Source organism: Longimicrobium sp., from assembly GCF_036388275.1.
Taxonomy (GTDB): domain Bacteria; phylum Gemmatimonadota; class Gemmatimonadetes; order Longimicrobiales; family Longimicrobiaceae; genus Longimicrobium.
Genome location: NZ_DASVSF010000100.1, coordinates 224,039 through 273,584 on the forward strand (window position 1 = coordinate 224,039; position 49,546 = coordinate 273,584).

General features: G+C 71.0%; 42 protein-coding genes and 1 riboswitch (1 of these 43 only partly in view). Of the genes, 5 read left to right on the forward strand and 37 right to left on the reverse strand.

Features of this window, described 5'->3' with window-relative positions; translation table 11 throughout:
* From VF632_RS22105 to VF632_RS22195, 19 genes are all read right to left on the reverse strand, one after another.
* On the reverse strand, nt 1–765 hold the 5' portion of the coding sequence (locus VF632_RS22105; RefSeq protein WP_331025098.1) for a GGDEF domain-containing protein. It extends 219 nt beyond the left edge of the window; the window shows 765 of its 984 coding nt (coding positions 1–765); its start codon is at nt 763–765; its stop codon lies beyond the left edge, outside the window.
* Nucleotides 766–840: 75 nt separating this feature from the next.
* Nucleotides 841–2,958, reverse strand: a complete 2,118-nt coding sequence (locus VF632_RS22110; protein WP_331025099.1) for an NHLP bacteriocin export ABC transporter permease/ATPase subunit — start codon at nt 2,956–2,958, stop codon at nt 841–843.
* The gene (locus VF632_RS22115; RefSeq protein ID WP_331025100.1) at nt 2,955–5,171 is read right to left on the reverse strand and encodes an NHLP family bacteriocin export ABC transporter peptidase/permease/ATPase subunit; all 2,217 of its coding nucleotides are present in this window, start codon (nt 5,169–5,171) and stop codon (nt 2,955–2,957) included. The genes VF632_RS22110 and VF632_RS22115 overlap by 4 nt, the downstream gene beginning before the upstream one ends.
* Nucleotides 5,152–5,664 (reverse strand): hypothetical protein, encoded by a 513-nt coding sequence (locus tag VF632_RS22120; RefSeq protein ID WP_331025101.1) that lies wholly within the window; start codon nt 5,662–5,664, stop codon nt 5,152–5,154. Before VF632_RS22120 ends, VF632_RS22115 begins: the two co-directional genes overlap by 20 nt.
* A 1-nt stretch (nt 5,665) precedes the next feature.
* Nucleotides 5,666–6,730, reverse strand: coding sequence for a lantibiotic dehydratase C-terminal domain-containing protein (locus tag VF632_RS22125; protein ID WP_331025102.1), 1,065 nt, complete (start codon nt 6,728–6,730; stop codon nt 5,666–5,668).
* 466 nt (nt 6,731–7,196) lie between these two features.
* Entirely contained in the window at nt 7,197–7,346 is a 150-nt protein-coding gene (locus tag VF632_RS22130; RefSeq protein ID WP_331025103.1) for a hypothetical protein, read from the reverse strand.
* Between the two features lie 141 nt (nt 7,347–7,487).
* Nucleotides 7,488–7,658 (reverse strand): hypothetical protein, encoded by a 171-nt coding sequence (locus tag VF632_RS22135; protein WP_331025104.1) that lies wholly within the window; start codon nt 7,656–7,658, stop codon nt 7,488–7,490.
* 116 nt (nt 7,659–7,774) lie between these two features.
* The gene (locus VF632_RS22140; RefSeq protein ID WP_331025105.1) at nt 7,775–8,725 is read right to left on the reverse strand and encodes a lantibiotic dehydratase C-terminal domain-containing protein; all 951 of its coding nucleotides are present in this window, start codon (nt 8,723–8,725) and stop codon (nt 7,775–7,777) included.
* Nucleotides 8,722–9,417 (reverse strand): hypothetical protein, encoded by a 696-nt coding sequence (locus VF632_RS22145; protein WP_331025106.1) that lies wholly within the window; start codon nt 9,415–9,417, stop codon nt 8,722–8,724. Before VF632_RS22145 ends, VF632_RS22140 begins: the two co-directional genes overlap by 4 nt.
* Nucleotides 9,418–9,482: 65 nt before the next feature.
* Nucleotides 9,483–9,641 (reverse strand): hypothetical protein, encoded by a 159-nt coding sequence (locus VF632_RS22150; RefSeq protein ID WP_331025107.1) that lies wholly within the window; start codon nt 9,639–9,641, stop codon nt 9,483–9,485.
* Nucleotides 9,642–9,724: 83 nt separating this feature from the next.
* Nucleotides 9,725–9,865: a hypothetical protein gene (locus VF632_RS22155; protein WP_331025108.1), complete on the reverse strand. Its 141-nt coding sequence runs from the start codon at nt 9,863–9,865 to the stop codon at nt 9,725–9,727.
* A 126-nt stretch (nt 9,866–9,991) separates the two neighbouring features.
* On the reverse strand, nt 9,992–11,653 hold the full coding sequence (locus VF632_RS22160; protein WP_331025109.1) for a glycosyltransferase family 4 protein: 1,662 nt from the start codon (nt 11,651–11,653) through the stop codon (nt 9,992–9,994).
* A gap of 108 nt (nt 11,654–11,761) precedes the next feature.
* On the reverse strand, nt 11,762–11,917 hold the full coding sequence (locus VF632_RS22165) for a hypothetical protein (protein WP_331025110.1): 156 nt from the start codon (nt 11,915–11,917) through the stop codon (nt 11,762–11,764).
* Nucleotides 11,918–11,978: 61 nt separating this feature from the next.
* On the reverse strand, nt 11,979–14,717 hold the full coding sequence (locus VF632_RS22170) for a lantibiotic dehydratase (RefSeq protein WP_331025111.1): 2,739 nt from the start codon (nt 14,715–14,717) through the stop codon (nt 11,979–11,981).
* Nucleotides 14,718–14,721: 4 nt separating this feature from the next.
* The gene (locus VF632_RS22175) at nt 14,722–15,702 is read right to left on the reverse strand and encodes a lantibiotic dehydratase C-terminal domain-containing protein (protein WP_331025112.1); all 981 of its coding nucleotides are present in this window, start codon (nt 15,700–15,702) and stop codon (nt 14,722–14,724) included.
* 222 nt (nt 15,703–15,924) lie between these two features.
* Nucleotides 15,925–17,139, reverse strand: coding sequence for a lanthionine synthetase LanC family protein (locus tag VF632_RS22180; RefSeq protein WP_331025113.1), 1,215 nt, complete (start codon nt 17,137–17,139; stop codon nt 15,925–15,927).
* Nucleotides 17,136–19,541 (reverse strand): ABC transporter permease, encoded by a 2,406-nt coding sequence (locus VF632_RS22185; RefSeq protein ID WP_331025114.1) that lies wholly within the window; start codon nt 19,539–19,541, stop codon nt 17,136–17,138. Before VF632_RS22185 ends, VF632_RS22180 begins: the two co-directional genes overlap by 4 nt.
* 71 nt (nt 19,542–19,612) lie before the next feature.
* The gene (locus VF632_RS22190) at nt 19,613–20,350 is read right to left on the reverse strand and encodes an ABC transporter ATP-binding protein (protein WP_331025115.1); all 738 of its coding nucleotides are present in this window, start codon (nt 20,348–20,350) and stop codon (nt 19,613–19,615) included.
* Nucleotides 20,351–20,382: 32 nt separating this feature from the next.
* Nucleotides 20,383–21,093, reverse strand: coding sequence for a GIN domain-containing protein (locus VF632_RS22195; RefSeq protein WP_331025116.1), 711 nt, complete (start codon nt 21,091–21,093; stop codon nt 20,383–20,385).
* Between the two features lie 444 nt (nt 21,094–21,537).
* Between VF632_RS22195 and VF632_RS22200 the strand changes: the two genes are divergently transcribed.
* From VF632_RS22200 to VF632_RS22215, 4 genes are read left to right on the forward strand one after another with little or no spacing between them, the layout of a single operon-like run.
* Nucleotides 21,538–22,791, forward strand: a complete 1,254-nt coding sequence (locus VF632_RS22200; RefSeq protein ID WP_331025117.1) for an efflux RND transporter periplasmic adaptor subunit — start codon at nt 21,538–21,540, stop codon at nt 22,789–22,791.
* A gap of 25 nt (nt 22,792–22,816) precedes the next feature.
* Complete coding sequence (locus VF632_RS22205; RefSeq protein ID WP_331025118.1) at nt 22,817–24,187, forward strand: TolC family protein; 1,371 nt, start codon at nt 22,817–22,819, stop codon at nt 24,185–24,187.
* 43 nt (nt 24,188–24,230) lie between these two features.
* On the forward strand, nt 24,231–25,610 hold the full coding sequence (locus tag VF632_RS22210; RefSeq protein ID WP_331025119.1) for a sigma-54 dependent transcriptional regulator: 1,380 nt from the start codon (nt 24,231–24,233) through the stop codon (nt 25,608–25,610).
* Nucleotides 25,607–26,953 carry a sensor histidine kinase gene (locus VF632_RS22215; RefSeq protein ID WP_331025120.1) on the forward strand — a complete coding sequence of 449 codons (1,347 nt, stop codon included), beginning with the start codon at nt 25,607–25,609 and terminating at the stop codon, nt 26,951–26,953. The genes VF632_RS22210 and VF632_RS22215 overlap by 4 nt, the downstream gene beginning before the upstream one ends.
* Before the next feature lie 72 nt (nt 26,954–27,025).
* On the opposite strand, the gene VF632_RS22220 is transcribed toward VF632_RS22215, so the two are convergent.
* The 18 genes from VF632_RS22220 to VF632_RS22305 form a co-directional block, all read right to left on the reverse strand.
* Entirely contained in the window at nt 27,026–28,876 is a 1,851-nt protein-coding gene (locus VF632_RS22220) for a M2 family metallopeptidase (protein WP_331025121.1), read from the reverse strand.
* 150 nt (nt 28,877–29,026) lie between these two features.
* Nucleotides 29,027–30,646 (reverse strand): Ig-like domain-containing protein, encoded by a 1,620-nt coding sequence (locus VF632_RS22225; RefSeq protein WP_331025122.1) that lies wholly within the window; start codon nt 30,644–30,646, stop codon nt 29,027–29,029.
* Nucleotides 30,647–30,746: 100 nt separating this feature from the next.
* Nucleotides 30,747–30,821, reverse strand: a riboswitch (cyclic di-GMP riboswitch).
* Nucleotides 30,822–31,103: 282 nt separating this feature from the next.
* Nucleotides 31,104–31,442 carry a hypothetical protein gene (locus VF632_RS22230; RefSeq protein ID WP_331025123.1) on the reverse strand — a complete coding sequence of 113 codons (339 nt, stop codon included), beginning with the start codon at nt 31,440–31,442 and terminating at the stop codon, nt 31,104–31,106.
* Nucleotides 31,443–31,495: 53 nt separating this feature from the next.
* Entirely contained in the window at nt 31,496–32,566 is a 1,071-nt protein-coding gene (locus VF632_RS22235) for an alpha/beta hydrolase (RefSeq protein ID WP_331025124.1), read from the reverse strand.
* 127 nt (nt 32,567–32,693) lie between these two features.
* The gene (locus VF632_RS22240) at nt 32,694–34,280 is read right to left on the reverse strand and encodes an NADH-quinone oxidoreductase subunit N (protein ID WP_331025125.1); all 1,587 of its coding nucleotides are present in this window, start codon (nt 34,278–34,280) and stop codon (nt 32,694–32,696) included.
* Between the two features lie 19 nt (nt 34,281–34,299).
* Nucleotides 34,300–35,910: an NADH-quinone oxidoreductase subunit M gene (locus tag VF632_RS22245; RefSeq protein ID WP_331025126.1), complete on the reverse strand. Its 1,611-nt coding sequence runs from the start codon at nt 35,908–35,910 to the stop codon at nt 34,300–34,302.
* 13 nt (nt 35,911–35,923) lie between these two features.
* Nucleotides 35,924–38,338, reverse strand: a complete 2,415-nt coding sequence (gene nuoL, locus VF632_RS22250) for an NADH-quinone oxidoreductase subunit L (RefSeq protein WP_331025127.1) — start codon at nt 38,336–38,338, stop codon at nt 35,924–35,926.
* Between the two features lie 5 nt (nt 38,339–38,343).
* Complete coding sequence (gene nuoK, locus VF632_RS22255; RefSeq protein ID WP_331025128.1) at nt 38,344–38,649, reverse strand: NADH-quinone oxidoreductase subunit NuoK; 306 nt, start codon at nt 38,647–38,649, stop codon at nt 38,344–38,346.
* A gap of 7 nt (nt 38,650–38,656) precedes the next feature.
* A complete protein-coding gene (locus VF632_RS22260) occupies nt 38,657–39,181 on the reverse strand; it encodes an NADH-quinone oxidoreductase subunit J (protein ID WP_331025129.1) in 525 nt (174 codons plus the stop codon).
* A gap of 382 nt (nt 39,182–39,563) precedes the next feature.
* On the reverse strand, nt 39,564–40,073 hold the full coding sequence (locus tag VF632_RS22265) for an NADH-quinone oxidoreductase subunit I (protein ID WP_331025130.1): 510 nt from the start codon (nt 40,071–40,073) through the stop codon (nt 39,564–39,566).
* Between the two features lie 12 nt (nt 40,074–40,085).
* A complete protein-coding gene (gene nuoH, locus VF632_RS22270; protein ID WP_331025131.1) occupies nt 40,086–41,432 on the reverse strand; it encodes an NADH-quinone oxidoreductase subunit NuoH in 1,347 nt (448 codons plus the stop codon).
* Nucleotides 41,433–41,525: 93 nt separating this feature from the next.
* Complete coding sequence (locus VF632_RS22275; RefSeq protein ID WP_331025132.1) at nt 41,526–43,142, reverse strand: 2Fe-2S iron-sulfur cluster-binding protein; 1,617 nt, start codon at nt 43,140–43,142, stop codon at nt 41,526–41,528.
* Between the two features lie 35 nt (nt 43,143–43,177).
* Nucleotides 43,178–44,476, reverse strand: a complete 1,299-nt coding sequence (gene nuoF, locus VF632_RS22280) for an NADH-quinone oxidoreductase subunit NuoF (RefSeq protein WP_331025133.1) — start codon at nt 44,474–44,476, stop codon at nt 43,178–43,180.
* 95 nt (nt 44,477–44,571) lie between these two features.
* Nucleotides 44,572–45,261 (reverse strand): NAD(P)H-dependent oxidoreductase subunit E, encoded by a 690-nt coding sequence (locus VF632_RS22285; protein WP_331025134.1) that lies wholly within the window; start codon nt 45,259–45,261, stop codon nt 44,572–44,574.
* A complete protein-coding gene (gene nuoD / locus VF632_RS22290; RefSeq protein ID WP_331025135.1) occupies nt 45,258–46,547 on the reverse strand; it encodes an NADH dehydrogenase (quinone) subunit D in 1,290 nt (429 codons plus the stop codon). Before nuoD ends, VF632_RS22285 begins: the two co-directional genes overlap by 4 nt.
* On the reverse strand, nt 46,547–47,278 hold the full coding sequence (locus tag VF632_RS22295; RefSeq protein WP_331025136.1) for an NADH-quinone oxidoreductase subunit C: 732 nt from the start codon (nt 47,276–47,278) through the stop codon (nt 46,547–46,549). Before VF632_RS22295 ends, nuoD begins: the two co-directional genes overlap by 1 nt.
* 5 nt (nt 47,279–47,283) lie before the next feature.
* On the reverse strand, nt 47,284–47,913 hold the full coding sequence (locus VF632_RS22300) for an NADH-quinone oxidoreductase subunit NuoB (RefSeq protein ID WP_349262975.1): 630 nt from the start codon (nt 47,911–47,913) through the stop codon (nt 47,284–47,286).
* Between the two features lie 125 nt (nt 47,914–48,038).
* Nucleotides 48,039–48,395: an NADH-quinone oxidoreductase subunit A gene (locus tag VF632_RS22305; RefSeq protein WP_331025138.1), complete on the reverse strand. Its 357-nt coding sequence runs from the start codon at nt 48,393–48,395 to the stop codon at nt 48,039–48,041.
* 258 nt (nt 48,396–48,653) lie between these two features.
* Between VF632_RS22305 and dcd the strand changes: the two genes are divergently transcribed.
* Nucleotides 48,654–49,208: a dCTP deaminase gene (gene dcd / locus VF632_RS22310; protein ID WP_331025139.1), complete on the forward strand. Its 555-nt coding sequence runs from the start codon at nt 48,654–48,656 to the stop codon at nt 49,206–49,208.
* The last annotated feature ends 338 nt before the right edge of the window (nt 49,209–49,546 follow it).

Below are 49,546 nucleotides of genomic sequence, written 5' to 3' on the forward strand. Positions count from 1 at the left end.
CTCGGCCGTCTCGCCGGCCCGCTCGGCACCGGTATGCGGCAGGAGCGCGATGAACTCGTCGCCCCCGAAGCGCGCGAAAACGTCGGTGTCACGCAGCGCACCCCGGCAGCACTCCACCACCGCGCGGATCACGTAGTCGCCCGCCAGGTGCCCGTGCCGGTCGTTCACCTGCTTGAAGCGGTCGACGTCCAGCATCACCACCGAAAACGGCTCGCCGTAGCGAAGCGCGCGCTGCACCTGCTGCTCCACGAGGGCCACCAGATGGCGGCGGTTGTACGCCCCGCTCAGCGGATCCACGATCGACAGCCTGCGCATCTCTTCCCGCGCCGCGCGAAGCTGCACCACCAGCCGCAGCTCCAGCGTCACGAACAGTGGCGCGCACACCGCCGGCACCAGGGCAGAAAGCGCCATCGCCGTCGCGTTCATCCCCCCGAACCACAGCACCATCATCACCGCGGTGGCCGCCACCGACGCCGCGATGGATGCAACGACGACGATGATCCCGGTCATCACGGTGCCGAAGCGGTCGAGGAGGCGCAAAAGGATCATGAAGCGCGGCCAGGGATGATGCAGGGAGCCGGTGGCGGGGTCACGCGCGCGGGCAAACGCGACCGAACCAAATGTTGCTGCTACCCGGGCGGAGAGGCAAGCAATATCTCCCGCCACGCTCCACCCCGATGCGTCGCGAAGCGCCCGGCGCTGGATGGCCACGTTCGGGTTCTTCTGCGCCTCGGCCGGAAGCGACAGCCGGCGTTCGTCGGTCAAGAGCTCCAACACCAGCGATTCGCGCCTGGAGCGCAGCAGGTCGTCAGCGGCCAGGTACCCCCCGGACCAGCCGGGTCAGGCGCGCTGCCGTTCCACCATCCGGGCGAAGGCGCCGTCGCGGGCCATCAGCTCATCGAAGGTACCCGACTCGGCCACGCGGCCCCCATCCAGGACGTAGATGCGGTCGGCGTTGACGATGGTGCTGAGCCGGTGGGCAATGACCAGCCGGGTGGCGTTCAGCTGCTCCAGGTTCCTCACCACCACCTCCTGCGTGCGGTTGTCGAGGGCGCTGGTGGCCTCGTCCAGGAGGATCACCCGCGGCCGGCTGACGATGGCCCGCGCGATGAGCATGCGCTGGCGCTGCCCGCCGGAGAAGTTGGTGCCCTTGTCGTTGATGAAGGTGTACATCCCCATGGGCAGCTCGCGGATCTCGTTTTCCAGGCACATCATCCGCGCCGCCCACCAGGCGTCTTCGAGGCCCAGGTTGCGGCTACCGATGATGTTGGCGAAGATGGTTCCCACCAGCGGCTGCCCGTCCTGGAGAACTACGCCTACCTGGCGCCGCACGGAGTGCGCGTCCACCCGCGAAAGCTCGTGCCCGTCGACGAGCACCGTTCCCGACGCCGGCTGCTCGAAGCCCAGCAGCAGGCGAAGGCAGGTGGACTTCCCCGAGCCCGAGGGCCCCACCAGGGCCACGAACTCGCCGGCACCCACGCGAATGGAGACGTCGTCCAGCACCGGCGGACCGTCGGCCGCGTACCGGAATGACACGCCGCGCAGCTCCAGCTCGCCCGCCAGCTCGCCCACCTCGGGGCGCTCGTCGCCCACCTCAGGCGCGGCTTCCAAGATGGGCTTCATGCGCTCGTACACCGGCACGGTGGCGAACACCTGCGTAGCTACCGAGAGCACGCCGAAGACAGCGGCCTGGAACTGCCCGAACGCCACGTTGAAGGCCAGGAACTCGCCCACCGTGAGGTCGCCGCCCAGGGCTCCCAGGGCGGCGAACAGCACCAGGGGGGCCAGCATGGCGTAGGTGGTGTTCACCACCGCCTGCAGGTTGGCCAGCCGCTGCGAACGCATCTCAGCCTGGCGCTGCGCGGCGTAGGCCCGCGCCCACTCGCCGCGGGCGCGGGCCTCCGCGCCCGCCACCCGCAGCTTGAGGATGCCCCCGAGCAGGTCGAAGAGAAGGCTGGAGACGCGCCCGCGCTGGTGGTGAAGCTGGCGCTGTTCGCGGATCTGCGCCCGTGCCACGGCCAGCGTCACCCCCGCCAGGGCGGCGACCAGCAGGGTCGCCACCCCGGCGAGGGACGGGCTGTAGTAGAAGAGCAGCCCGAAGCTGAAGAGGGAAAAGACAAACGAGAGGACGGCGCTGAGCACGTGCCCCGAAAGCACGCCGCGGATGGCCTCGATGCCCATGGCGCGGGCGTGCAGGTCGCCCACGCTGTAGCGGCGGAAGAACGACACAGGCAACGAGAGCAGGTGGTCCCACACCCCGCCCTGCACCGCCTGGTCGAGCTTGGCTTCCACCCGCAGCACGGCGAAGGCCCGGGCCAGGTGGAAGAGCCCGGCGGCCAGGGCGCTTCCCACCAGGGCGGCGGCCAGCGCCAGCACCTCGCCCCGGTCGCCGCGCGGCAGCGCCGACCCCACCAGCCGCGCCGTGGCCAGGGGCGCCGCCAGCCCCAGCAGCCCGGCCAGGCACCCTACCGCCGCCACCGTGCGCAGCTCGCGCCGCGACGACCGGAGGGCGGCGCGCAGCAGGTCGCCCGCGCCCAAGGGGCGCCGCGGAAGGGGCGCGTAGAACACGAAGGCGCGCGCGTCCAGCGTGGCGGCGACGGCTCCCGTAACCGGCACCCGGGTGCCGTCCGCCGGGTCCAACAGGAGGTAGCGCGCGGTCCCCGCGGGAAGCAGCGCCACAGGGTCGCCGCCCCGGAACGCCAGCAGGGGGCCATGGTCCGCGCGCCACCACGCGTCCCTCAGCGTCACGGCCCGGTGTCTCACCCGCGAGGCGCCGCAGATGCCCTCGACGGTGTAGGGGACCGCGGAGTGGGTGCGCCGCGGGGCGCGGAAGCCGATCTGCCGCGCGGCGCCCACCAGGCGGCAGGCGGCCAGGAGGCGGCCGTCGCGCCCCCCGGCGCCCGGCTCCGGCGTGGCGGCGCGCGCGGGGGCGCCGGCCCCATAGCCGGTGACGGTCATTCGGTGGCCACCAGCCGGCGGTATGGGCCGTCGCCCGCGTGGAGTTGCTCGTGGGTGCCGCGCTGCACCACGCGGCCGCCGTCCAGCACGATGATCTCGTCGGCGTCGCGAATGGTGCTCAGCCGGTGTGCCACCATCAGGCAGGTGCACCCCCGCCGGCGCAGGTTGCGGTCGACGCGCGCCTCGGTGACGGGGTCCAAGGCGCTGGTGGCCTCGTCCAGCACCAGCAGTGAGGGGTCCTGTACCAGCGCCCGGGCGATCTCCAGCCGCTGCCGCTGCCCGCCGCTCCAGTTGGCGCCCCGCTCGGCGACGCGGGCGTCGTAACCGCCCGGGCGTGCCATGATGTCGTCGTGGATGCAGGCGTCGCGCGCGGCGGCCATCACCCGCTCCAGGGGCACGTCGCGGTCCCATAGCGTGAGGTTTTCGCGCACCGTGCCCTCGAACAGGAAAACCTCCTGGTCCACCACGCTCACCGACTTCACAAGCGCCGTGCGCGGAAGCCCGCTTCGCGGGGTGCCATCCACCAGCACAGCGCCACTCCACGGCTCGTACAGCCCCGCCACCAGCCGCGAAAGGGTCGACTTGCCGCTTCCCGTGCGCCCCACGAGGGCCACGCGCGCCCCGGGCTTGAGGCGAAGGTGGAAGCCGCGGATCAGCGGCGGGTCCACCGGGCTGAACCCGAAGGTGACATCGCGAAGCTCCAGCGCGCCCGCCAGCCGCGCCGGCGCCCCGGGCGACTCCTCCAGCCCCGCCCGCTCGTCGAGCACGGGCTCGTTCATGAGCACGTCGTCCAGGCGCCGCATGTCGCCCTCGGCGGTCTGGATGCGGCCGGCCAGGCTCACCAGCCGGTTGGCGGGCGCCAGGAAGCTGGCCATCAGCACCTGGAACGCCACCAGGCCGCCCAGGCTCAGGTCGCCGCGCACCACCTGCATTCCCCCGATGCCCAGCACGAGGGCCGCGTTCAGCGCCGCCAGGAGGGGGGGCAGCGCCTCGAGAAGGTGGGTGGAGGCGGTGAGCTCCTGCCGCACGTTCAGCAGCCGCGCCTGGTAGCCCGCCCAACGCGCGAACATGTCCGACTCGCTGGCGGTGGCCTTCAGGGTTTCGATCATCCGCAGTCCCAGCAGCGCCGTGCCGGTGAGCTTCATTTCTTCCTGCAGCATGCGGTGGCTGGCGTCGGTGCGGCGTCTTCCCACCCAGCGCAGCGCCACTACGTTCAGCGACGCCACCGCCACCCCCACCACCGTCAGCTGTACGCTGTACCGCACCATCAGCAGGAGGAAGAACACGACCAGGGCGCCCGAGAGCGCGTTCATGGCCAGGTCGCGGTACAGGAACCGCGCGACGCGGTCGTTCAGCGGAACCCGCTCGCTGATGGCGCCCGTGTAGTTGACGTCGAAGAACTGGATGGGAAGGCGCAGGACATGCCAGAGGAAGCGGCGTGAACTCTGCACGGCCAGGCGGTTCTCCAGCCGCAGGAGGCCGCTGGTCTGCACCCAGGTGAGCGTTCCCGCGGCGAGCGCGGCGAGCGCCATCGCGCCCAGCAGCGGCGCCAGCCAGTCGCGCCGGTCCGCCAGCAGCACGTGGTCCACCAGCACGCGGGAAAAGGCGGGCGCCACCAGGTCCACCGCCATCAGCGCCAGCGCGGCGAGCACCACCAGCATCAGCCCATCCCGCGCCTGCGCGGCGCGGCGGCGCAACGACCGAAGGGGGTGGGGCGCCTCGCCCCCCGGGCGGAAGCCGGGGCCGGGCTCGAAGGCCAGCACCACGCCGGTCATCGATTGGTCGAGCTCGGCGCGGGTGACGGTGCGCGGGCCCGTGGCCGGGTCATTCACGCGGACGCCCCCGCCGCGGGTGAACCCCTCGACGACCAGGAAGTGGTTGAAGTTCCAGTGCACCACCACCGGCGGCGCCAGGTGGCGCAGCCCCTCGGGCTCGGCGCGAAAGCCCTGCGCGTTCAGCCCGTACTCGCGCGCTACGCGAAGGATGCTGGCCGCCCGCGCACCGTCGCGCGACACGCCGCACGCACGCCGCAGTTCGCTGGTGGACACCCAGCGGCCGTAGTGCGCCAGCACGATGGCCAGCGAGACGGCGCCGCACTCCAGGGCGTCCATCTGCAGGATGGTGGGGGTGCGCACCCGCCGGGGCGCCAGGCGCGCGGCGGTCGCGCGAAGCCGGGAAAGGGGCACCCGCACGTCAGCGCCCGTCCCCGGCACCGGGCACCAGGAAGGAGATGGGCCTCACGCGGCCTACGGTGACGCTTCCCCGGACGGGGACGCGGGCCGTGCCCAGGGGGGCGGCAGCGGCGGAGGGCGAGAGCGCCGCCTCCACCCGCACCCGCAGCGCCGGCTCCGCGCCAGGCGCCACCCGCACCACGCGCCCGGACCAGGGCCCGCCCCTCCCCTGCCCCGCCACCTCGACGCGCACCGGCATTCCCGCTTTTACCCCGCTGCCAGGCGGCAGGAAGAGCACGCCCACCGCCCCCGGCGGGGCGCCACCTGCCGCTGCCGTCATGTAGCCTTCCCCCTGCACGCGGGCGGGAACGGAGCCCAGCACCGCCCAGGCCAGCGCCAGGGCCAGCAGCACGCCCGCCGCCGCGAGCATCAGCCACTCATGCGGGGGGGTCAGCCGCAGCAGCTCGTCCAGTTCGTCGGTAGCGGTCAGCCGCTCCAGGGCGGACTTGCGATAGACTTCGGCTTCGTTGGCCATGTCAGGTGCCTGCTGAAGCCGTCGGGGCTGTGCCCCCGGCCAGGGTGCCGGGCGAATCCAGCGCCATCCGGCGGAGTGGCGCGCCGACGCCGGGACACCACCGCGCGCGGGCCTCCCAGCACGCGCGCCACCACACCGGGTCCGCCGCCGCCGCGGCCTCCGCGGCGCGCCACAGCATGCGCGCCAGGTACACCTCCTGAGGGTTCAGCAGTCCCAGCCGGTTGGCCGTCATGTGAAGCTGCGAGGCGGCGATGGACCAGCGGCGGAACTCGTCCGCCCCCGCGATGGCGCCGGCCAGCGCGGCGGCGGCGAGGACGTCGGGCCCGGCGTCGCCGGCGGACAGGGCGTCCAGCTCGTGGCGCACCAGCCGCTCCATGGAGCCGCCCCCCCGCTCGAACGCCTCGTCGCCGCGCGCCACGAAGGCAGGGAGGACTTCGCCCATCAGCCGGACGCCGCTCCCCGCCAGCTCGGTGAAGGCCGCGCCGTCCGGGGCCAAGCCCCACGCCTGCCGCACCAGCAGGCGGGCGGCGCCAGCCAGGCGCGCCCCCGCCGGCTGTCCCGCCGAGACGTGAAGCCAGGAGAGCGCCCGGGCGCTGGAGACGGTGAAGAAGTCCAGGGAGTGCTCCAGCAGCGCGGGCCCGCCGTACCGCTCGGTTTCGAAGACCACCGGCGCGTCCTGGACGCTGTTGTCGGGGTACACCAGATCCTCGCGCTCCACGGCCAGGGCGTCCCCGGCCAGGATCCCGCGGTTCTCACGGCGGATCTCCTCCGCCGGGCGCGGCGCCGTGGAGGGGTACAGGCGAAAGAACTCCTCCGTGCGCGCGCGCACTCGCTCCGTGACGACCGTCCCGGCTCCGGACGGCAGCTCGAGCCGCAGCCGCACGTGGGGGCCGCCCAGGTGGTACCGCACGAAGAAGCAGCGCCGCAGCACCCCCTCCTGCCACAGCTCGCCAACCAGCGGCGCCACCACCCCGGTCAGGAGGGCGTCGCGGTCGGCGTGGTAAACGAGGTGAAAGCCGTGCCAGCCGCCATCGGCGGGGCGCCCGGGACCAGGCTGCGTTCCCATGCGTACAGGATCAGGGGGATCTCGGCGCCCAGCAGCTGGCCGAGAAGGTTCAGGGTGCGACGGTTCACTTCGCGTCGCGCCGCGCATCACTGCTCCGGGCCACCGCCAGGTGCGCATCCATACGGGCGCGGACGCGCGCGAGCACGGCGCCGGCTGCCTCGCAGGGAACGCCCAGGAACAGGAACACGTGATGGCCGCGCGCCTCGAACCGCGTGCACCACCCGCCCCTCGCCAGTCCCTCGACGCGCAGCTTCGGAACGACGGCCCCCGCCAGGACGCGGCTTTTCCCGCGCCTCAGCAGTACACGTTGCCAGCGAGCCAGGTCAGCGGCAAGGCCCGCCGCGTGGCGGCCCGTCCGGCGCGGGGCCGAAGCGCTTTCGCGGCGACGTCCGAAGGCACCGCCGCCCGCGGGGGGCGGGGGTGCCGGGCGGCGTTCCCATTGTTTCCCGGGGCGCCGGCGCCGCGCTCACGTCGGTGACGGCCCCGGGTTCGAGCATGAGTAGCACGAGCAGCACTGCGCGCCCCAGCTCGAGGCGCCGGCTACCTTCGCCAGCAGATCGTCCGTAAGCGGCTCGATGACGACATCGTCGATACCGTCGATGACTCGTTCCTTCATTCTGCTGCCTCCAGGCCGTGAGCCAGTGTAATTGCGATGCGCGAGGTCGTCCGGCCCTGGCGCGAACAGGTGGAATTGGAGCAGGGGCGCGGCGGCCCCGGGGCACCCCCGGAACGGCCGGGGGCGCCCGCCAGCCCGTGACTACGGGCAGGTGCAGGGCGACGTCACCACCGGCGGCTTGGTGCTACCGCCGTTGGAGCAGTCCTGGCACGAGCAGCAGGTGGAGCCGCTGCTCGTGGCGCCCGCCACCGACTCCAGCAGGTCGTCGGACAGGGGCTCGATCTCCAGGTGGTCGATTCCGCTGAGGTGCATGGTGATACTCCTGGCGTTCTGAGCCGGTCAGGGCTCGGTGCGGCGCCCCACCCGCGGACGCGGGCGAGGGCGGTCCCCGCCTCGTGGGCGGGGCAAGGTGCCGGCCCCTCTCGCCCCTATCCTCCGTGCGGCGAGCCGGCCAGCGGCGGAGCGGCGCGCGGCAGCCCGCGCTGCCATGCGTACAGCACCAGCGGCACGTGAGCCGACACGGGCTGACCCATCGTGAGAAGCGCGCAGTGGGTCACCTCGCGAAGCGCCCGCCACCTTTCCATCGGCGAACGCGTGTCGGGGGCCAGGACGGCGCGCACCAGGCGCGCGGCCGCCTCGGCGGCAAACGGATGTACCGGGCCGGCCCACCCCGCGTCGAGCGCCGCGCGGTTCCGCTCTCCCACCGCGTTGGGAAGCGCGGCCAGCACGGCAGGCTCTTCGTCGCGAAGCCGCGCGGCCAGCGGGGGAAGCACCGTGGTCGCGTGATACCTCCACGCGTCCGGGCCGGCGCCGGCGGCTCGCAGGGCGGCGTCCACCGCGGCCACCCAGGCCACGGCCGGACCCGCCGACGGGGTGCCCCCCTGATCGGCGGCCCACAGCAGCACCTCGATGGCGGCTTCCCAGAACTCGTCTTCCACCGCGGGGGCCATCCCCCCGAAAAGCCACAGCGGGTACTCGTCGGCCTCCTGCTCGGCGACGGACACCGAGCCGTCGGGGGCCATTCCCGGCTCGCGATCCTGCGAGCACAGGTACTTGCCCCGGCACTCGGCGTGGCGGCGCTCGCGCTCGTCCGCGGGAATGGGCTCCGCGTCGGGGTTGGCGGCCAGCCATGCCTCCAGGCGGGCGGCGGCAAGGCCGCGGACCCGGGCCTCGGCGCCAGGGTTCACACCCAGCAGTAGGAACAGGTGGGGCCCGCGCGCGTCGAAGCGCGAGAACCAGGCACGGCGCACCAGCCCTTCGCCGTGAAGCTCGCGCACGAGCGGAGCAACGGCGGCGGACAGGAGCCGCGACTGCCGCGCCCCCCAGCAGTACGCGTTGACGGCCAGCCAGGCCGGCGTCGAAGAAGAGCCTACGGTCATGGATACGCGACCACGAAGCCGGGAAGGCGCAGCATCTCGCGGACGAAGCGGTCGAAGTCGCGCATGCGGACCGCGTCGTCCAGCAGGTACGCGCGCACATCGTCCTGCTCCGCCGGCAGCTTGCCGAGCGAGGCGTAGAAGCGCCGCACGTCGTCGAGCCCCACGCCGCGCCCGTCGGGGAGCAGGCAGAACGGGCGGCTGCCCTTGAACATCGCCCTCACGTCGTCCACGTGGCGCCACATGTCGGCCCATCGCCGCTCGTTGCGGGCGATGCGGGCCAGGTGCAGGTGGAACTCGTGGCACTGGGTAGCCAGGGGCACCAGGCAGGGCAGGTGCCCGATCGCCAGCGCGATGGCGTCGGCGGCGGCCACCATGGCTCGCCGGGCCTCATCATGCCGGTCCAGCGAGTACCAGTAGTAGCCGTAGACGGCCTGGTACCAGCGCTCCAGCAGGGCCCGGGTGGCGGGCGCGGCGTCTTCCGCCGCATCGACACCGGCGCGGAAGCGCCGCAGGTGCTCGGCTCCCTCGTCCCACGAACGGCGCCGCAGCAGCGCGAGACAGTCCTGGTTCATGTCCACCAGGTGCTGGAAGCGGGAGTAGTCCTGCACCCAGCGCCGGCCCTCGTCGCCGCTGGCGGCCACGAAGTACAGCCACGAGGCGGCGAACCGGTCCGTGGGCTTGCTCTGCGGCATGGCGGGCGTGCGGGGTTCCGGGGCGGGCGCCGGGCGCCCCGGGCGGGTACGCCGGCGCGCGGCCTTCAATCTCTGCTACCCGGTCCGTTCTGTCCGGAGCAGTGCATGCACGAGCAGCAGTCCAGCCCGGTGGTGGTCATTGAGCCGCCCAGCGCCAGCTGGGCGTCGGTGAGCGGTTCGATCTGCAGGTTCTCGATCGACGCCACGGCGCGCGTTTCGTTCATGGGAGCTCCTTCTGGCAATGAGGGTGATGATGGCGGTGCCCCGGGCCGGCGGACCGGCCCGGGGACACCGGTTCCTGCCGTTGCTAGGCCGCGACTTCCGTCTTGACCTTGGGCGGATTGGAGCAGTCCTGACAGGAGCAGCAGGTGGAGCCCGAGCTGGTCGCGCCCGCGACCGACTCCAGCAGGTCGTCCGACAGCGGCTCGATCACAATGTGGTCGATCATGGTGATACCCTCCATGTGGTGAGCCTTTCGGCCCGGTTCCAGGCGTTGGCCGCGACTGCGGGCAACGCGGCCCCACCCCGCGTGGGGTGGGGGTACTGCCCGCGGCGTGGGGCGCCGCGGCATCGGTCAGTAGACCAGGAAGTCGGCCGTGGTGCGGTCGACCGGCTGGACGGTGAACAGCACCTCGCCGGCTTCGGGCGGAACCCGGCCAGGCGCCAGCCAGCCGCGCCCGGGGCTCGTCCGCAGAAGCAGCCCGACTTCCAGCATCCACGCCACGGCTTCGTCGGCACCTCGTACGCCGGCCAGCCGTTCGTCCAGCGCTCCCGCCGCGAGCGCCGGCTCGCGCCGCACCACGCCCAGCACGGCGCCGACCGCGGGGCGCAGGTCCGCGGGCACCTCCACCGCGAAGGGGTACAGGGGCGAATCCACGCGCAGCGTCGCACCGCCGCCGGCGGATTCCACCGCCGTGGCCAGCGACAGCACCTGCTCCCCGCGAGGCGGAGCGCCGGGCGGCACGTGGTGTCGGGTGACCGCTGCGAACGGCTCCACCAGCTCGCGGTACATCTGCTCGGAGCGCGGGCCGCGGCGGAACGGCGCGCGGTTCTCGGCGCGCGGCTCGCACAGGGCCCAGTACTCCTCGGCGAACTCCGTGGCCCGCAGGGGCTCGGAGGGCGTGTCGTGCCGCCCGGCAGCCCCCGACAGGAGCTGGTCGAGCAGGGCGGCCCACCCGGCCCGCGAGTAGCACTCGGCGGCGCGGGCTGCGCAGGCGGCGCGGAAGCGGGCGCGGGTGCCGGGGTCGCCCAGGAGCGCCGAGATCAGCCCCGCCGCCTCGTACCAGTCCACCTTCAGCCCCGTGGGCGTGGCCATCACGCTCACGTGGTGGCCCGTCACCCCGTCCAGGATGGTGTCGCGGAGGCCGCCCCAGGCGGTGCCCACGACGGGGGTGCCGCAGGCCATGGCCTCCACCTGCGCCATCCCGAAGTTTTCGTCGTGGTTCAGCGTGAGGTTCACGTGCACGTCGGCGGCGTTGTACAGCTCGCGCATGCGCGCGCCCCGGACGTGGCCCACCAGGTGCACCCGGTTGCGGGGCAGCCCCAGGCGCGCGATGGCGCGATCGATGGTGGCCGCGTAGTTCAGTGGCGCCACCCCGAATTCCATGAAGCCGCCCCCCCCGGTGACGGGCCCGGCCAGCACCAGGTGGGCGCGCGGGTGTTCGGCGGCCACCGCCGAAAAAGCGCGCAGCAGGGTGTGGACGTTCTTTTCGGGGGTCGTGCGACCGGCGTACAGCACCACCCGGTCGTCGTCTTCGAACCCCAGCGCGCGGCGCGCTTCGGCCCGCGCGGCGTCGTCCAGCGGAAAGAAGACGCGCGCGTCGACCGGGAAAGGAACTACCCGCACCAGCGCGTTGTGGAAGAACTTGCGCGCCAGCTCCAGGTCGGCGGCGCAGTTGGCCAGGAGGACGTCGTTGGTGTTCAGGTAGGGCAGCTCGCCGCGGATGGCCCACCCGCCGCGGGGCAGCGTTCCCAGCAGGAAGGGGACGAAGGGCACGGTTCCTCCCATCCGCTGGCGCACGGCCAGCATGGACGAGTTCAGCGCCCCGGCCACGACGTCGCAGCTGTCGAGGAACCGCTCCAGCATGAGCCGCCGCTCGTCGTCGCCCACGTACGGGTATTCGTGCGGCAGGAACACCAGTTCGTGGCGCTCGGAAAGCGCGTCGAACAGGTTCTTCGAAACCGTGCGGATGCTGTCCAGCGAAAACTGCGTGAACCAGTTCAGACCGACCTTCATCGCGTCTTCACCAACGGGGTGGGTGCAGGGCGCCCCACCGGCCCCGGGGGCCGGCGGGGGCCCGGCACGCCCGGACCGGCACGCTGCCGGCCCGGGCGGGCTGCCGAATTACTCCGCGGAGGCTTCCACCTGCTTCGGCGGATTCGAGCAGTTCTGACACGAGCAGCAGGTCGAGCCCGTGCTGGTCGCGCCGGCCACCGACTCCAGCAGGTCGTCGGAGAGGGCCTCGATCACCAGGTCGTCGATCAGGTTCTTGTTCATCATACTGCCTCCTTGTGGCTGAGCCGGGGCTGCCGGCTCGGGGATGGAAACCCCGCCCGCGGAATCAGGCGGGAACGCCCACCAGGGCTGGTGGGTCTGCGAAGCCGTGCGCGGGGCGGACGCGGCGCGGAGCCGGCCGTTCGCGCAGGGCGAGGGAATCGACGACCACTTCGACGGCCCAGCGCCGCCCCGCGCCGTCGCGCGGAAAGAGGTCGGGGGTGGGGAGCGCCTCTACTACCGACACCTCGGGCGAATCTTCCACCGCCGACCGGAACACCTCGGCCAGGGCGGGCGAGGTAAAGTCGATGTACTGGGGCTGCGCGCGCTCGCCCATCCGGGGATGCGGGACACGCTCGATGAGGAAGACCCGCTCGGGAACGCCGTGCGCGGCACGCCAGCGCTGAATGGCGGCGAACGCCTCGGGCGCAGGCTGGCCGGCGGTGGCGGCGGCCAAGTCGCCGGTAGGGGTGGCCCAGGTGGCGCGGTGAAGGACCACGTTGCCCAGGTGCGTGCGCCGGCTGGTGACCAGCCCGCCCGACCGCTCCACCCACTGCATGGGGAACACCGCGCGCATCTCGCTGGGCCCGAACAGGCAGAGGAACTTGATGAGGGTAGGCAGGTAGTCCTCGAAGGCAAAGCCCAATTGCACCGCCCACAGCCGGCGGCCGCGGCCATCGCGCAGGTGCGGCCTTCCCGGGCCCAGCCTCACCCACAGGTCGCCCAGAGGCACCTGGCGGGCGGGTGGGGCCTCGCCCTCGGCCCCGGGAAGGGTGAGCACCCGCGGCGTCTGCAGGGCGTGCACGTTCAGGGTGTCACCCTGCACGCAGCGGAGGTCCATCAGCTGCGCCCGACCGCCGTCCACCGCCATCGTCCCGCGCGAGGCCAGGTGGCGGGCGTACCTGCGGCGGGCCGGTGCGTCCATCACCGGCGTGAAGCGGCTTCCAAACCGGCCCGTGCCCTCCTTCATCCGGTTCAACATCCACATCGAGCCCTGGGCGTCGGCCTGCTGCAGGAACAGGCAGGCGCCGCCGGAGGCCGAGGTGTAGGCCCGGGGCACCTGGTCGAGGCGCCGCAGCAGCCCCTCACCCGACAGGTGCTGTATTCCCCCGTGACGGGAAAGGAACTCAGGAAGGCCGTCCCACAGTTCCACGCGGTGGCGCGCGAGAGCATCCAGGGCGGGAATGCCGCGCGGGTTCCACGTCCGCCGCCACCCCCCGTCTTCGCGCGCCTCCACGCGAAAGCGAAGGTACTTCTGCCACAGGGGCTGCACGTGATGGAAGAGCTCCATCAGCTTCACCTGCCGTGCCCCGGGCCAGCGGTCGCGGGCGAACCCCGCGAGGGCGGCGAGGAAGTCGTGCCGGTGGTCGAAGACACTCGTGAGCCTCACCAGCGGCTCCATGCTGCGCACGGCATGGGCGGCGGCGGCCAGGGGCACCTGCACCACGGCTCCGGCCGGATCGCTCGCGGGGGCCATGAACACGTCCTCGTAGATGCTATAGCGCGAGGCGCGCTCGTAGCTGGACGCCGGATCCACGCCCCCCAGCGCCGCGGCGGCCTCCCACAGGCCGTCGATCAGCCCGTCCATGGTGGTGACGGCGCCCAGTGGGTCGGCGGCGGTGGCGAAGCCGCGCTGCACGTTCACCAGCTCGGCCAAGCGGTCGCGGAGCGGCGCGGTGGCCGGGTCGGCGGGAAGGGCGTCCAGGGCGCGCAGCATGCCGGCCTCGGTGTACCCCTCCTGGCTGCGCCAGGGGAACAGCGTCACCAAGAACCCGATGCGCAGCAGCGCCTGCAGCTGGCCCTGCACCTCGTCCGCGGCCTCGGGAAAGCGCGCGGCCGCGAGAGCCGCCAGCTCGCCGCAGGTGGGCCGCGACGCGGCCAGCGTTTCGCGCAGCCACGTGATGAGGGCGCCCGAAAGCCCGACGCGCACCAGCGACTCGGAAAAGTAGCTGAAGCGCCCGGCCTGCTCGTCGAAGCGCCAGTGGCTGGGCCGCAGGAAGAGGAAGCGGCCGGGCTCGAGCTCGGTGACCGAATTGTTCAGCACCACCCGCAGGCCATCGCGGAACGGCGGGTGCTGCCGCAGCAATTCGCCGCACTTTTCCAGCAGGTACGGCTTGACGCGGACGAGCGAGCGCGTGTTCCACTCGCCGGGGTGCAGGCGCGGTGGCCCGGCGGGGAGGTCGCCGCGAAGGTCGGCCAAGGCCAGCCTCGTGAAGGTGGAGAAGGGGGAAAGCTTGGCGGCCGCGCGGGTGACGTACCTCACCAGGTTCGCCTCGGCCTTGCGGGCCGACTTTCCCGCGGGGGCGCCCCCCGCGGCATTCAGGGCCAGGGCGGCGCGGTACAGGTCGGGGCTGGCCAGCGCCAGTCCGCGCAGGAACGCGGGGTCGCGGAGCGCCTCGGCCAGGGCGCCGCGCTCGGCTTCGCGGGCCGCGGCATAGGCTTCTTCGTACTCCCGGCGGCGCGCGGCCGCCTCGGCATCCAGCGCCGCCGCCCGCGCCGCCAGCGGGCCCACGGCCCGGCACAGCTCGCCCCACAGCGGCGCGGCGGCGTGGCGGGCCAGCGGGCGCCCGTTGTGGCAGTCGCGGCGGACGGCCAGCAGGAACCGGCGCAGCTCGGGCGAGGCGCCCGGCACCAGGTCGTGGATGCTGTCGGCCAGGGCGGCGCGCGCGGCGTGCACCAGGGTCGCCTGCCCGGCCGCCGCCTCGAGGACCGGCACCAGCGAGGTGGCGAACCGGTCGAGGATGCTGGTGGGGAGTCCGGCGATCCGGGCGATGGCCGGGACGGCGCGCTCGGTGGAGCTCGCCACGGCCCTACACCCCCACCGCGGCGGCCAGCTGCTCGCCGGCCACCAGCCCGGTGGCCGAAATCAGCAGGTGGTGCACGAGTGCCTCGTTGGCGGGGGCCAGCCCCAGCTGGTTGGCCAGGCCGTGGAACACCTTGAACAGCGGGGGAAAGACCTCGTCACCGGCAAAGGGGTCCACGTCGTACGCGGGGTTGCCGCGAAAGCCGGCCAGGTACTCCACCAGCCGCGCGGCCGCGCCGGCGAAGCCGGCCGCGTCGACGGCCGGCGCGGCCTCCATCCATTCCGCCGCCACGACGCCGGCCAGCTGCCGCACGGTGGCGGCGTTGGTCGCGGCCTGCCGGCCCAGCCCCGCGCGGGCCTCGTCTTCCTTCTGGCAGTCTTCGGCAAAGAAGCGGAGGAGCCAGTCGCGGTGGTACGCCAGGTACCGGGCGCAGTGCTCGGGAGCGAACCCCGCGGCGGCCAGCCCGGCCACGAGCGCCTTGAGAAGCACCCGCTGCCCCGCGGCGGCCGCGATGCCGTCCGCGCCCGCCGCCCGCGCGGCGGAAAGCGAGAGGCCCGCGGCACCGGACAGGGCGGCGGCCATCAGCTCGGCGTAGCGGTCGTCGTCCAGGAACGGGCGGGGGCCCAGGGAAACGTGGCTGCGGCGGTACTGCGTCCACCGCAGCGACCGGTCCGGATGGTCGGCTTCCGATTCGTCATCGGCGTCGATGGGGGGTGCGCCGGGCCGGCTTACGCGGGGTTCCACTCCGGCGGGTGGAAGGGAAGCGAAGAACTCACCCACTCTTCGGGACAGATCGTCACGAATCTGCTCCGCCTCGGCGGGGGGGCCGTGAAGGCGCAGCTTGACGTGGTCGCCACCGCGGCTGTAGCGCACGAACCAGAGCATCCACGGCCCGGTACAGCACTCGGCAACGTAGGCGGAATGGGAGTAAATCACCTCGCGGAGCACCGCGTCCAACGAGCGGTCGCAGTAGATGCTCGCTGTCACCGACGGATCGGCAAACGACATCGAAGATACCGGATGCGAGGTAGGCTGGCATTCGTTTCGAAACTACATTAATGAGGGTTTCCTAAATTAACAAGGGTGTCGTCAAAGGTATACCGTATACAAAAAACCGCTGCGCAGTACGGCCGAAAATAAGCTGAGACGCCATGTGGCGAAACTCGTGTGTTTACGCGGGTGGGAAAGCGGAAGGGGGGGTGGCGGGGCTTAGTCCAGGAGCAGGGGAGAGGGAAGAACAGCGGGGCGCCAGAGCCGCAGAAGTACGTACCCGACGCCCGCCGCGCCGCGGAAGAGCGAGGGGGCGAAGGCAGTCGGCTCGCCGGGGGGAAGGTAGCGGTGCCCTGCGGGGGTGGCCGCCGAGAGCATACGGGCGGCAATCCCTGACGCCTCGTCCACCAGCTCGTTCCGGCCGGTGGCCTGCCCCGCGCGGAGAAGGATCTCGGCACGCCCTGCGTTTCCGCAGCAGAGGTGGTCCAGCGTGACATCCGAAAGCCCCCGGGTAAGGCGGAGGCAGCGTTCCAGCTCCTCCTCGGCGCCGTCCACGCCCAGCGCGGCGGCGTGCAGCCGTGCGAGCGCCATCCCGGGCGCACCATGGCACCAGGCGGTCTGCTCCAGGGGACGGCCCGTGCGCGGGTCCAGCCAGGTGCCGGCCGGGGGGTGGAAGAGGGTGCGCTCGTAGGCGAAGCCCTCGAGCGCCGCGTCGCGCAGCTCCGCCCTGCCGGTGCGCGCGTACAGCCGCAGCAGGGCGTGGGCGATCCCCGACGCTCCATGCGCGAAGCCGCTCAGCGGCGGGTTGTCGGCCCCTGGCCACGCCCTCGTGCCGGGGCTTCCCACCCGCCGCTCCAGCAGGTGTGCCGCGCAGCGCAGGGCGGCGTCCAGCGGCCCCGCCCCGTCCGCGCCGCCGGACTTCCCTTCGTCATCCAGCGCCAGCAGGGCCAGGAGGGTGCCCGCGGCCCCCGCCACGACGTCGAGCTGGTCGTCGGCGGCCACCCGGGCGGGGGTGACGAGGGCGGCACCCGCGCGCGCGCCTTCGGCCAGGCCGGCATCGCCCGTCCACTCCCCGGCGCGTGTCAGGGCCCAGATGAACGAGCCCAGCCCCACCATGCCGCCCAAAGGCATCCGCGCCGCGGCGGCCCGCGCGGAGTCGGCCGCCAGTTCGCGCAGGCGGCCGGCCAGCGGCGCCAGCGCCCGCAGCACTGTCTCGCGGTGCTCGTCGGTCCCCCGGGCCCGGTCCAGCGCAGCGAGGAACAGAGCGATGCCGGCCGTGCCGTCGTACAGGTGGGGGGGGAGCACCGTAGGCCGTCCGTCGGCCGACGGCGGCCCCAGCCACACGATGCTTCCCCCGCGCGCCTCCACGGCGGCTTCGCGCAGGAGCGCGGCGACGGCCTCGGCGCCCTCCCGCAGCCCCGGCGAAGGCGTCATTCGCTGCGCAGGGCAATCATGGGGTCCACCCGGGTGGCGCGCCGGGCGGGAAGATAGCTGGCGGCCAGCCCCACCGCGGCCAGCAGCAGCACCACGGCGGCGAAGGTGGCGGGGTCGGTGGCCTCGACGCCGAAGAGCAGGCCCCGCACGGTGCCGGTCAGCAGGTACGCCCCCACCGCGCCCACCGCCAGCCCGGCCGCCACGACCGCCATCGATCCGCGGATCACCATGGCGCGCACCGCGCCCTCGGTGGCGCCCAGGGCCAGCCGGATGCCCAGCTCGCGGGTGCGCTGCACCACCTGGTACGAGATCACCCCGTAGATGCCCACCGCGGCCAGGAACAGCGCCAGCCCGGCGAACAGGGTGAGCATGGCCATCGTGAAGCGGCGGGTGCCCACCGCCTCGGCGGCCCGCTCTTCCATGGTGCGGAACTCAGTGGGCACCTGCGGCGCCCGCGCAGACAGGCGGCTGCGCACCGTGGCCACCAGCGAGGCGGGGGGCACCGACGAGCTCACGGCGAGGGTGGCGTAGCGGGCCCGGAACGGGCGCTGGGCGTAGTGGACGTACACCTCGGCGGCCGGGTCGCTGAGCGGCCCCCAGTGCCGCACGTCGCCCACCACCCCCACGATGGTGATCCAGCGGTCGCCGTACACCCAGCTGTCGTTGGCCAGGTTGCGGATGCGCTGCCCCAGCGGGTCCTGCCCGGGCCAGAGCTTTTCGGCCAGCGCGCGGTTGATGATGCCCACGTCGGGCGATCCCGCCCGGTCGCGCTCCGGGTCGAAGAGCCGGCCCCGCAGCAGCGGGATGCCCATGGCCTGAAAGTAGCCGGCGCTGGCCACGCGGTAGTCGGCGTAGCCGGTGCCCGGCTCGCGCCCCTCGACGTCGAAGCCGCCGTTGATGTTCCCTCCACCCAGGGGAAGGAGGTTGACGATCCCCGCGTGCCTGACCCCGGGAACGGTGGCCAGCTCGGCGAGAAACGCCTGATGAAAGGCCGCCACGTCGGTGGTGTCGGGGTAGGCCGTCTCGGGAAGCGCCAGGTCCGCCGTCAACACTCCCGCCGTCTCGTAGCCAAGCTCCACGCGGCTGACCTCCAGGAAGCTGCGGATCAGCAGCCCGGCGCCCACCAGCAGCAGGAGCGACAGGGCCACCTCGGCGCCCACCAGCAGGTTCCACGGCGTGCCCCGGCCCCGCGCCGCCACCGCGCGGGTTCCCGCCAGCTCGCGCCCCATGTCGGTTCCCGAGGTGCGCAGCGCCGGAAAGAGGCCGAACAGTACCGCGGCCAGGACGGCCGCCAGAAGGGCGAAGGCCAGGACGGGCCCGTTCAGCCGCACGCCTTCGAGCTGGCCCAGCGCGCCCGCGGGCGAGAGCGAGGCCAGCACCCGCACCAGGACCACCGCCACCGCCACCCCGGCCAGGGCGCCAACGGTTGCCAGCAGCAGCCCCTCGGTGAACAGCTGCCGCGTCAGCCGGCCTCGCCCGGCGCCGAGCGCGGCGCGGACCGCCATCTCCTGGCGGCGCGCGGCCCCGCGGGCCAGCAGCGTGCTGGCCAGGTTCGCGCAGGCGATCAGCAGCACGAGCGCCGAGGCCCCCAGCAGCAGCAGCAGGGGGCGCCGCGCGTTCCCCGCGAGAGAATCCTGCAGGGTCATCAGCTGCACGGCCGCGCCGTCGACCTCCTTGCCGTGCTCGGCCCGTAGCGCCTGCTGGATCCCGTTGAGCTCGTCACGCGCGGCATCCACCTCCACCCCGGGCTTCAGCCGCCCCACGACGTTCCAGTTGTGGCCGCTGCGGGCGCCGGGCTCGGCCAGGGTTTCGGGGGTCCACACGGCCGTCCTCACTGGAAAGCGGAATCCGGGGGGCATCACCCCCACCACCGAGTAGCTGGTGCCGAACAGCTCCAGGGGCCGGGCCGACAGGTCGGCGGCCCCGCCCAGAAAGTTCTGCCAGAACTCGTGCGACACCACGGCGACGGGCGGTCCGCCGGGCTTCGTCTCGTCCGGGGTGAACACGCGGCCCTGAGCCGGGCGCGTGCGCATCAGCGAAAAGAAGTCGGTGGAGACGGCGGTCACCTCCGGACGCACCGGCTCGGAGCCGCCCAGCACCGTAGCCTGGCCGCCGCTGTAGGCGGCCATCCCCTGGAAGCCGCGGGCCCGCGCGCGCCAGTCCTGGAAGTTCAGCCCGGCCACGGGCATCTCCTCGCCCTTGGCCGTCAGCTCGGCCGCCACGACCAACTGCCCGGGCTCCGGGTAGGGGGGCGGGCGAAGGAGCACCGCGTGCACCACGCTGAAGATGGCGGTGGTGGCGCCGATGCCCAGCGCCAGGGTAAGCACCGCCACCAGCGTAAATCCGGGGCTGCGGGCCAGCTTTCGCGCCGCGTACCGGAGGTCCTGTGCCACCGAGCTCATACCGCGCCTCGTCGGGGTGTGCGTGGAAGGCGCGGAGGGGGCCGCGCCCGGGGAGATGGAAGAGGAGCCCGTCAGGCCACGCCGGCCGGGGTGGCGGCGCCGGTGGACGGTGCGGTGGTGCCGTCCTCCACCACCTGGCCGTCGAACAGGTGCACCTGGCGTCCCGCGTACTCCGCGAAGCGCGGGTCGTGCGTCACCATCACCAGCGTCGACCCCTGGCGGTGAAGGTCGCGCAGCAGCTCCATCACCGCGCCGGCGTTGGCCGAGTCCAGGTTGCCGGTGGGTTCGTCGGCCAGCAGCACGGCGGGGGTGCCGGCGATGGCGCGGGCAACGGCCACGCGCTGCTGCTGGCCCCCGGAAAGCTGGGCCGGGTAGTGCGCGTTGCGGTGCGACATCTGCACCCGCTCCAGCGCATCTTCCACCCGCTTCCGGCGTTCGGCCGCGGGCATGCCGCGGTAGGTGAGCGGCAACTCCACGTTCTCGAATACCGACAGGTCGCCGATCAGGTTGAACGACTGGAAGATGAACCCGATCTCCCGGTTCCGGATCCGCGCCCGCTCGGCGGCCGAAAGGCTCTGCACCGGGGCTCCCGACAGGCGGTACTCGCCCCCGCTGGGCGAATCCAGCAGCCCCAGGATGGAAAGCAGGGTGCTCTTGCCGCACCCTGAGGGGCCGGCAATGGCCACGAACTCACCGGGACGGATGGCCAGGTGCACGTTGGCGAGGGCGTGCGTCTCCACCTCGTCGGTGTAGAACACCTTGGAAACGTTGTCGAGCCTGATCAGCGCGTCGTCGTTGGGGGCCGTCATGGGGCTGCTTTCCGGGGTGGATGAAGTAGAGGTCAGCGGGCGCCCGTGCGCGCGGCCGTGCCGGCCAGCGGCTCAGGACCGCGGTTGGTCACCGCGCCGCTTCCGTCGATGAGGCTGTCGAGCCGGCCGCTCACCGCCAGAGCGGCCGAGCCGCTTCCCGTAACCTGGACGCGCGCCGAGCCGGCGGCGAGCGCCTCGGCGTCGATGGAGCCCGAGCCGCTCAGGCTGACCTCCAACCGGTCCGCCCGTCCCGCCACCTGCGTGGGGCCAGAGCCGGAAACGGACAGGCGCAGCAGCCCCGCCCGAACCGCCGCCAGCCGGGCGCTTCCCGAGCCGGAGAGGGAGAACGAGAACTCGGGGGCGCTCACCCCCTCCACCTCCAGCTCGCCGCTTCCCGTCATTTCCACCGCCTCGAGCGCGGGCACCCCCAGGTACAGGCGCAGGCGGCGGACGGGCTGCACCTGCACGTCGCCCGTGCCGACCACCAGGGTGCCGTCGGCGCCGACCCGGGAGGTCACCCGCTCCACCAGGTTGGCGTCGCCCTCGATACGGAGCTCGGCGGGCCCGGGCCGGATCACCAGCAGCGCCGGCGCGTCGAAGACCACGCGGCGAACGCCGGCCACGTCGCGGTGCACGGTGCCAGGAACCCCCGTGCCGCGAACCAGCGGGGGGTCCTGCGCGGCGGCCCGCGGGGCGGCCAGGACGAGGGCCGCGGCCAGGGCGGCGAAGTGGAAGGCACGCATGTCGGCACCGGGGTCCGAGGGTGAAAGCGGGGCGCGAAACGAAGCGGGGGCATCTTCTCCCGCTTTTCGCCGCGACTGTCCGGCAAGGTGGACAAACACGGAACGTGCCAGGTGTCGGCGAACGCGCATCTCACTCCTGCTCAACGACTTGCGGGAAAGGACATTCTTTCCCAACTGGCTGCGGGTGTCCGCTCGTGGGACGGCGTGCGCCGGAAACGAACAGCAGCCGGTACCTGGATGGCGTCCGGACGTGTCGGCGGCGGTGTCCGAAAATGGGACCGCGATTCCCGGCAGCGGACAGGCGCGCGCCCTGCAGGCGGCGGGCACTCCGGGCGCAAACACGTCTCCCGCAGACACTTGGGCCTTCGACGGCGCGCGGCACAAGGTTTCCTTTACCCCGGCACCGCAGCCACTCCCGTTCTCCCCCTGATCCCGGACGCTCCCGTGGACGTACGCCGAACCGACCTCAAGAGCCGCCGCAACCGCCGCCTCGCGTGGGGCACGGCGGCCACGGCCGCGCTCCTGCTCCTTTTCGCCGCCGTGTCGCGCCTGGAGCCCGCCGTGCCCTCGGTGGAACGCGGCGAGATCGTCACCGACACGGTGGAGCGCGGCGAGATGGTGCGCGCGGTGCGAGGCCCCGGCACCCTGGTACCCGAGCGCATCCGGTGGGTCCCCGCGGGCACGGGCGGGCGGGTGGAGCGGCTGCTGGTGCAGCCGGGCGACCGGGTGGAGCCGGCGACGGTGCTGCTGGAGCTCAGCAACCCCGACGTGCAGCTGGAGGCGCTCGACGCCGAGCGGCAGCTGGCCCAGGCCCAGGCCGAGATGGCGGGGCTGCAGTCGACGCTGCAGACGCAGCGGCTTCAGTTGCAGGGGGGGCTTTCCACCCTGCGCGGCGAGCAGCGCGAGGCGCACCGACGTGCCGAGGCCGACCGCGAGCTCGCGGCCCGGGGGCTGATCGCCCGGATGGAGCTGGCCCGCTCGGAAGACCGCGCGCGCGAACTGGGGGAGAGGCTGCGGATGGACGAGGAGCAGCTGCGGGTGCTGGAGCGCTCGGCTGGCTCGCGTATGGCGGTGCAGCGCGCGCAGGTGGAGCGGCTTCGCAGCATCGTCCAGTTCCACGCCCAGCGCGCAACCTCCATGCAGGTGCGCGCGGGGGCCGCCGGAGTGGTGCAGGAGCTTCCCCTGCAGGTGGGGCAGTGGGTGACCCCGGGCACCACGTTGGCCCGCGTGGTCGAGCCGGGCCGGCTGAAGGCGGTGCTTCGCATTCCCGAGGGCCAGGCCCGCGACCTGGCCGTGGGGCAGCCCGCGCGCATCGACACCCGCAGCGGCGTGGTGCCCGGCCGGGTGGTGCGCATCGATCCCGCCGTACAGGGAGGCTCGGTGGCGGTGGACATCGCGCTCGAGGGCGAGCTGCCCCGCGGCGCCCGCCCGGACCTGAGCGTCGACGGCACCGTGGAGATCGACCGGCTCCCCTCCGTGCTCCACATGGGCCGCCCGGCGTACGCGCAGCCGGAGGGCGGCGCCTCGCTGTGGAAGCTGGTGGACGGGGGCGCCTCGGCCGTGCGCGTTCCCGTGCGGCTGGGCCGGGCCTCGGTGAACTCGGTGGAGGTGGTGAGCGGGCTGCAGCCGGGCGACGAAGTGATCCTGTCCGACCTTTCGCGCTGGGACGGGGTGGAGCGCCTGCGCATCCGCCGATGACCCCCTTTCCAACCTTCGGCCCGCGATGAGCCCCATGACCCCACACCGCACGGCCGCCACCCTGGTGGCCCTAGCGGCCCTGCTTTCCGCCCCCTCGTCCCTGCGTGCGCAGGACGCGGCGCCCCTGACGCTGGAGCGCGCGGTGGCATCGGCGCTGGAGGGCAGCCCCGAGATCCAGCGGGCGCGCGCCGCCGGCCTGCTGGAGCGCGCCAGCGTCACGGAAAGCTTCGCCCCCATGCTGCCGCGCCTTTCGCTTTCCACCGGGCTCAACCGCTCCGACGTGCTGCAGCGCACGGCCACGGACCCCGTGACGGGCGGAATCGTACAGCTTCCCGACTCGCTGGTCGAGCGGCGGTACACCTTCGGCACCGCGGCCGTCGTCTCGGTGGACTGGACGGTGTTCGCGGGGGGCCGCAACCTGGCGGCGGCTTCCGTGGCTCGCGCCCGGGCCCGGGCGGCCGGCCACGAGCTGGGCGCCGCACGGGTGAAGGCCGCCGCCGAGGCCACCCTGGCCTACCTGGACGCCTTGGAGGCGGACGCCTTGGTGCAGGTGCGCCGCGCGCAGGAAGCCCATGCGCGCGAGCTGGAGCGCACGGCCCAGGCGCGGTTCGAAACGGGCGACGTTCCCGAGATCGACCTGCTGCAGGCGCGGCTGGCGGCCAGCGAAGCCAACCTGGCCGTCATCGAGGCCGAAGGCGACGCGCGGGCGCGGCGGCTGGCGCTGTACGAGCGGACCGGGATGGAAGGGGACCTGGGAGCCCCCCTGCAGGCACCCGAACCTCTGGCCGCCGTGGATACGGCCGGGCTTCGCGCGCGTATGTCTGCCGCCAGCCCCGTGCTGGCCGGCGCGGCGGCGGAGCGCCAGGCGGCGGCCCGAGCCGTACGGGCCGGACGGCTGGGGCTGCTCCCCACGGTGACGGTGGGGATGGACCGCGTCTGGTCGGAGTGGGGGCAGACGCGCGAGGCCTTCACCATGGAGCCCCGCAACGCGCAGGCGTACTACCGGCTGTCCCTGGCCTGGTCGCCCCTGGAACGCTCCGGCCAGCTGTGGGCCGAACGCCAGCGCGCCGCGGCGGCCCTGCTGGCCGCGGACGCCGACGGGCGCGCGGCGCGGCGCACGATCGAGCGCGAGGTGGAGGTGGGGCTGGAGCGCTGGGTGCGCGCGGGGGGGGTAGGCGAGCGTGCCGCGCTGAACCTGGCCCTGGCCGAGCGGCAGCGCGAGCAGGCCGAGGAGCGGTACCGGGTGGGGCTGGGCACGCTCACCGACCGGCTGAACGCGAACGCCCTCTGGGCCGAGGCCGCGCGGCAGGCCGCGCTGGCCCGGCACGCGCGCCTTCGCGCCGCCGCCGAGCTGGAGCGCGCCACGGGGGCGGCGGTGATGCGCCCGATGCCGTAGATTGCCGCAGAAGGCCGAGCGCATCCCCCATCCCCGCACCGCCATGCCCGTGGCCGCCCCCGATCAGATCCGCGTCTTGGTCGCCGACGACCAGCCCGACATCGTGCAAGCCCTTCGCCTGCTCCTGAAGGCGGAGGGATACCGAGTGGAAACGGCCGACTCGCCGGCCGCCGTCGCCCGGCAGCTGCAGGCGAACGACTTCGACGTCGTGCTGCTGGACCTGAACTACGCGCGCGACACCACCTCCGGCGCCGAGGGGCTGGACCTGCTGCGGCGCATGCGCACCGTGCACCCCGCCCTTCCCGTGGTGGTGATGACGGCGTGGGGGAGCGTCGAGGGGGCCGTCGAGGCCATGCGCCTGGGCGCGCGCGACTACGTCGAGAAACCGTGGGACAACCACCGGCTGGTGACCACCCTGCGCGCGCAGGTGGAGCTGGGGCGGGCCCTGCGGCACAGCCGCCAGCTGGAGGACGAGAACGCGCGTTTGCCGCAGGATGGCACTCCGTCGCTGGTGTGCGAGTCTCGCGCCATGCGCGAGATGGTGGCCATGCTGGAGCGCATCGCGCCCTCCGACGCCAGCGTGCTGATCACCGGCGAGCACGGAACGGGGAAGGAGGTGGTGGCCCGCCGCCTTCACGCCGGCTCGTCGCGGACCTCGCGCCCGCTGGTGACCGTACACGCGGGCGGCATCGCCACGGGGGTGGTGGAAAGCGAGCTGTTCGGCCACGTGAAGGGCGCCTTCACCGACGCCCGCTCCGAGCGGGTGGGGTACTTCGAGGCCGCCCACCGGGGCACGCTCTTCCTGGACGAGATCGGCACGATGCCCATGGCGCTGCAGGCCAAGCTCCTGCGGGTGCTACAGACGGGCGAGTTCCAGCGGGTCGGCTCTACCCAGCCGCGCACGGCCGACGTGCGGCTGATCTCGGCTACCAACCTCGACCTTCACCACGAGGTGGCAGAGGGGCGGTTCCGCGGCGACCTGCTGTACCGCATCAACACGGTGGAAATCCACGTGCCGCCCCTGCGCGAGCGGCGCGACGACATTCCCGTGCTCGCCACCCACTTCCTCGGGGGCTTCTCCGGCCGCTACCGCAAGGCGGTGAACGCCTTCGAGCCCGACGCCATGCGCGCCCTGCTGGACTACCCCTGGCCGGGCAACGTGCGCGAGCTGGCCCACACGGTGGAGCGCGCGGTGCTGCTGGCCAGCGGCGAGCGCGTGACGCCGGGGGACCTGAACCTGCGCCCCGCCGCGGCGCGGGGGGCGGATGGGCTCGAGGAAATGCCGTTGGAAACGGCCGAGCGCCACATCATCCGCAAGGCGTTGGACCGCCACGGCGGCAACGTCAGCCACGCCGCCGAGGCGCTGGGCATCTCGCGCAGCGCCCTGTATCGCCGGCTGCAGAAGCACGGGCTCGACGCGTGACTTGGCCGGCCCGCTCCGACCGGCAGGTGCTGCTGCTGGCCTTGGCCGCCGGGCTCCCCGGGACGGCCGCTGCCCTCGCGCTTGCCTGGGCCCTTCCCGCCCCGCCCTGGCTGCGCTGGGGCCTGTCGCTCCTGCTCCCTACCGTGTGGATCGCGGGGGCCCAGGCCCTCCGCCACCGGTTCACCCGCCCGGTGCAGACCATCGCCAACCTGATCGGGGCGCTGCGCATCGGCGACTACTCGGTGCGCGCCCGCGGTGCCCGGGCCGACGACCCGCTAGGGCTGGCCCGGCTGGAACTGAACGGCCTGGCCGACCACCTACGGCGGCAGCGGCTGGGCGGCCTCGAGGCGGGTGCGCTGCTCCGTGCGGTGCTGGCCAACTTGGACGCGGTGGTGCTGGCGCTCGACGACCGGGGGCACATCCAGTTCGCCAACCGCGCGGCTGAGCGGCTGCTGGGGCGTTCGGCCGAGAGCCTGGTGGGGGCGTCGGCGGTCGAGGCGGGGCTCGAGCCCCTGCTGCGGCGGCAGACCTCGCCCATCGTGGAGCACGCCTTTCCTGGGGGCGCCGGGCGATGGGACGTGCGCAGGGCCACCTTCCGGCAGGAAGGAGTGCCTCATCAGCTGCTGGTGCTTTCCGACGTGGGGCAGATGCTGCGGCAGGAGGAGCGCGGCGCCTGGCGGCGGTTGATCCGCGTGCTGAGCCACGAAATCAACAACTCGCTCACCCCCATCCAGTCCATCTCCCGCGGGCTGCTGGACGTGATGCGCCGCGACCCCCCGCCGCCCGACTTCGACGACGACTTGGCGCAGGGGCTGGGCGTCATCGCGGGACGGGCGGAGGCCCTGGGGCGGTTCATGACCAGCTACGCGCGGCTAGCGCGGCTTCCCCCGCCCCGCAGGCGGCGCGTGGAGGTGAGCGAGCTGGTGCACCGCGCCGTGAGGCTGGAGACGCGGCGGCCCATCCGCCTAGTGGGCGGTCCGCCCGTGGCGCTGGACGCGGACTCCGACCAGCTGGAGCAGGTGCTGATCAACCTCCTGGCCAACGCGTCCGAGGCGGCGGCGGAAACCGGTGGCGGGGTGGAGGTGGGCTGGAGCGTGGACGCGCGCTTCGTACGGCTCTGGATCCGGGACGACGGGCCTGGCATCGCGGCGGCGACCAGCCTGTTCGTTCCCTTCTTCACGACGAAGCCCCATGGCAGCGGTATCGGGCTGGTGCTCAGCCAGCAGATCGCCGAGGCGCACGGGGGGCGGGTGGAGCTGGTGGACCGCGAGGACGCGCGCGGCTGCGAAGCACGGCTGGTACTGCCGCTGAAGCCGGAGGGAGGGAACCCCGCTACCCTCTGATCGCCCGCCACGCTAGCACGGAGGCCGCGGAACAACCTCCTCCGCGAACTCCGTGTGAGAACCCCGATCCGTCTACCAGCCGACGGGTTTGCCCGCGTTCTGGCGGTCCAGCCACTCCTTGAGCGGCGCGAAGTACTCCATCATCGCGCCCGCGTCCATCTGCCGCTCGCCGGTCATGGCGAACAGCGTTTCCTGCCACGGCTGGCTCTGCCCGGCCTCCAGCATCGTCGCCAGCTTGGCGCCCGCCTGCTCGCTGCCGTAGAACGAGCACCGGTACAGCGGCCCCGTGTGCCCCGACTCGCGGCAGAGCGAGCGGTAGAATTGGAACTGGAGGATGCGCGCCAGGAAGTACCGCATGTACGGCGTGTTCGCCGGAATGTGGTACTTGGCACCCGGGTCGAAGTCCGCCTCGGAGCGCGCCACCGGCGCCGAGACGCCCTGGTAGCGATTGCGCAGCTCCCACCACGCCGCGTTGTAGTTGGCGGGAGTGATCTGCCCCGAGAACACGCCCCACCGCCACTTGTCCACCATCAGGCCGAAGGGCAGGAACGCCACCTTGTCCATGGCCTGGCGCAGCAGCAGCGCCGTGTCGGCCGCGGGGGCGGGCACCTGCTCCAGCAACCCCACCTGCTTCAGGTACGCGGGGGTGATGGAAAGCGCGATGGCGTCGCCGATGGCCTCGTGAAAGCCGTCGTGCGCGCCGTTGCGGAACAGCTGCGGCTGCACGCGATAGGCGCGCTGGTAGAAGTTGTGGCCCAGCTCGTGGTGGATGGTGACGAAGTCCTCGCCCGTGGGCTCGATGCACATCTTGATGCGCACGTCGTCCTCGTCGTTCACGTTCCACGCGCTGGCATGGCACACCGCCTCGCGGTCGCGCGGCTGCGTGAGCATCGACCGCTCCCAAAAGGTGGCCGGCAGCGAATCGAAGCCCAGCGAGGTGAAGAAACGCTCGCCGTACTGCGTCATCCCGCGGGCGTCCAGCCCCTTGCGACGGATCAGCTCTGTCAGGTCGAAGCCGGCGCCCGCCGCGTTGCGGGGCGCCACCAGCGGGTAGATGTTCCCCCACTCCTGCGCCCACATGTTCCCCAGCAGGTGCGCGGGAATCATCCCGTTGGCCGGCACCACCTGCGCCCCGTACTGCTCCACCAGCCGCGTGCGGACGTACGCGTGAAGCGACTCGTACAACGGGCGAACCTGCTGCCACAGCCGCTCCACCTCGGCCTCGAACTGGTCGGGCTGCATGTCGTAGCCCGAGCGCCACATGGCGCCGGTGTTAGGGTGCCCCAGCTCGCGCGCGCCCTTGTTGGAAAGCTCCACGAAGCGCGAGTACCGCTGGCGCATGGGCGCGCCGACGGCGTGCCAGCCCTGCCACACGTCGCGCAGCTCCCGCGGATCGCGGCTGGTGGCCATGATGCGCGACGCCGCGCCGATGTCCAGGCACGCGCCCGCGGCGCGGCAGTACTGCCCGCGCCCGTAGTCGGCCTCCATCCCCACCGTCAGGCGGGTGAGCTCCGACGCCTCTTCCGGGTTCCCCGGCGGCGGCGCGACCAGGGCCAGCTTGAGCAGGTTCAGCTTGCGGCGCTGCGCGGCGGGAAGCTGCACGTCGTCATAGCGCCGCGCGGTGAGCGCCCGGCGCTGGATGGCCACGTTCAGGTTCTTCTGCGCCTCGGCCGAAAGGGCCTCGGTGTCGCTGGTGATGTAGGTGGCGGCCACCCACCCCGCCTGGTTGGAGCGCAGCGACAGCTCGCGGAGCTCGGCCTCGCTCTCGGCGATGAAGGCGGCGGCCTGCTCCGGCGTGGCCGCCGCGGCGGACTGGGCTACCGCGACGGGCGCTTCCGCCGGCGGAACGACCGTTCCGGCGCAGCCGGCCGCGAAGCCCGCCAGAGCCAGCGCGCCCAGGCGGGCGAACAAGTTACGTGGCATGCAGTTACGTCCTTGGAGATGCGTATCTTCACTCGCGGAACGGTGCGTACAGTGACACACATCGGGAGGTTCCACAAGGGGCGGCGGAATACGAAGAGGGCCGGCCCCGCGTGCGGGGCCGGCCCTCTCGTCATCCCGGAAGAGTGGACGTCAGCGGCGCAGGATCGACCAGCCGCTGAGGGCCGCGAACACGTCGGTGCCCGTGGGACCCCAGAAGTCGAACACCTGCTGGGCCGGCGCCTCCTCCATGATCCACCGCGCGCCGTTCCACCGGTAGATGGTGCCGCCGGACCCGCCGACGAACACGTTGCTTGCCGACGTTCCCCACGCGGCGTACAGGAAGTTCTGCGTGGGAAGCTGGATCATGGACCACGAGGCGCCATCGTAGTGGAACACCTTGCCGCCGGCGCCCACGACGTACACGTCGCTGGCCGACGAGCCCCACACGCCCCACATGTCGACGATCTCCGGCAGCGTCACCTTCGACCACGCGGTGCCGTCGAAGTGAAGCAGCACGCCCCCGTCGCCGGTGGCGTACACGTTGCTGGCCGAGGTGCCCCACACCCGGCGAAGGAGCGTGGTGACGCCGCTGTTCATGGGCGTCCAGCTCCCCGCCTTGCCGCGCAGGATGGTTCCGCGGTCGCCCACCACGAACCAGTCGTTGGGCCCGGCGGCCCACACGCCCCAGAGGTAGATGTTGGGCGAAGGCGTGTACCAGTTGCCCAGGGCAAGGGGGTACACGCTCTGGCCATCCCACTGCTCCTGGGCCCACACCTGCCCGTCGAAGTGCAGGATGCGCCCGGCCTGCCCCACGGCGTAGATGTCGTCGGCCGAGGTGCCGTAGATGTCGAGCGTGCCGTGCCACTGCACGGTGTCGACGTTGCTCCACTTCACCCCGTCGAAGTGCAGCACGCTGGTCCAGTTGGCCGCGTAGATGTTGTTCACCGACGTGCCCCACAACGCCCAGTTGCCCTGGTCGTGGGCAGGCTCCATCAGGTGCCAGCGGTGGATCGGCTCGTCGACGATCAGCGCGGCGCTCCCGGTGACGGACCCGCTGGTCGCCGTGATGGAGGTGAACCCCGTCTGGCTCCCCGTCGCCAGCCCATTCGCGTCTACCGTGCCCACGCTGGCGATGCTCGACGACCAGGTGACCGGCGCACCGGCGATGACGTTGCCGTGCAGGTCGGTGACCACGGCGGTGAACTGCCGGGTTTCGCCGGGGAGCACCGTCGCCGTCCCCGGGGTGACGATGACGGCCCCGGGGATCCCCGTCTCGATGCGGAACTTCACCGCCAGCGTCTGCCCGTTCACCACGGCGACGTACCGGGTGCCGTCCACGCCGCGCGCCGCCGAACCGTTCGCCACCACGCGCACGTCGGCATGGCCGAGCTCACGCGAGCCCACGCTCACGCGAACGCGGTACACCTGCGCCTCGCTCAGCGAGAACTGCCGGGTGTGCCAGTTGACGTGGTAGTGCGAGTCGGAAACCTTCACCGCCTCGCCACCAGTGCCGCCCGCCCGCGTGTACGCGGCCACGGGCGAGGTGCAGGTGGTGCCCGACCACGCGCAGATGGTGACGGTGGGATCGAGATCCGTGTCCAGCGCACCGGCCGCGCCGGGGTTCCTGGCCATCGGCGGCAGCCAGAAGAAGCCGGGGGTGCCGCCGTGCGCGGCGTCGGAGATGGATAACGCCGCCACGCCTGTGGGGGCAGCCGGGTTCTCCAGGTCGGCGCACGCGGCGCCGAGGAGCGCCAGCGCGGCGAATGCCACACGGGTCTGCCGGCTCGTTGCGAGCCGGAATACGGGGGTAGTGATCATGAGCGGGAGGAGGCGAACAGATTGCCGGCGCAGCGGTCCGGCGGCGCCCTTCTTCGGTAGCCCAGCTGTCTCGGGGAGACCTGTGGCTTTGCGGACCGGCCTCGCGGCCGGGGTGCGTTTTCGGCGAGGTGGGGTTTAGCGTACTACAAAATAAGTGTTGTTTTGATGAACGCAAGTGTGTTGATACAGAAAACCGTTGCAGACTCGCGGCTTGGGATGTGCCGACGGCGTCCTGAAGCGCGTTTTGCGCCGGAACGTCGTTCCCTGTCCGACCGATTCCATATGACGCCCCGTCCCGCGGCATGGCGGACGCGGCTCGGCGCGTACCGCGCTCATCGTTCGGATGAAAGAAAACGCAGAGAGCACTTTCGGCTCCCTGCGTTCATCTCTGCCCGGGCGGCGGTAAAGCTCAGGGCGTGCTGTCCACGCGAACCGGGACGCTTGCGGTGTCGCCGCGGGCCGGCGCGCTCACCCGGCCCCCTTCCACCAGCGCGGAGTCGCGCGCGTCCAGCGCCTCCAGGTGAATGGTGGTGTCGACGGCCATCCCCATTCGCGCCGCCTCTTCGGGAGAAAGCGCCTTGGCCTCGGTCTCCACCTGCTGCGACGACAGCCCGTCCTCCCACTCCTTGTTCGTGGTATCCATCTTCGCCGGCCCCCCCGCGCCCTTCTCCCCGCCCCTTCCGCATGCGGCCACGAGCAACGCGGCGGCGAGCGCCAGGGGCAAACGGCGGAACCCAGACATCGGCATGATGGCGTCTCCGTAGGATCTCGGAAAAAGATCGATGGGGCGGCGGCCCGCGCTCAGGCGCGCGGGCCCGCCGCGTCCAGAAAGTCGCGGACGCGCTCCCACACTTCGACGGCCCGCTCCCAGTGCGGAAGCCCGCCCGTGGGAAGGCCCACGACGGTGACGTTGGGGCGGCCGTCCAGCTCGGGAAGTCGGTCGTAGTTCTCCTCCCGGCGGTTCTCCACCGTGCCATGGATCACCAGCAGCGGCTGCCGCAGGCGGCGGAAGGCGTCGGCCGAGTCGCGCGGGAACATCCGCCCGCTCAGGAAGTCGTCCAGGGGCAGGGCGGCCCCCTCCATCCGCGAGGTCTCGGCGGCGAAGTCCACGAACTCCTCCGGCACGCCGAACTCGGGGGTGAACAGGTTGTCGGCCGCGAACTGGTACAGCGACTCCGGCGTGGTCAGCCGGTCGTAGAAGGCGCGCTGCACCCCGGGAAGGGTGAACAGCAGCCGCGACCAGATGCGCGGCAGGGCGCCCGGGTTCTTGCCCAGCCCCGAGGGCTCCAGCGCCACCAGGGCGTGCACCAGGTCCGGCCGCCGCCGCGCCACCTCGGCCGCGTACGCCGCGCCCAGCGAAAGGGCCACCACGTCGGCCCCGCCCGCGGGCTTCACCACGCGCTCCAGGAAGTGCTCCAGCTGGTCTTCCATCAGCCCCGGCTCGTAGGCGATCTCCGGGCGGTCGCTGTGCCCGAACCCTACCCACTCCAGCGCGAACAGCGGCCGGTCGGTGTAGCGGGCGAACGCGCGCACCATGGGCCGCATCTCGTGCGCCGAGGCCACCGCGTTGATGGAGTGCAGGAACACCACCGGGCGCCCCGTGCCCTCGCGCTGGTAGTAGGCGTAGAACACGTCGCCCCACGCCACGTACTCCAGGGGCAGCCCCAGCGCGTTGGGCAGCTCCGTCACCGGCTTGCGGCGCGCCTTGCGGGCACCCAGCAGGTACACCGCGTACGCCCCCAGCGCCGCCGCGCCCAGCCCGGCGGCTGCCTTGCGCCGCGTGCTGCCCAGCAGCGGCGTGCCCTTCGCTTCGTCCTGGCGCTCTTCCGGGCGCCCCTCGCGGCCCGTCTTCGGGCCCTCGTTCACGGCCATCCGCTCCTCTCGCGTTCGCTCCCCGCCAGCCCCGTCCATCCCCCGTGCAATCCCCGTGCAAACGCCAAGGCCCGGCGACTCCGCCGGGCCCGTGCAGCTCTTTCCCGGTGGCCCGACGCCGGTCGCGTCAGGGGGCCGCCGCCGCCGCCGCGGACGACGCCACGGCGTCGCGGGGCACGTTCAGCGACTGCCACCCCCGGTCGGCCAGGTCCAGGAGCCCCCAGCGCTGACGCACCCCCGCCGCGGTCATCCCGCCGGGAAACACCTGCGCGCCGGCGGTAAAGAACAGCAGCACGATCAGCGCCGCCGCGGCCACTACGCCCGCCATGGCCGGACGAGGCAGCCGCGCGTGGGCGTGCTCGTCGACGCTGCGCGCGGGGCGCATGTACATTACCACGATCACGCGCAGGTAGTAGAAGTACGAAACCAGCGACGCCAGCACCAAGATCACCGCAATCGGCGTCAGGTTCTGCGGGGCCGACACCAGCGCGCGCAGGATGTACAGCTTGCCCAGGAACCCCGCCGTCAGCGGAAAGCCCGCCAGCGACAGCAGGAAGATCGAGAACACCGCGGCGAGCAGCGGCTTCTGGTGCGCCAGCCCCGAGTAGTCTTCCAGCGTCACCCGCTCGTCGGCGCCGCGCGCGTTGGCGATCACCACCCCGAAGGCACCCGCCGTCATCAGCGTGTACACGAGGAGGTAGAAGAGGAAGGCGCCCGGGCCGCCGGAGTTGATGGCCAGCAGCGCCGCCAGCAGGTACCCCGCGTGCGCGATGGACGAATACGCCAGCATCCGCTTCACTGAGCCCTGCGTCGCCGCGATCAGGTTGCCCCCGATCATGGTGAGCATGGCGATGAAGAAGATGGGGATGGCCCAGTGCTCGTACCCACCCGCGAAGCCCACCAGGAACACGCGGATGAACGCCGCGAACGCCGCCGCCTTCACGCCGGTGGCCATCAGCGCCGTCACCGGCGTGGGCGCGCCGTCGTAGGCGTCGGGAGTCCACATGTGGAAGGGCATGGCCGCCACCTTGAACCCGAAGCCCACCAGCAGCAGCGCCATCCCCGCCATCAGCATGGGCTCGTCGCGGTTCCCCGCGATCAGCAGCTGGTTCAGCGTGGCGATGTTCGTGGTCCCCGTGGCGCCGAAGGTCAGCGCGATGCCGTACAGGAAGAACGCGCTGGTGAAGGCGCCCAGCAGGAAGTACTTCAGCGAGCCTTCCGTGGAGCGCGCGTCCAGGCGGTCGAAGCCCACCAGGACGTAGATGGCCACCGACATCACCTCCAGGCCGATGAACACCATCAGCAGGTCGGTGGCGCCGGCCATCAGCATCATCCCCAGCGTGGCGAACAGGATCAGCGCGTGGAACTCGCCGCGGTTGATCCCCCGCCGGTCCAGGTACCCCATCGACAGCAGCAGCGCCATCCCGGCCGCCAGCAGGCAGATGAAGTTCACGATCACCCGGAACGAGTCCAGCGCCACCATTCCCGGCACCGACCCGGCCTGGTGGCTCATCCGGTACAGCGCCACGTTGGCGACGGCCGTCAGCACCAGGCTGCCAATGGACAGCCAGGGGATGGCGCGGCTGGAGGGTTCGGAGCGGTTGCCCTTCTGGAACACGTCCACCAGCAGCACCGCCATCGCGCAGAGCGAAAGGACGATTTCCGGCAGCAGCGCCCAGAAGTAGTGGCCCTGGTTGGCCAGGTTCAGTTCCATCAATCGGCTCGGGCGCGGGTCAGCGGGTCGGTTCGGCGGCGTCGAGGGCGGCAAAGCCGAAGGGCTCCACCACCGTCGAACGCTCGCTCATCTGCAGAATCATCTTCGCCGCGGGCTCCATGCGGTCCAGGACGGGCTTGGGGTAGAAGCCCAGCCACAGGATCAGCACCACCAGCGGCACCAGGATCGCCAGCTCGCGAAAGTTCAGGTCCGGCAGCCGGCGGTTGGCAGGCTTGTCGAGCGGGTTGAACAGGATGCGCTGCACCATCGGCAGCATGTAGTACGCGGCGAAGATCACCCCGGTGCTGGCGATCAGCGCCATCCAGGGCGCGCTGCGGAAGGTGCCCAGCAGCACCAGGAACTCCGAAAAGAACCCGGCCGTCCCCGGCAGCCCGATGGAGGCCATCGCCGCGAACACCAGCATCACCGACAGCAGCGGCACCGTGGCCGCCAGCCCGCCGAAGTCCTCGATCTCGTAGCTGTGGCGCCGCTCGTACAGCATGCCCAGCAGGAAGAAGAGCATGGGCGTGGAAAGGCCGTGGCCGATCATCACCAGCAGCGCGCCCTGCAGCCCCTGCAGGTTGAAGGCGAAGATGCCCAGGATCACGAAGCCCAGGTGCGCCACCGAGGTGTACGCCACCAGCTTCTTGGCGTTGGGCTGCACCGCCGCCACCATGGCCGTGTAGATGATGCCCACCACCCCCAGCACCATCGCCCAGAAGATGGTGCGCGGGTCCGTGGCCGCGTCGGGGAACAGCGTCACGCCAAAGCGGATGAAGCCGTAGGTGCCCATCTTCAGCAGCACGCCCGCCAGGATCACCGAGCCCGCCGTGGGCGCCTGCACGTGGGCGTGCGGCAGCCAGGTGTGGAACGGGAACACGGGCACCTTGATGGCGAACGCCAGCGCGAAGGCCAGGAACAGCAGGAACTGCTCGGCCGACGTGGTCTTCACCTCGAGGAAGGCGTAGTAGCTGAAGCTGGGCGGCGCGCCGCCGGCCTGGGCCCTCCACCACAGGTACAGGATGGCCACCAGCATCAGCAGCGAGCCGATGGTGGTGTACAAAAAGAACTTCACCGCCGCGTACACCCGCTCCTTGCCGCCCCACACGCCGATCAGGAAGTACATGGGGATCAGCATCATCTCCCAGAACATGTAGAACAGGAACATGTCCAGGGCCACGAACACGCCCACCACGCCCGACGTCAGCGTGAGCAGCGCGGGGTAGAAGGTGCGCTGGCGGTCGCGGATGTACGTCCACGAGCCCAGCACCATCAGCGGCAGCAGCAGCGTGGTCAGCAGCACCATGAACAGGCTGATGCCGTCCATCCCGATCTGGTAGCGGATGCCCCAGTCCGGGAACCACGCCGCGTTGGCGCAGTTCTGCATCAGGACGTTCACGTTGTCGCGGACACCCAGACCCACCAGTCCGCCCGACCCGGTGAAGGTACACCGCCCCGTCGGGTCGAATTCCTGGAACAGAGGCAGCGATACGAGTAATTCAAGGATCCCTACTCCCAGCGCGACCTTCCGCGCGTTCCGCTCGCCCGCCAGGTACGCGGCCAGCGCGCCCAGCACGGGGAACAGGATCAAAAAGGTGAGGATCCAGTGGCTCTGGTAGATCGATTCCATTTCCGTCTGCGCGTCAAAGGGCCATGAAGCTGCCCAGCACCACCAGCACACCCACGATCAGCACGAACGCGTAGGTGTTCACGTAGCCGGTCTGGGCCCGGCCCATCCACAGCCCCAGCGCCTGCGCCATGCGTCCGAACCCGTCGACCATGCCGTCGATGCCGCGGTCGAAGCCCCACTGCAGGCGCGACAGGAAGTTCACCGGCTTCACCACCGTGCGGTCGTAGAACTCGTCCACGTACCACTTGTTGTAGAGCGCCTTCTGCAGCCCGCCCTCGTACGCCGGCTCCACGTCCGCCGTCCGCACGCGGTCATTGCTCTTGCTCACTAGCACCCACGCCAGCACCAGCCCGACCACGCCGATGCCGATGGCCAGGATGATGGGGAGAGGAGAGTGGTGAACCTCGCCCAACCCACCCAGGCTGTCACGCACGTAGCCTTCAGAGCCGGCAAGCACCGGCTGCAGCCAGTGATGCAGCGCTGCGCCCTGCCCGAAGTTGAACCACTCGACCACGGGTACGTGCTCTTCGACGTTCAACAGGCCGCCAAAGGTCGACAGCAGCGCCAGCACGATCAGCGGCAGCGTCAGCGTCCAGTTGCCCTCGTGAAGGTGGCTGCGCTCCGTATCCGTCCCCCGGAATCGGCCGAAGAAGGTGTAGATCATCATCCGGCCCATGTAGAAGGCCGTAATGAAAGCCGTGATCGACAGGATCGTCCCGATGCCGATCATCCACCACTTGGGATTGATACCTACGGTTTCGTGCGCCAGCCCCACGGCCAGGGGGTTGTGGCCCCCTGCGCCCAGCCAAGCCGCGCCGATGATCTCGTCCTTGGAGAAGAATCCAGCGAACGGCGGCACGCCCGCGATGGCCAGCGTGGCGATGCCCATCGTGGCGAACGTGATCGGCAGGTGCTTCTTCAGCCCGCCCATGTTGCGCATGTCCTGCGCGTCGGCCGGGTTGTGCGTGGCGTGGAAGGCGCCGTGCATGGCGTGGATCACCGCGCCCGAGCCCAGGAACAGGCAGGCCTTGAAGAAGGCGTGGGTCATCAGGTGGAATACGCCCGCCGTGTAGGCGCCCATCCCCACAGCGGCGAACATGAAGCCCAGCTGCGACACGGTGGAATACGCCAGCACCTTCTTGATGTCCCACTGCTTCAGGCCGATGGTCGCCGCGAACAGCGCCGTCAGCGTGCCCACGACGGCCACCACCAGCGAGGCGACGGGAGCCAGGGTAAAGATCACGGACGAGCGGACGACCAGATAGACGCCCGCGGTCACCATCGTCGCCGCGTGGATCAGCGCCGAGACGGGCGTGGGGCCGGCCATGGCGTCGGGCAGCCACACGTACAGCGGCAGCTGCGCGCTCTTGCCGGCGGCGCCCAGGAAGAAGAACAGCGCGATCCACGTCACCACCGGCCCGCCGAACTCCAGCGAAGTGGCCGCCTGGAACACGCTGTTCTCCCCGGCGAAGTCCAGCGTTCCCAGGTTGGCGAACAGCAGGAACATCGCCATCAGGAACCCGAAGTCGCCGATGCGGTTGACGATGAACGCCTTCTTTCCTGCATCCGCGTTCGCCTTTTCCTTGAACCAGAAGCCGATCAGCAGGTAGCTGCACAGGCCCACGCCCTCCCAGCCCACGAACATCAGCGGGTAGGACGATCCCAGCACCAGGATCAGCATGAAGAAGATGAAGAGATTCAGGTACGCCATGAAGCGCGGGTACCCGGGATCCTCCTTCATGTAGCCGATGGAGAAGATGTGGATCAGCGAGCCCACGCCCGTGATGATCAGCGTCATCACCATGGAGAGCGGATCCAGCAGCAGGTCGAAGCCTACCTGCAGGTCGCCGACGGGCATCCAGTCCCAGCCGTGGATGGGCTCGAACGTCCCCGCCCCGCGCATGTTCATCCAGTTGAGCACGGCGATGGCGAACGCCGCCAGCAGCACGCCCGGCGCGATGAACGACGGCGCGACGTGCGTCCACGGCTTGGGGCCGCCGTGGTGCCCGTGGTCGTCGTGCGCGTCGTGGCCGTGCGCATCATGGCCGTGCGCGTCGTGCGCATGGGCGTGATGAGCATGATCGTCCGCGTGGTCGCCGGGGTTGGGGCGCGTGCCCTGATCCAGGTGCTCCTGCTCGCTGGGCGCACCCGCGTGGGCGTGCGCCAGGGCCGGGGCGGCGGCGTGGGCGTGGTGCTCGTGCCCGTGCGTGTCCCAGTACGGGTCGCCCACGGGGGGAACGGAGGGCAGCGCCTTGCGCGCGGCGTACAGCGCGATCAGGCCGTTGACCAGAAAGCCCAGCAGCGGCAGGGCCAGGATCAGCCAGGGCAGCACCGGGTGGAACGTGGCGCCGTGCGAGGCCGCTTCGGCGCCGTGCGCGGCGGCGGCCGGCGCGCCGTGCGCCGCTTCGGCGGCTTGAAGGAGGAGCATCACCCCTACCACCGTAGCAGGCTGAAGTTCTTGATGTCCACCGACTCGCTATGGCGGAAGACCGAGATGATGATGGCCAGCCCCACCGCGGCTTCGGCGGCGGCGACGGCGATCACGAAGAAGACGAACACCTGCCCCTGCACCCCGGCGTAGGGCGAAAGCGACACGAAGGCCAGGTTCACGGCGTTGAGCATGAGCTCGATGCACATGAACAGGACGATCGCGTTGCGGCGGATGACCACCCCCGCCACGCCGATGGAGAACAGGATGGCGCTGAGCGCCAGCGAGTACTGCAGCGGAACGTGCTCCACGTGCTCCTCAGATCTTTCTCTTGGCCAGCGCCACCGCGCCCACCACCGCGATCAGCAGCAGCATGGCCGTGGCCTGCAGCGGAACGACGTACTCCTGGTACATGGGAATGCCGATCAGCCCCACGGTGCCGCGCTCGGCGGTCTGCGCCGCCAGGGCGGCGTGCCCCACGTCGGCCCCCACGCCCGTGGGCGGAAGGCCGGTGAACATGCGGCCCAGCAGCGCGATCATCACCAGCGCGGCGCCGCCCGCCATGATCTTCCACCCGGTGCCGCGGATGTCCACCTCGTAGTCGTTGCCCAGGTTCAGCAGCATGATCACGAAGAGGAACAGCACCATGATGGCGCCGGCGTACACCAGGATCTGGACGATGCCGATGAAGAAGGCGCCCAGGAGGGTGTAGATGGCGGCCAGCGCGAAGAAGGTGCCGATCAGCCACAGGGCGCTCGACACGGGGTTCTTCCGCGAGATCACCATCACGGCCGAGCCGATGGCGCAGGCCGCGAAGAAGAAGAACAGGATCTGGGTCAGCATCTGGTATCCACGTTGTGCACCCTCATCCACCAGTGGTCAATCAGCCCGGGCGGTTGAAACCGCGGCAACAAAGGCCCGAAGTCCGCCTCCGCGGACTGCATCCTCTGCATCGGCGCGCCTCGATGACCGACGGCGAAGTCCGCCTCTCCGGACGGCACCCTCTGCGATCGTGCGCCTCGACAAAACACCGGCGCGGTCCCCCTCCAGTGGCGGTTGAAACCGCGGCTGGAACTTCACGAAGTCCGCCTTCGCGGACTGCTTCCTCTACATCCGTGCGGTTCGACCGAGCCTGGCGAGACCGCTTACAGCCCGGACGTCAGCAAGCTACCGCCGTTACTTTCGCACTCACGCACTCACGCACTTCCGCACGACAGCCAGCCGCTCACTCCCCGGCTGGGTCCGCCGGGTCCCACAGCAGCGTGCTGGGGTGCGTCTGCTTCATCAGGCGGTCCAGGTCGTACACGAAGTTGTCGCGCGTGTACTCGCCCGCCTCGTAGTGGTTGCCCACGTGGATGGCCTCCACCGGGCACACCTCCTGGCACATCCCGCAGAAGATGCAGCGGAACTCGTCGATCTCGTAGACGATCGGGTAGCGGTTGCCCTGGTCGTCCTCGCCAGGCACCAGCTTGATGCAGTTGGCCGGGCAGATGGTGGGGCACAGGCCGCACGCCACGCACTTGGGACGCCCGTCGTCGTGCGTCTCCATCACGTGGGTGCCGCGCCACCGCGGGCTCAGCTGCTTCTTCTCGTCCGGATACTGGATGGTCTTGTCCGACCGGTCGCCCGCCGACTGCACCAGGTGCCGGAAGGTGAGCGCCATCCCCGAAAGCGTGGCGCGGATGTACGACGACTTCCGCACCGGGCGCTTCATGATCTGAACCGTGGCCGCCATAGTTCCGTGCCTCTATCTGACGGCAGAGCCGGGCGTCGTCAGCCGCTGGCGCATCTGCTCCGCCCGCCGCCGCGCCAGGTGCTGCGCGTGAATCCGCTTTTCGTCCATCGAGCCCGTGCCGGAAAGCACGCGCCCCCGGTCCATCAGCCACATCACCAGGAAGAGCATCACCCCGTTCACCGCCGTCAGCACCAGCCCGCCGAACAGGGTGATGGCCCCGCGCGTGCCGTCGGGCGCCACCTGCACGAACGGCTCGCCCGCGCTGTCCAGCCCCAGCACCGTGGCGCCCGTCACCACGACGGCCACCAGGGCGGCGGGAAGCATGATCTTCCACCCCAGGTCCATCACCTGGTCGTACCGGAAGCGCGGAACCGTCCAGCGCACCAGCATGAAGATCAGGATGAAGAAGAAGGTCTTCGCGGCGAAGAAGCCGAAGCTGACGACCGTCTTCCAGATAGCCGGCTGCGCGCCGATCCAGCGGCCGTCGGCCCCGAAGCCCAGCATGTCGTCGCCGCCGTAGCCGGGGATGTCCCAGCCGCCCAGGAACAGCGTGGCCATCAACGCCGACACCGTCAGCACGTGCGCGTACTCGGCGATGAAGAACATGCTGAACTTCATCGCGCTGTACTCGGTGTGGTAGCCGGTCACCAGCTCGCTCTCCGCCTCGGGAAGGTCGAAGGGGAGGCGGTTGGTCTCGGCGAAGCAGCTGATCCAGAAGAAGAAGAACGACACCGAGAACGGCAGCGCGAACCACAGGTTCATCTGCTGCTGCTTGTACACGATCTCGGGGAGCCCCACGTTGCCGACCACGAAGAACAGCGACATCAGCGACAGGCCCAGCGCGATCTCGTAGCTGATCATCTGCGCGCCCGCGCGCAGCCCGCCCAGCAGCGCGTACTTGTTGCTGCTGGCCCAGCCGGCGAGCACGATCCCGTACACGCCCAGCGAGCTGAACGCCAGCAGGAACAAAATGCCCACGGGCAGGTCGGCCACGATCATGGGGATCACCCCCCAGCGCGTGGGGAGCGGCGCCGCGAACGGGATCACCGCGAAGGTCACCAGCGCCGGGATGATGGACAGCATGGGCGCCAGCGTGAAGAACACCCGGTTCGCCTCCGCCGGGTTGGTCTCTTCCTTCAGGATGTTCTTGATGCCGTCGGCCAGGGGCTGCCCCAGGCCGCCGGGACCCACGCGGTTGGGGCCCAGGCGATCCTGCATCCAGGCGCTCACCTTGCGCTCCATCAGCGTCAGCATGGCCACCACCACCATGACGACGCTGAAGGCCGCGATCACCTTGATCATCGACCACACCAGGAACGCCATGTCCGACGGCTGGTGAAGGTTCGAGATCGTCTGCACTGCTTGCATGACTATAGAAAGTGCCTGGTGACTAGTCCCTAGTGCCTAGTGCCCGATACTTGGCACCTGGTACTTGGCCCTTGGTACTGCCGTTCAGTCCCCCGTTTCCTGCAGCTCGCGCACGCCGGGAAGCACCGCCCCGTTGGCGCCCAGGTCCGCCCAAGCCAGCTGGCCGAACTCCGGACGTACCGCGCCCAGCGTGGCGAACGCGTCGGCCGCCGTTCCCGGCGCCCCCGCCTCGCTGATCCCCGCCAGCAGCACGCCCAGAATCTGCCACGCCGGCCGCGCCATTCCCGGCGCCCGCACCGCGGGCCAGAAGCGCTGCACGCGGCGCTGGATGTTCGTAAAGGTGCCTTCCATCTCGGCGAACGTGGTCGCCGGCAGCACGAAGTGGGCGTTGCGCGCCGCGGGGCCCAGGTGCTGGCCCACGTAGACGAAGAGGGACGCGTTCGCCCCGAAGTCCGCCGGCGCGTCGCCCAGCTCGTCGCCCAGGACGAAGAGCACGCCCGTGTGGGCCCCCACCGACTCCAGCCCGCCCGTGCCGTCCGGCCGGCCCGTCCGCCCGTAGCCGAACAGCTCGGCGCCCACGGCGTTGGCTGCGCGGTCGCGGCGCAGCGCCAGCTCCGGGAAGCCGGGAAGCACCACCTCTTCGCCCTGCTCGCAGCGGAACACGCCCTCACCGCCGCCGACGGCCTCCATCACCCGGCGCAGCGCGCCCAACCCCTCGTTCGCCTCGAACGGCGAGACGACGGCCCGCGCGCCGCCCGCGGCGCCGCGCAGGGCGTCGGCCAGCAGCGTGAGCGTCTCCGCCCACGACTTGGGCGCGTGGCGTCCCGAGGCGTCGCGCACCAGCGGCGCCTCGATGCGGTCCACGCGGTTCATCCAGTTGTAGTTCAGCCGCCCGAAGTCGCACATCCAGTGCGCGTTCACCTCGGGGTTGGGGCGCGGCTTCAGGCGCATCACCTGGTCGTCGCGCGTCTCCAGCCGGATGTTGCACCCCATGCTGCAGTTGGGGCAGACCGAGGGAACGCGGTCCAGGTCCCAGGCGCGCGCCTTGTGAAGGAAGTCCTTGCTCACCAGCGCGCCCACGGGGCAGATGTCGACGATGTTGTCGGCCCAGATGTTCCCCGTCAGCCCCTCGTCGTAGAAGGTGTCGATCACGGCGCGGCTCCCGCGCTGCACCACGGTCAGCCGCTCGTCCTGCGCAACCTCGCGCATGAAGCGCACGCAGCGGGTGCACATCACGCAGCGGTCGGCGTAGAACAGCACGTCGCCGCCGAAGTCGTCGCGCCCCAGCACCCGCTTGGGCTCGCGCGAGCGGCCCATGGCGGGCCCCTCGGCCGAGACGTAGTCCTGCAGCTTGCACTCGCCCGACTGGTCGCACACCGGGCAGTCCAGCGGGTGGTTGACCAGGTAGAACTCCAGCACCCCCTCGCGCGCCTTGAGGGCGTTCTCGCTCTGGGTGTGCACCACCATGCCGTCCGTCACCGAGCCCACGCACGCGGGGATCAGCTTGGGCGATTTTTCCACCTCGACCAGGCACATGCGGCACTGGGCCGGGGCCGACATGCCGGGGTGGTAGCAGTAGTGGGGGACGTCGACGCCCGCCTGGGCGCACGCGTCCAGCAGGCGCGTGCCCTTGGGCACGTCCAGCGTCATTCCGTCTACGGTGACGGAAACGGTCTCAGGCGTCGGGGTCGGTTCGGCCATCGCCGGCTTCTCTTTCGTTCAGTCGTGGCCGGCGGTCATCGCCCGCCGGCCCCGGCGAGCTGCCCGGCGTCCATCAGCGCCAGGTAGTCGTCGCGGAACTTCTGGATGGACGACACGATGGGCGCGGCGGCCGCGTCCGACAGCACGCAGATGGTCTTCCCCGACATCTTGTCGGAAATGTCCAGCAGCGTGTCGAGGTCGTCGGGAGTGCCGCGGCCGCGCTCCACGCGCTTCAGGATCTTGCTGGCCCACGCCGTTCCTTCACGGCAGGGCGTGCACTGGCCGCAGCTTTCGTGGGCGTAGAAGTCCACCATGCGGCGAACCTGCTTGACCACGTTGGTGCCGGAATCCATCACGATCACCGAGCCGCACCCCAGCATGGTGCCCGCTGCGGCCATCGACTCGTAGTCCATGCCGATGTCCAGCTCGTCGGCCGTGAGGATGGGCACCGACGAGCCGCCGGGGATCACCGCCTTGATCGGCTTGCCGCTGGGGGTGCCGCCGCAGACGTCGTAGATGAACTCGCGGAAGTTGAAGCCCAGCGGCACCTCGTAGTTGCCGGGGCGCTTCACGTGGCCGGAAACGCAGAACAGCTTGGTGCCCACCGACTTTTCGGTGCCCCACTGCTTGTACCACTCGGCGCCGTTGTGCACGATGTGCGCGGCGGCGATCAGCGACTCCACGTTGTTCACCGCCGTGGGGTAGCGGAAGGCGCCCGCAATGGCCGGGTACGGCGGCTTCACCCGGGGCTCGCCGCGGCGCCCCTCGAGCGAGTTGAGCAGCCCCGTCTCTTCCCCGCAGATGTACGCGCCCGCGCCGATGTGCAGGGTGATGTCGATGTCGACGCCCGAGCCCATGATGTTCTTGCCCAGGTACCCCGCCGCGTACGCCTCTTCGATGGCCCGCGCCATGATCTGCGCCGCCTCGAAGAACTCGCCCCGCACGTAGATGTACGCGTGCTCGGCGTTGATGGCGTAGGCGCCCACCACGCACCCCTCGATCAGGGCGTGCGGCGTCCACCGCATCAGCTCGCGGTCCTTGAAGGTGCCGGGCTCGCTCTCGTCGGCGTTGCAGACGAGGAAGTGGGGCTTGCCGGGCTCCTTCTTGGGCATGAAGCTCCACTTCATCCCGGTGGGGAACCCCGCGCCGCCGCGGCCGCGCAGCCCCGACGCCTTGACGATGTTCACGACCTCGGCGCGGTCCAGCCCGAGCGCGGTGCGCATGGGCTTGTAGCCGCCGAGCGCCTCCCACCCCTTCAGGGTGCGAGCCTCGGGGGTGCCGAAGTGCTCGGAGATGACGAGCGTCTCGGCCGGGTGCCGGTACGGATATGCCATGGAAGTGCCTAGTGCCTAGTACCGAGTGCCCAGTGCCCGCCCAGCAAGTACCACCTGGCACTTGGTACTGAGCACTTGGTACTTCTCTCTCCCCCTCACGTAAGCCTCGCCAGCACGTCCGGCACGCTCTCGGGCCGCACGTTCTCGTAGTAGAACTCGTTGATCTGCACCGCCGTCGGAAAGCCGCAGGCGCCCAGGCACTCCACCTCGATCACCGTCCACAGCCCGTTGGCCGAGGTTTCGCCCAGCTCGGTGCCCGTGTGCTTGAGGAAGGCCTCGAGCACGGCGTCGCCCCCGCACAGGTTGCACGAGATGTTGGTGCACACCTGGATCAGGTACTTCCCGACCGGAGCCAGGTTGTACATGGTGTAGAAGGTGGCCACGCCCCGTACGTACGCCGGCGGAAGCTGGAGCTTCTCGGCCACCTCGTCCTGCGTTTCGGGCGACAGGTACCCGCGGATCTCGTGCGCCAGGTGAAGTGCGGGAAGCAGCGCCGCCTGCCGGTCCGGGTAGCGGCTGAGGATCTTCTCCAGCCGATCCTCGTAGGGGCCGTGGAAGATGGGCGCCTGCGGGTCCTTGGTCGCCGTGTGGTACGGCAGGGTGCCGGCCACCGAGGCGTGGCCGCCGTCCGCCGGGCGCTGCCCGATGAAGGCGGTGCCCCGCACGTCGGCCTCCGTCAGCCCCGCGAACTCGCCGGTGTCACCCACGAAGCCGGGGTTCTGCACCGCCGCAGGCCACGACGTCGGGTCGTATTCGCTCCCGGCGCGAATCGGCTCGGCGCTCATCGGTCGATCTCCCCCAGCACGATGTCGAGCGACGCGTTCACGGCGATCACGTCGGAAAGAAGCGCCCCCTCGATCATGTGCGGCAGGGCGGCGATGTTGATGAAGCTGGGCCCGCGCACGCGCCAGCGGACGGGCTTGGCCCCGCCGTCGCTGACGACGTACATCCCCAGCTCGCCCTTGGACGACTCGACGGAGAACCACGACTCGCCCACCGGGGCGCGCACCCCCTCCATCACCACCTTGAAGTGGTGGATCATCGACTCCATGTCGTTCATCGCCGCCGTCTTGGTCGGCAGGATCACGCGCGGATCGTCGATGTTGATGGGGCCGCCGGGAAGCCGCTCGATGGCCTGGCGGAGGATGCGGATGCTCTGGCGCATCTCCTCCATCCGGCACATGTAGCGGTCGTAGATGTCGCCGTGCTCGCCCACGGGCACCACGAAGTCGTACTGGTCGTAGTCGTAGTACGGGCGGTCCTTGCGGACGTCGTAGTCCACCCCCGAGGCGCGCAGGTTGGGCCCGCTGAGGCCGAAGTTCACCGCGTCCTCGGCCGAGATGACGCCCACGCCCTGCGTGCGCCCGATCCAGATGGCGTTGTTGGTGAGCAGCGTCTCCACCTCGTCGAGCACGGGGAGAAAGCCGTCCATCCACTTGCTCAGCTGCTCCACCCACCCGGCCGGCAGGTCGGCCATCATCCCCCCGATGCGGGTGGACGAGGTGGTGATCCGCGCGCCGGTCAGCGACTCGTGAAGGTCGTAGATCAGCTCGCGCTGCTGGAAGGTGTACAGGAAGACGGTGAACGCGCCCAGGTCGATGGCCGTCGTCCCCAGCCAGAGCAGGTGGCTGAAGATGCGGTCCAGCTCCATGCACATCACCCGCACCACCTTGCACCGCTCCGTCACCTGGATCCCCATCATCTTTTCGACCGCCATGGCGTAGGCGCAGTTGTAGATGAGGGGCGCCAGGTAGTCCATGCGGTCGGTCAGCGGGACGATCTGGTTCCAGTCGCGGTACTCGCCCAGCTTTTCGAAGCTGCTGTGCAGGTAGCCGATGTGCGGGATGCAGCGCACGACCGTTTCGCCGTCCAGCTCCAGCACCAGCCGCAGCACGCCGTGCGTGGCGGGGTGCTGCGGGCCGATGTTGATGAGCATGTGCTCGCCGGCCACGTCCTCGTGCACCTCGCGGGCTTCGCCCTGCACGGGAACGATGGGGGCGTGCACCAGGCTGCCGCCGGAGGCCAGCTCGGGGCTGCGGGTGACGTTGTAGACGACTCTGCGCAGTGCCATCAGCCCGCTCCCATGCCGATGCCGGGCATCTCGCCCTGGTTGGGCACGCCGGGACCGCCCTCGACGATCACGTCGGGAAGCGGCTGCCCCAGGACGTGGGCGATCTCCAGCTCCTGCGGCGAATAGTGGTCTTCGGTCTTCATGGATAACGCGCGGCGGGTCTGCTCGGCGCGGCTGAAGCGCCCGCGGAGCGGAAAGTCCTTCCGCAGCGGGTGCCCCTCGGCGTAGTTGTACGGCATGAGGATGCGGCGCAGGTCGGGGTGCCCCCGGAACACCACGCCGAACATGTCGTACACCTCGCGCTCCATCCAGTCGGCGGCGCGCCACAGGAAGTAGGTGCTGTCGATTTCCAGCGCCTCCAGCGGAAGCTCGCATTTCACGCGGAGGTTCAGCTTCGTCGGAATCGACCAGAGCTGGTACACCACCTGGATGGCCCGGCCGCCGCCGTAGTCGATGGCGGTCAGGTCCTGCAGGAAGTCGTACCGGCAGGTGTCCTTCAGCCAGCCCAGCACCTCAAGGTTGCGCTCGGGCGGGATGTAGACGATGTGCTCGTCGCCGGCCACCACCTCGTGCCGCAGCACGCCCGCGCCGAAGTGCTCGCGCAGCGCGTCGACGGTGGGGTGCGGCGGCAGGTCGCCGGCCTGCGGGGGCGCTTCGGGCGCCTGGGCCTCGGAGGGGCCGGGGCCCTGGTCCAGCCCCTCGAGGCCCTTCTTGAACTCGCCGTTGGCCATGTCCGTCAGGGCAGGCGGTCGCTGACGCGCACCACGGCACCCGTGCTCACCAGCCCGCTGGCGCGGTTCTGGTTGGTGCTGTTGCCGAACGGCAGCGTGATGCGGTCGATGGTTTCCTGCGGCAGGTAGCTCCCCGTTTCCGGGAGCTGGTCCACCGCGTTCCACTCGTCCTCGGAGCTGGGCGACGAGTTCCGGATCTTTTCCTGGATCAGCAGGATGCCGTAGATCAGCGACTCGGGGCGCGGCGGGCAGCCGGGCACGTACACGTCGACCGGGATGATGGTGTCGATGCCCTGCACCATGCTGTACACGTCGAACACGCCGCCCGTGCTGGCGCAGGCGCCCATGCTGATGCTCCACTTGGGCGAGGGCATCTGCTCCCAGATCTTCTTGAGCACGGGCGCCATCTTGTAGCTCACCCGCCCCGCGCAGATCAGCAGGTCGGCCTGGCGGGGGCTGAAGCTCATGCGCTCCATGCCGAAGCGGGCCAGGTCGAACCGGGTGGCGGCGGTGGCCATCATCTCGATGGCGCAGCACGCCGTGCCGAAGGGCATGGGCCAGAGCGAGTTGGTGCGCGCCCAGTTGACGACGGCGTCCACGCGCGTCGTCAGGAACCCGGGCGAGCCGTCGAACAGGTTGCCCTGCTGCTGCTGGGTGGCGGGCTGCACGGTTCCGGGCAGCCCCTGGTGCACGGCCAGCCCGCGGCCGTCGCGGGGCTGGCCCTCGGTCATATCGCCACTGTGGCCGGACGGGCGGTCGTTCAGTCCCATTCCAGCGCTCCTTTCTTCCATTCGTAGACCAGGCCCACCGTCAGGATGAACACGAAGATCATCGCCGTGGCGAACCCGTGCCATCCCAGCGCCCGGGCCGAAACGGCCCACGGGAGCAGGAACACGGTTTCCACGTCGAAGACGATGAACAGGATCGCCACGACGTAGAACTTCACCGAGAACCGCTCGCGCGTTCCCCCCAGCGGCACCATGCCGCTTTCGTAGGGCGCCGACTTGTTCTTGGTGGCCTTTCCCGGGCTGAGCACCGTGGACAGCACCACCATGAAGATGGCGTTGACCACCGAGACGGCCAGGAGGATCAGCACCGGGATGTAGGGTCGAAGCATCGCTTCGGGCCTGTCCTGTAACAGGAGTTTGTGAAACGTTTCACTAGGGTGGAGCCGCGGCAAGATACAGCCCCGTATCACCGGGGTCAAGCCAGCCCCGGCGCGGGTTTTTCGGCCCCTTGCCGCCCCCCGCGGGCGGGCGTAGCTTGGGCGCCGGACTTCAGCCCTACCCGTGCCTCTCCGCCTGCTCCGTACGGGCTGCCCCGTGCGGCCCCCGGCGCGCGGCCTTCCCGACCCCTTCAAGCTTCGTTCCGCCGCATGAGCATACGCTCCGACAAGTGGATCCGGCGCATGGCCCGCGAGCACGGGATGATCGACCCGTTCGAGGACGCGCAGGTGCGGGCGGGAACCATCAGCTACGGCGTGTCGAGCTACGGCTACGACATGCGGGTGGCGAACGAGTTCAAGATCTTCACGAACGTCAACAACGCCATCGTCGATCCCAAGGCGTTCAGCGACAAGTCGTTCGTGCCCTTCGAGGGCGACGTGTGCATCGTGCCGCCCAACTCGTTCGCGCTGGCCCGGTCGGTGGAGTACTTCCGCATCCCCCGCGACGTCATCACGCTCTGCGTCGGCAAGTCTACGTACGCGCGGTGCGGGATCATCACCAACGTCACGCCGTTCGAGCCCGAGTGGGAGGGTTTCGTGACGCTGGAGATCAGCAACACCACGCCGCTGCCAGCCAAGATCTACGCCAACGAGGGGATCGCCCAGGTGCTCTTCTTCCAGGGCGACGAGCCCCCCGAGGTGAGCTACGCCGACCGCAAGGGCAAGTACATGGGACAGGTGGGGGTCACGACGCCCCGGCTGTAACGGCGGTGCGCTGCGCGGGGGTGTAGAGTGCGTGCGCCGGAGCCTGTCATCCTTGGGCTGGAGTGCGCGACCGAGCCTGTCGTCCTGAGCGGGAGTGCACGGCCGAACCCGTCCTCCCGAGCGGGAGTGCGCGTCCGAGCCTGTCATCCCGAGCGCGGGAGTACTGACCGCTCGTCCTGAGCGGGAGTGCGCGCCGGAGCCTGTCATCCTGAGAGGGTGTTGAGATAACCGAACAAAGTGCGAACATGCACAAGTAGACGGTGTATGCGGCTGGCATGACTAGCCTCAGATATCCGACAGACTTGACCGATTCGCAGTGGGAGCTGCTGCGCCCGCTC

Coding starts and splice junctions, on each gene's coding strand:
- VF632_RS22110 (WP_331025099.1), bottom strand. CDS start 2,958: ATGACCGTCACCGGCTATGGGGCCGGCGCCCCCGCGCGCGCCGCCACG.
- VF632_RS22120 (WP_331025101.1), bottom strand. CDS start 5,664: ATGGCCAACGAAGCCGAAGTCTATCGCAAGTCCGCCCTGGAGCGGCTG.
- VF632_RS22125 (WP_331025102.1), bottom strand. CDS start 6,730: ATGGGAACGCAGCCTGGTCCCGGGCGCCCCGCCGATGGCGGCTGGCAC.
- VF632_RS22130 (WP_331025103.1), bottom strand. CDS start 7,346: ATGAAGGAACGAGTCATCGACGGTATCGACGATGTCGTCATCGAGCCG.
- VF632_RS22135 (WP_331025104.1), bottom strand. CDS start 7,658: ATGCACCTCAGCGGAATCGACCACCTGGAGATCGAGCCCCTGTCCGAC.
- VF632_RS22140 (WP_331025105.1), bottom strand. CDS start 8,725: ATGACCGTAGGCTCTTCTTCGACGCCGGCCTGGCTGGCCGTCAACGCG.
- VF632_RS22145 (WP_331025106.1), bottom strand. CDS start 9,417: ATGCCGCAGAGCAAGCCCACGGACCGGTTCGCCGCCTCGTGGCTGTAC.
- VF632_RS22150 (WP_331025107.1), bottom strand. CDS start 9,641: ATGAACGAAACGCGCGCCGTGGCGTCGATCGAGAACCTGCAGATCGAA.
- VF632_RS22155 (WP_331025108.1), bottom strand. CDS start 9,865: ATGATCGACCACATTGTGATCGAGCCGCTGTCGGACGACCTGCTGGAG.
- VF632_RS22160 (WP_331025109.1), bottom strand. CDS start 11,653: ATGAAGGTCGGTCTGAACTGGTTCACGCAGTTTTCGCTGGACAGCATC.
- VF632_RS22165 (WP_331025110.1), bottom strand. CDS start 11,917: ATGATGAACAAGAACCTGATCGACGACCTGGTGATCGAGGCCCTCTCC.
- VF632_RS22180 (WP_331025113.1), bottom strand. CDS start 17,139: ATGACGCCTTCGCCGGGGCTGCGGGAGGGCGCCGAGGCCGTCGCCGCG.
- VF632_RS22185 (WP_331025114.1), bottom strand. CDS start 19,541: ATGAGCTCGGTGGCACAGGACCTCCGGTACGCGGCGCGAAAGCTGGCC.
- VF632_RS22190 (WP_331025115.1), bottom strand. CDS start 20,350: ATGACGGCCCCCAACGACGACGCGCTGATCAGGCTCGACAACGTTTCC.
- VF632_RS22195 (WP_331025116.1), bottom strand. CDS start 21,093: ATGCGTGCCTTCCACTTCGCCGCCCTGGCCGCGGCCCTCGTCCTGGCC.
- VF632_RS22205 (WP_331025118.1), top strand. CDS start 22,817: ATGAGCCCCATGACCCCACACCGCACGGCCGCCACCCTGGTGGCCCTA.
- VF632_RS22210 (WP_331025119.1), top strand. CDS start 24,231: ATGCCCGTGGCCGCCCCCGATCAGATCCGCGTCTTGGTCGCCGACGAC.
- VF632_RS22220 (WP_331025121.1), bottom strand. CDS start 28,876: ATGCCACGTAACTTGTTCGCCCGCCTGGGCGCGCTGGCTCTGGCGGGC.
- VF632_RS22230 (WP_331025123.1), bottom strand. CDS start 31,442: ATGCCGATGTCTGGGTTCCGCCGTTTGCCCCTGGCGCTCGCCGCCGCG.
- VF632_RS22235 (WP_331025124.1), bottom strand. CDS start 32,566: ATGGCCGTGAACGAGGGCCCGAAGACGGGCCGCGAGGGGCGCCCGGAA.
- VF632_RS22240 (WP_331025125.1), bottom strand. CDS start 34,280: ATGGAACTGAACCTGGCCAACCAGGGCCACTACTTCTGGGCGCTGCTG.
- VF632_RS22245 (WP_331025126.1), bottom strand. CDS start 35,910: ATGGAATCGATCTACCAGAGCCACTGGATCCTCACCTTTTTGATCCTG.
- nuoL (WP_331025127.1), bottom strand. CDS start 38,338: ATGCTCCTCCTTCAAGCCGCCGAAGCGGCGCACGGCGCGCCGGCCGCC.
- VF632_RS22260 (WP_331025129.1), bottom strand. CDS start 39,181: ATGCTGACCCAGATCCTGTTCTTCTTCTTCGCGGCCTGCGCCATCGGC.
- VF632_RS22265 (WP_331025130.1), bottom strand. CDS start 40,073: ATGGCGGCCACGGTTCAGATCATGAAGCGCCCGGTGCGGAAGTCGTCG.
- VF632_RS22275 (WP_331025132.1), bottom strand. CDS start 43,142: ATGGCCGAACCGACCCCGACGCCTGAGACCGTTTCCGTCACCGTAGAC.
- nuoF (WP_331025133.1), bottom strand. CDS start 44,476: ATGGCATATCCGTACCGGCACCCGGCCGAGACGCTCGTCATCTCCGAG.
- VF632_RS22285 (WP_331025134.1), bottom strand. CDS start 45,261: ATGAGCGCCGAGCCGATTCGCGCCGGGAGCGAATACGACCCGACGTCG.
- nuoD (WP_331025135.1), bottom strand. CDS start 46,547: ATGGCACTGCGCAGAGTCGTCTACAACGTCACCCGCAGCCCCGAGCTG.
- VF632_RS22295 (WP_331025136.1), bottom strand. CDS start 47,278: ATGGCCAACGGCGAGTTCAAGAAGGGCCTCGAGGGGCTGGACCAGGGC.
- VF632_RS22305 (WP_331025138.1), bottom strand. CDS start 48,395: ATGCTTCGACCCTACATCCCGGTGCTGATCCTCCTGGCCGTCTCGGTG.
- dcd (WP_331025139.1), top strand. CDS start 48,654: ATGAGCATACGCTCCGACAAGTGGATCCGGCGCATGGCCCGCGAGCAC.